The 57,671-nt window shown below is 38.4% G+C and carries 47 protein-coding genes, 1 other RNA gene and 6 pseudogenes; 8 read left to right on the plus strand and 46 right to left on the minus strand.

Annotated features, from left to right (window positions below):
- Nucleotides 1-135: 135 nt before the first annotated feature.
- The 4 genes from FS608_RS30530 to FS608_RS23770 all read right to left on the minus strand — a co-directional run bounded on the left by FS608_RS30530 (nucleotide 136) and on the right by FS608_RS23770 (nucleotide 2,451).
- The gene (locus tag FS608_RS30530) at nucleotides 136-285 is read right to left on the minus strand and encodes a hypothetical protein (protein WP_186328876.1); all 150 of its coding nucleotides are present in this window, start codon (nucleotides 283-285) and stop codon (nucleotides 136-138) included.
- 284 nt (nucleotides 286-569) lie between these two features.
- On the minus strand, nucleotides 570-1,358 hold the full coding sequence (locus FS608_RS23760; protein WP_144555037.1) for an ABC transporter permease: 789 nt from the start codon (nucleotides 1,356-1,358) through the stop codon (nucleotides 570-572).
- Nucleotides 1,355-2,260: an ABC transporter ATP-binding protein gene (locus tag FS608_RS23765; RefSeq protein ID WP_144555038.1), complete on the minus strand. Its 906-nt coding sequence runs from the start codon at nucleotides 2,258-2,260 to the stop codon at nucleotides 1,355-1,357. The genes FS608_RS23760 and FS608_RS23765 overlap by 4 nt, the downstream gene beginning before the upstream one ends.
- A complete protein-coding gene (locus FS608_RS23770; protein WP_395947821.1) occupies nucleotides 2,257-2,451 on the minus strand; it encodes a PLDc N-terminal domain-containing protein in 195 nt (64 codons plus the stop codon). The genes FS608_RS23765 and FS608_RS23770 overlap by 4 nt, the downstream gene beginning before the upstream one ends.
- Nucleotides 2,452-2,622: 171 nt before the next feature.
- Between FS608_RS23770 and FS608_RS23775 the strand changes: the two genes are divergently transcribed.
- A complete protein-coding gene (locus FS608_RS23775) occupies nucleotides 2,623-3,168 on the plus strand; it encodes a helix-turn-helix domain-containing protein (protein WP_144555128.1) in 546 nt (181 codons plus the stop codon).
- A gap of 954 nt (nucleotides 3,169-4,122) precedes the next feature.
- Here FS608_RS23775 and FS608_RS23780 read toward each other — a convergent pair.
- The 10 genes and pseudogenes from FS608_RS23780 to FS608_RS23825 form a co-directional block, all read right to left on the minus strand.
- Nucleotides 4,123-5,043 carry a DNA/RNA non-specific endonuclease gene (locus FS608_RS23780; protein WP_144555040.1) on the minus strand — a complete coding sequence of 307 codons (921 nt, stop codon included), beginning with the start codon at nucleotides 5,041-5,043 and terminating at the stop codon, nucleotides 4,123-4,125.
- A 321-nt stretch (nucleotides 5,044-5,364) separates the two neighbouring features.
- The gene (locus FS608_RS30920) at nucleotides 5,365-5,796 is read right to left on the minus strand and encodes a hypothetical protein (RefSeq protein WP_144555041.1); all 432 of its coding nucleotides are present in this window, start codon (nucleotides 5,794-5,796) and stop codon (nucleotides 5,365-5,367) included.
- Nucleotides 5,797-5,941: 145 nt separating this feature from the next.
- Nucleotides 5,942-6,256, minus strand: a complete 315-nt coding sequence (locus FS608_RS23790; RefSeq protein ID WP_144555042.1) for a hypothetical protein — start codon at nucleotides 6,254-6,256, stop codon at nucleotides 5,942-5,944.
- A 356-nt stretch (nucleotides 6,257-6,612) separates the two neighbouring features.
- On the minus strand, nucleotides 6,613-7,779 hold the full coding sequence (locus FS608_RS23795) for a YsnF/AvaK domain-containing protein (RefSeq protein ID WP_144555043.1): 1,167 nt from the start codon (nucleotides 7,777-7,779) through the stop codon (nucleotides 6,613-6,615).
- Nucleotides 7,780-8,029: 250 nt separating this feature from the next.
- Nucleotides 8,030-8,368, minus strand: a complete 339-nt coding sequence (locus FS608_RS23800; protein ID WP_144555044.1) for a YmaF family protein — start codon at nucleotides 8,366-8,368, stop codon at nucleotides 8,030-8,032.
- 109 nt (nucleotides 8,369-8,477) lie between these two features.
- Nucleotides 8,478-9,185 carry a DUF421 domain-containing protein gene (locus FS608_RS23805; protein ID WP_186328877.1) on the minus strand — a complete coding sequence of 236 codons (708 nt, stop codon included), beginning with the start codon at nucleotides 9,183-9,185 and terminating at the stop codon, nucleotides 8,478-8,480.
- A 216-nt stretch (nucleotides 9,186-9,401) separates the two neighbouring features.
- Nucleotides 9,402-9,485, minus strand: a pseudogene (locus FS608_RS23810) (GNAT family N-acetyltransferase); the annotation flags it as partial.
- A gap of 138 nt (nucleotides 9,486-9,623) precedes the next feature.
- Nucleotides 9,624-10,961: an MFS transporter gene (locus FS608_RS23815; RefSeq protein ID WP_144555046.1), complete on the minus strand. Its 1,338-nt coding sequence runs from the start codon at nucleotides 10,959-10,961 to the stop codon at nucleotides 9,624-9,626.
- 66 nt (nucleotides 10,962-11,027) lie between these two features.
- The gene (locus tag FS608_RS23820; RefSeq protein ID WP_144555047.1) at nucleotides 11,028-11,312 is read right to left on the minus strand and encodes an ArsR/SmtB family transcription factor; all 285 of its coding nucleotides are present in this window, start codon (nucleotides 11,310-11,312) and stop codon (nucleotides 11,028-11,030) included.
- Nucleotides 11,313-11,720: 408 nt separating this feature from the next.
- Entirely contained in the window at nucleotides 11,721-12,023 is a 303-nt protein-coding gene (locus FS608_RS23825; RefSeq protein WP_144555048.1) for an Ada metal-binding domain-containing protein, read from the minus strand.
- Nucleotides 12,024-12,260: 237 nt separating this feature from the next.
- Between FS608_RS23825 and FS608_RS23830 the strand changes: the two genes are divergently transcribed.
- Nucleotides 12,261-12,803 carry a hypothetical protein gene (locus FS608_RS23830; RefSeq protein WP_260871799.1) on the plus strand — a complete coding sequence of 181 codons (543 nt, stop codon included), beginning with the start codon at nucleotides 12,261-12,263 and terminating at the stop codon, nucleotides 12,801-12,803.
- Between the two features lie 49 nt (nucleotides 12,804-12,852).
- On the opposite strand, the gene FS608_RS23835 is transcribed toward FS608_RS23830, so the two are convergent.
- The gene (locus FS608_RS23835) at nucleotides 12,853-13,551 is read right to left on the minus strand and encodes a YjjG family noncanonical pyrimidine nucleotidase (protein WP_144555049.1); all 699 of its coding nucleotides are present in this window, start codon (nucleotides 13,549-13,551) and stop codon (nucleotides 12,853-12,855) included.
- 187 nt (nucleotides 13,552-13,738) lie between these two features.
- On the minus strand, nucleotides 13,739-14,317 hold the full coding sequence (locus FS608_RS23840; RefSeq protein ID WP_144555050.1) for a hypothetical protein: 579 nt from the start codon (nucleotides 14,315-14,317) through the stop codon (nucleotides 13,739-13,741).
- Between the two features lie 195 nt (nucleotides 14,318-14,512).
- Here FS608_RS23840 and FS608_RS23845 point away from each other — a divergent pair, with 195 nt between their 5' ends.
- Complete coding sequence (locus tag FS608_RS23845; RefSeq protein WP_144555051.1) at nucleotides 14,513-15,115, plus strand: hypothetical protein; 603 nt, start codon at nucleotides 14,513-14,515, stop codon at nucleotides 15,113-15,115.
- A gap of 64 nt (nucleotides 15,116-15,179) precedes the next feature.
- On the opposite strand, the gene FS608_RS23850 is transcribed toward FS608_RS23845, so the two are convergent.
- The 5 genes and pseudogenes from FS608_RS23850 to FS608_RS30535 form a co-directional block, all read right to left on the minus strand.
- Nucleotides 15,180-15,530, minus strand: a complete 351-nt coding sequence (locus FS608_RS23850) for a rhodanese-like domain-containing protein (protein ID WP_144555052.1) — start codon at nucleotides 15,528-15,530, stop codon at nucleotides 15,180-15,182.
- Between the two features lie 353 nt (nucleotides 15,531-15,883).
- A complete protein-coding gene (locus tag FS608_RS23855) occupies nucleotides 15,884-16,516 on the minus strand; it encodes a DUF3231 family protein (protein ID WP_395947822.1) in 633 nt (210 codons plus the stop codon).
- Nucleotides 16,490-16,902, minus strand: a pseudogene (locus FS608_RS31840) (DUF3231 family protein); the annotation flags it as partial. The pseudogene FS608_RS31840 and the gene FS608_RS23855, both read right to left, overlap by 27 nt.
- Nucleotides 16,903-17,036: 134 nt before the next feature.
- Nucleotides 17,037-17,630 carry a thermonuclease family protein gene (locus FS608_RS23860; protein ID WP_144555053.1) on the minus strand — a complete coding sequence of 198 codons (594 nt, stop codon included), beginning with the start codon at nucleotides 17,628-17,630 and terminating at the stop codon, nucleotides 17,037-17,039.
- Nucleotides 17,631-17,928: 298 nt separating this feature from the next.
- Nucleotides 17,929-18,072, minus strand: coding sequence for a hypothetical protein (locus tag FS608_RS30535; RefSeq protein ID WP_186328878.1), 144 nt, complete (start codon nucleotides 18,070-18,072; stop codon nucleotides 17,929-17,931).
- A gap of 270 nt (nucleotides 18,073-18,342) precedes the next feature.
- Here FS608_RS30535 and FS608_RS23865 point away from each other — a divergent pair, with 270 nt between their 5' ends.
- The 5 genes and pseudogenes from FS608_RS23865 (at nucleotide 18,343) to FS608_RS23895 (ending at nucleotide 22,921) form a co-directional block, all read left to right on the plus strand.
- Nucleotides 18,343-18,912, plus strand: coding sequence for a dihydrofolate reductase family protein (locus FS608_RS23865; protein WP_144555054.1), 570 nt, complete (start codon nucleotides 18,343-18,345; stop codon nucleotides 18,910-18,912).
- A gap of 162 nt (nucleotides 18,913-19,074) precedes the next feature.
- The gene (locus FS608_RS30540) at nucleotides 19,075-20,751 is read left to right on the plus strand and encodes an Ig-like domain-containing protein (RefSeq protein ID WP_186328879.1); all 1,677 of its coding nucleotides are present in this window, start codon (nucleotides 19,075-19,077) and stop codon (nucleotides 20,749-20,751) included.
- Nucleotides 20,752-21,426: 675 nt separating this feature from the next.
- Nucleotides 21,427-21,642, plus strand: a complete 216-nt coding sequence (locus FS608_RS23875) for a hypothetical protein (RefSeq protein ID WP_144555055.1) — start codon at nucleotides 21,427-21,429, stop codon at nucleotides 21,640-21,642.
- Nucleotides 21,642-22,535, plus strand: a pseudogene (locus FS608_RS31465) (phosphatidylglycerol lysyltransferase domain-containing protein). Before FS608_RS23875 ends, FS608_RS31465 begins: the two are co-directional and overlap by 1 nt.
- A 146-nt stretch (nucleotides 22,536-22,681) precedes the next feature.
- Nucleotides 22,682-22,921: a GtrA family protein gene (locus FS608_RS23895; RefSeq protein ID WP_313958737.1), complete on the plus strand. Its 240-nt coding sequence runs from the start codon at nucleotides 22,682-22,684 to the stop codon at nucleotides 22,919-22,921.
- Nucleotides 22,922-23,217: 296 nt separating this feature from the next.
- On the opposite strand, the gene FS608_RS23900 is transcribed toward FS608_RS23895, so the two are convergent.
- The 25 genes and pseudogenes from FS608_RS23900 to FS608_RS24020 form a co-directional block, all read right to left on the minus strand.
- Nucleotides 23,218-24,531 carry a M20 family metallo-hydrolase gene (locus FS608_RS23900; protein WP_144555059.1) on the minus strand — a complete coding sequence of 438 codons (1,314 nt, stop codon included), beginning with the start codon at nucleotides 24,529-24,531 and terminating at the stop codon, nucleotides 23,218-23,220.
- A 108-nt stretch (nucleotides 24,532-24,639) separates the two neighbouring features.
- Nucleotides 24,640-24,909, minus strand: a pseudogene (locus tag FS608_RS23905) (M20/M25/M40 family metallo-hydrolase); the annotation flags it as partial.
- A gap of 712 nt (nucleotides 24,910-25,621) precedes the next feature.
- Nucleotides 25,622-26,398 (minus strand): fumarylacetoacetate hydrolase family protein, encoded by a 777-nt coding sequence (locus FS608_RS23910; RefSeq protein WP_144555061.1) that lies wholly within the window; start codon nucleotides 26,396-26,398, stop codon nucleotides 25,622-25,624.
- Nucleotides 26,399-26,526: 128 nt separating this feature from the next.
- A pseudogene (locus FS608_RS23915) lies at nucleotides 26,527-28,708 on the minus strand (malate synthase G).
- Between the two features lie 144 nt (nucleotides 28,709-28,852).
- Nucleotides 28,853-29,188: a DUF1904 family protein gene (locus FS608_RS23920; protein ID WP_144555062.1), complete on the minus strand. Its 336-nt coding sequence runs from the start codon at nucleotides 29,186-29,188 to the stop codon at nucleotides 28,853-28,855.
- 59 nt (nucleotides 29,189-29,247) lie between these two features.
- The gene (locus tag FS608_RS23925) at nucleotides 29,248-30,333 is read right to left on the minus strand and encodes an NAD(P)/FAD-dependent oxidoreductase (RefSeq protein ID WP_144555063.1); all 1,086 of its coding nucleotides are present in this window, start codon (nucleotides 30,331-30,333) and stop codon (nucleotides 29,248-29,250) included.
- Nucleotides 30,334-30,672, minus strand: coding sequence for a (2Fe-2S)-binding protein (locus tag FS608_RS23930; protein ID WP_260871800.1), 339 nt, complete (start codon nucleotides 30,670-30,672; stop codon nucleotides 30,334-30,336).
- Between the two features lie 24 nt (nucleotides 30,673-30,696).
- A complete protein-coding gene (locus FS608_RS23935) occupies nucleotides 30,697-31,785 on the minus strand; it encodes an NAD(P)/FAD-dependent oxidoreductase (RefSeq protein WP_144555064.1) in 1,089 nt (362 codons plus the stop codon).
- Nucleotides 31,775-32,074, minus strand: coding sequence for a (2Fe-2S)-binding protein (locus tag FS608_RS23940; RefSeq protein WP_260871801.1), 300 nt, complete (start codon nucleotides 32,072-32,074; stop codon nucleotides 31,775-31,777). Before FS608_RS23940 ends, FS608_RS23935 begins: the two co-directional genes overlap by 11 nt.
- A 37-nt stretch (nucleotides 32,075-32,111) precedes the next feature.
- Nucleotides 32,112-32,915, minus strand: a complete 804-nt coding sequence (locus FS608_RS23945) for an ABC transporter permease (RefSeq protein ID WP_144555065.1) — start codon at nucleotides 32,913-32,915, stop codon at nucleotides 32,112-32,114.
- A complete protein-coding gene (locus FS608_RS23950; protein ID WP_144555066.1) occupies nucleotides 32,912-33,832 on the minus strand; it encodes an ABC transporter permease in 921 nt (306 codons plus the stop codon). Before FS608_RS23950 ends, FS608_RS23945 begins: the two co-directional genes overlap by 4 nt.
- Before the next feature lie 14 nt (nucleotides 33,833-33,846).
- The gene (locus FS608_RS23955) at nucleotides 33,847-34,905 is read right to left on the minus strand and encodes an ABC transporter ATP-binding protein (RefSeq protein ID WP_144555067.1); all 1,059 of its coding nucleotides are present in this window, start codon (nucleotides 34,903-34,905) and stop codon (nucleotides 33,847-33,849) included.
- 15 nt (nucleotides 34,906-34,920) lie between these two features.
- The gene (locus FS608_RS23960) at nucleotides 34,921-36,009 is read right to left on the minus strand and encodes an ABC transporter substrate-binding protein (protein ID WP_144555068.1); all 1,089 of its coding nucleotides are present in this window, start codon (nucleotides 36,007-36,009) and stop codon (nucleotides 34,921-34,923) included.
- A gap of 189 nt (nucleotides 36,010-36,198) precedes the next feature.
- Complete coding sequence (locus FS608_RS23965) at nucleotides 36,199-36,915, minus strand: GntR family transcriptional regulator (RefSeq protein WP_144555069.1); 717 nt, start codon at nucleotides 36,913-36,915, stop codon at nucleotides 36,199-36,201.
- A gap of 342 nt (nucleotides 36,916-37,257) precedes the next feature.
- Nucleotides 37,258-38,877, minus strand: coding sequence for a choice-of-anchor I family protein (locus tag FS608_RS23970; RefSeq protein ID WP_144555070.1), 1,620 nt, complete (start codon nucleotides 38,875-38,877; stop codon nucleotides 37,258-37,260).
- A gap of 259 nt (nucleotides 38,878-39,136) precedes the next feature.
- Nucleotides 39,137-40,240 carry a Ger(x)C family spore germination protein gene (locus tag FS608_RS23975; protein ID WP_144555071.1) on the minus strand — a complete coding sequence of 368 codons (1,104 nt, stop codon included), beginning with the start codon at nucleotides 40,238-40,240 and terminating at the stop codon, nucleotides 39,137-39,139.
- Entirely contained in the window at nucleotides 40,237-41,337 is a 1,101-nt protein-coding gene (locus tag FS608_RS23980) for a GerAB/ArcD/ProY family transporter (protein WP_144555072.1), read from the minus strand. Before FS608_RS23980 ends, FS608_RS23975 begins: the two co-directional genes overlap by 4 nt.
- Nucleotides 41,338-41,341: 4 nt before the next feature.
- Nucleotides 41,342-42,889, minus strand: coding sequence for a spore germination protein (locus FS608_RS23985; protein ID WP_144555073.1), 1,548 nt, complete (start codon nucleotides 42,887-42,889; stop codon nucleotides 41,342-41,344).
- Between the two features lie 431 nt (nucleotides 42,890-43,320).
- A complete protein-coding gene (locus FS608_RS23990; protein ID WP_144555074.1) occupies nucleotides 43,321-51,663 on the minus strand; it encodes a glycoside hydrolase family 94 protein in 8,343 nt (2,780 codons plus the stop codon).
- Between the two features lie 409 nt (nucleotides 51,664-52,072).
- Nucleotides 52,073-52,735, minus strand: coding sequence for a nitroreductase family protein (locus tag FS608_RS23995; RefSeq protein WP_144555075.1), 663 nt, complete (start codon nucleotides 52,733-52,735; stop codon nucleotides 52,073-52,075).
- A 663-nt stretch (nucleotides 52,736-53,398) separates the two neighbouring features.
- Nucleotides 53,399-54,154 carry a protein phosphatase 2C domain-containing protein gene (locus FS608_RS24000; RefSeq protein WP_144555076.1) on the minus strand — a complete coding sequence of 252 codons (756 nt, stop codon included), beginning with the start codon at nucleotides 54,152-54,154 and terminating at the stop codon, nucleotides 53,399-53,401.
- Between the two features lie 163 nt (nucleotides 54,155-54,317).
- Nucleotides 54,318-54,403, minus strand: an RNA gene (ffs, locus tag FS608_RS24005) — signal recognition particle sRNA small type.
- Nucleotides 54,404-55,143: 740 nt separating this feature from the next.
- Entirely contained in the window at nucleotides 55,144-55,293 is a 150-nt protein-coding gene (locus tag FS608_RS30545; RefSeq protein ID WP_186328883.1) for a hypothetical protein, read from the minus strand.
- A 680-nt stretch (nucleotides 55,294-55,973) separates the two neighbouring features.
- A pseudogene (locus FS608_RS24015) lies at nucleotides 55,974-56,183 on the minus strand (carboxymuconolactone decarboxylase family protein); the annotation flags it as partial.
- Between the two features lie 21 nt (nucleotides 56,184-56,204).
- A complete protein-coding gene (locus FS608_RS24020; RefSeq protein WP_144555077.1) occupies nucleotides 56,205-57,401 on the minus strand; it encodes an FAD-dependent monooxygenase in 1,197 nt (398 codons plus the stop codon).
- Nucleotides 57,402-57,671: the final 270 nt, after the last annotated feature.

Below are 57,671 nucleotides of genomic sequence, written 5' to 3' on the forward strand. Positions count from 1 at the left end.
TGGTGTCTATACTCATATCTTACTTAGGAGTCCTATTTTTTTCAAAGTCGAAAAATAACGATCTACAGGAATGCTAAACTGCTTCTTTAGTTGAAGAACAAAAAAAGCCGGCAATAGCTGCCAGCCCTTCAAGTATTACTCTTCCATAAAAATTCGTGCATAGTATTCCGTTTCTTCATCTAATTTGTTATCTTTTCTCAACTCCTCAATAGTTTTTTTTCGGTCGTCTTCAATCACTTGAAAACTTCCTGATACATTTGGTGTTTTCCCTTTGTTCTTATCCATACTTTCACTCCTACATTTCTTCTTATTAGTATTACGGAATTCATTACCCTTTTCATTTTGTGCTTAATTTATCGCTTTATTCGAATGACCCATAATGGTTTCTTCTTAAGCTAACCTGCTACGTAAGTTGAACAAGAAAAAGGGATGCCGCAGCAACCCCTATTCTTCAACATAAGCCCCCGTTACTTTAAATACAATAATTCACAAATAGATCAATAACTCTATTTTCTCTTTAACTTCACTTCATTTTTCTGTTAATATTGTTCATTTCTAATATGCTCTATTTATTCATGTTTCCACCTTTTATGATCAATCCAATATTTTGTTACAAGGAACGTCAGTAAGATACAAAAAAACGATGTGAATAGATTTCCAATAATGGTCGAATTTACGGATCCTGTGATTAAGACCTCCATTGCGAATTTACTCATCACTGCTGGATTGGCAAAATCAATAACTGGATTTAAACCCACGATTACTCTACAAATCAAAAGGAACACGATCGATATCAAGGCAATTAGACCCTGATTGTTAAAAATGGTACTGATCATTGTAGTCAATGAAATCATAAATAAAACCCACACAAGATAAAACAATAAGGCGACCACTATGTCGGAAAAAGTCACACTCGTAAAAAGGTAGTAAACATATAAATAGGAAGTAAAGTATCCCAGCGCTAAACTAAAACAAATCAATAAATAATTTGAAACCAATTTACCACCTATATAAGAAAGAACCCTTACCGGTCTTGTTAAAATAAAACCTAACATCCCATTAACTTTATCTGATTGAATGATCCCCATCATTGAGATAACAATAATTAGGATACCAAGCTGATCAAATTGAGATCCTAATGTGCTGGCTAGAATTTCTCCGCCAGTCTGAGCTGTAAAACTCGAATCAATCGTAATCCCCTGACTACCACCTAAAGTTTTTAGAATGGAAGGCAAATAATAGGTAACAACTGGCTGAGTTATACCTAAAAGTAGAAAGACAATGGGTAACCAAATCACTTTGAATTCACGTACCATTTGAACAAATTCCTTTTTTGTCATTACAATAATACGATTCATTTTTCTATCACCCATTTTATGAAGATTTCTTCTAAAGTATCATGATGGATTTCAAATTTTACTATGTCCACGCTTTTCTCCAATGCATCTTTAAGTAACATATCCTTGTTTTTGTCGATATTTTCGACTTTTACTTTGATTTTATTCCCAATTACCTCAACCCATTTCACATAAGGTAATTTTTTTACATCTTCAATCCAATTTTGATTTACCATCGAGATTTCTAATTTTAATTGGTTGTTACTATTACGGTTTAATAGTTCTGCAATAGTTGTATCTTCTATCTTGCAGCCATTTTTTATCATGACAAATCTTTCGCATATTTCTTCTGCATCGCCTAGTATATGGGTAGATAATAAAATAGTTGTTTCCTTTTTAATTTCTTGAATAAGATTTAATACCTCTCTTCGACCGATTGGATCCAATGCAGATACTGGTTCATCCATCACAATTAGTGAAGGTTTATGCAGAAGTGCTTGTGCAATACCTAGACGTTGTTTCATTCCGCCAGAAAATGTCCCAACTTTTAAGTTTTCTTCCCTTTCAAGTCCTACCTTTGCCAAAATTTTAGGTATCGAGTTTATTAATTCTCCTTTTTTCATTCCAGACAGCTGCCCCATAAACATAAGCATTTCTTTCGTTGTCATCCAGTTAAAAAATTCAGGGTACTGAGGCAAATAACCAATTTCTCTTTTCATTTTTGATATTTTCTTCCCATTCAGCATAACTTCGCCTGCATTTTGATTTATCATATCTACAATTACTTTTATTAATGTGGACTTCCCTGCGCCATTTGGTCCTATTAAACCGACACATTCTCCTGATTGCAACTCCATAGAGAAATTATTTACGGCGATTTTATCTTTGAATTTTTTTGTTACATTCCTAATCTCCAATTTCAAAAACTCTCACGATCCTTTCGTCCCAAAACAAAGTATAGAATTGGACCAATAATATTGATAAAAATAATAATCATCGTCCAAATAGGTAAATTTTTCCTCATTTTTCTATGACGGAATAAATCCAGTAAGGCAATGAAAACCAATAACGAACCTAAAACAATAAATGGCAGGATAAAAGGGATAAAAGCCATAAAATCAATTTGCTTTATGTCTTCCCATTCATAGTGTAGTTGCACTCCATTCACCTCTTCTCATCAATCTCAATCTCATTATTGATAATGATAATGCAAAAGCGAGTGCATTGCAATACTTAATCTCATTATTTATAATGAGATTAATAACTAATGAATAAGGTGATTCCTATGATTAATAAGGTTGAAATATTAATGCATCCAGTAAGAATGAAAATTTTACAAGCACTAATGAGGGATAAAGAAATTGGTCTAACACCCTTAGAAATGGTGGAGATTATTAAAGAAGTACCCAAAGCAACACTCTATCGACATATACAAATTTTGCTGGATGCAGGTATTATCCGAGTTATGAAAGAAAGAAAAGTAAAATCTGTGTCTGAAAAATATTACACATTAAATGAAAATGAGGCTAGAGTTAATGTGCAGGAATGGAAAAAAGCATCTCATCAGGAGAAGCTTGATTATGTCTCATATTACCAATTATCAGTTATGTCTCAATATCAGAGTTACCTTGAAAAATTAGAAAATCAAAACTGTCCAGAGGATGGTGCCACTTTTTCTCTAGTGGAATTAAAGATGAGTGATGAGAGGTTTAAACAATTTGAGAACGAATTAACTGAATTAATGACTAAATATTATCATGCTCCGAGCGAGAACAATGGGAAAGATGCTCCAGTTCGAACAATCGCTTTTACGATCATCCCAGATGCATAAAAAGGACATGACCCTTTTCTTTAGCCAAATATCGTTAAAAGAAAAGTCATTAGTCCTTCTACGAGAAAAAGGTGTTCTGAACAAACTTATATTAACCCTATTTGAGGATCTTTAATATACTTGAAAAATTTATGACCATAAAAAAGAACATTTGGAATGGTCTTTTTTATGGTCCCATCTTCCACTAGTCGAGTAGAAGGGAGCCTTTCTACCTTGCGGTAGATTGTACTCCACCCCCTCACAGAACCGTGCTTGCACTATTAATGCACACGGCTCCTCCTAGTTACCATTTACAAAATGTAGCTAATCTCTTAGATTGAGATTTTGCTACTTCTGCTATCCTTAGTAGTTTTGTTTCCATTTATCCCTACCTCTGAGTGTAGTAAATGTTTCCCTAGTAAGGGCGATAACTGGTAGCTAGCCCTTCCTCCATCGGCATTACCCAACTTCATTGGTACTACGCTGCTATCCGACTCCCTACACAGCATTTGGTCTCCTTGCTTTTTATCGCTTGTACACCATACTCTTCTAACAAGAAAAGACCGGTAGGGTCTCCCGAGTTGCCGTATCATATCGATGTGTAACGTGCCAAGGTCTCTGACTCCAGAGAGGTTTTATCCATCTTGCCCCTAACGAAGGATAAAAATGTAGCTTTCTGCTGCAGGTAAAGCATCAGCCCTCTCGATTTACTAACATTATGGAGCTCAATCCCTTCAACCAATTGGCTTTCGGCCCGCCACCTAACTGTCTACGCTTAAAGACTAAAGTTACCTTTACCCCTCCAAGACTCGCTACGAGCGAATGGCTAGTTCTTACTCGACGGGAATCCCACCCGCTATATGATACGACCTAGGCTCGGCCGCACACCTGCCCCGTTAGTACAAAAAGGAAAAAGCTGCCAAAAATAGCAGCCTTTCTTCATTTTTGTGTTATATGTGTATATAGCCGATTTGTTTACTCACCTACTAGTCCATCACCATCCCGATCGTCCATATATTTATAGAGCCATGAATTACGCGTAATGGGCATTTTAAAGCCAGCAGCTTTGGCTTCAGCGATCGTAACACTTCCATTATGATTGGTATCCACCTTACTAACATCTTCATTACTACTTACCGTTTCGGTTGCTGGTACATTGTCTGTTTTCGGTGGGGTACTGCTCGTACCTTTCGTTTCCCCTAAATTTTTGTTCACTTCATCTGGGTTTACATTGTCAAATTCATCTATAATGGATCTGCCCTGAATTTTGTATGTGAATTTATAATGGTTAGGAATTTGCGTTTGTGTATTTGGATATTGAATCACTGCTACGAAATCTGTACAACCTCCTGCATCTCGAATCACTTTTTCCATATATGCTTGATCGCCGTGCCTATTAAGAATGCTGTCTTGAGGTGTAATGTTATATGCGTTAGATACTCCTCCAAGTGAGTCAGCAATCACATGCCCTTCATCTAATTCTTGACTCTCTGTACCGGGAACCTTTGCTTCATCAGAATAGTATCTCCCAGACGATAAAACATGTTCAGTATTCGGATTTTGGAGTGTTATATTTTTTGCTTCAACACGGATTAGCTGTCCGTATTCATTTGTAAAAGCCCAATATTCCCTGTCGCCATACCCGACATCAACTCTTACATTCGGCTTTCTTGAACCTGACATATCTCCGCCATCTACTACAATTAGTGTATATTTACTGTAGTCAAAGTCGCCATTACCACTTGTTATCGTTGGTGTACTAGTGGCAGGAACGCTTGGACTGACTCCACTTTCTCTATTCGTTTTTTCTACCTCTTTGCCAGTTGTTTCATTTGATGAACAAGCTGCAAGGAACACTAATAAAAACGCCATAAATATGTAAGTTAATTTCTTCATGAATTATCCCCTTATTATAAATATCTGTAAAAAAACCAAGACTATTATACTGCTAAAACACTTCAAAAAACGAATAAAATATAATTTAAAAAGGATTCTAAGCTAAAGCTGAAATCCTTATAATCTTAACTCCAACAAATTTATATTCCCTATATATAATCCATAATGTTATTAACCTAGTTATGGTAAAATTCCTTATTCCATTAAACTGCTTCCGTTAGTGGAACAAGAAAAAGAGCCGCAGCTACGACTCTTTGTTAAACTAAAGCACCCTTTAATTAATAAGCGAGATGAATAAGTTGCAAAAAGTGACCTGCATTATTAATGCTTTATTTCCTCATAATCTGTACTTAGAGGTGAAGCATATATATTAATAAATAATATGTAAACTGGATAAAGAATGACAGACCCATAAATCAGAAGGCTAAATCTCGGAAATAGTGTTACTCCTACATTAATAGGAAAAACAACAGGGAAAAAAGAGAAAAAAAGAATAAAATATGGTACCCACAAAAGGAGTGACAAATAGCTGTATTTTCTACTTATATTCCATTTTTTTGTTAAGTAAATGAATAAAATTGTCGAAAGTAGAAGTCCAATAACATTAATAGCAGCAATTACAATGTAAACATTATCCCATTTCCAGCCAGTTAACATACTAATATGAGATACATTTATTATGAGTTCGATTGCTATAAACAACGCTATACCGTATAAGGCACTAATAATATTTAACTTTATAAAAAACTTCATCATATACCTCCTTAATTAAGAAACAGCAACACCTCTGAAGTTCTTTATTCAATTATAATCATTCTTAAAGTAACCTGCCAGTTACTTCAATAAGAAAAGGCATTACCGTTGTTCCAATAATGCACCCGTTTGCTGAAGAAAAAATTCAATTATTTTTCAAGATGATATACAGTTTTGCTGATTTAGATGGAACAAAAATGATAGGATATTTTTCTCCTAACAGTTTCCTCACCTCTTGAAATAATTCGAACCCTTTTTCATTGTGATTTCCTCTAGTTTTAATCCATTTACCATATACCGATCCCCATTCCAATAGTGCCTCCCTTAAATTTTCTGATAAAGGGAAATCCTCAATATCAAGATTCTCACCACAATCGTTACACCAAATTGGATCCGCCACAAAATCAGCTTCGAATTTAAATGAAGTATGTTTGCAGTTTCTATTTCTTTTCCAAAACATTAGTTATTCTCCATTTCAAATTTATAAGTGGAAAGTGCAAATACACAATATCAAAATTATATCTCAGCACTGGATGTTCCGTCTTCCTTCTTCAACAAGCCTGCCTCGTTAATACAACAAGTAAAAAGACCGCCGCAGCGGTCAGCATTCTCACCAAATTGAAATTATCTTCGTTGTTCCATCATTAAATAGCGTTTAATCTTTAAACTTTTATTTCGAATCATCGATCTATAATCGATGATCGGAAGAAAATTTGCTAATAATTCAAACAATTCCTTTGAAAATCAGCTTTTATTATACAGTTTCTAAGGACTTCCTATTACATTCAAGCTTATTTAGTTTGATGTGTTTTTTCTTTATTTCTGCTTATTTTTAATATTTTTGTTATTTTTATTTTTCTCTTCTTTGATATAATCCTCTTTGTTTTGAGTTGCTTCTAGTTTCAAAGAAGCTGCTGAATTCGCTACTGAACTTTCACCGTCATTTTTATTCATATCAGAAGAATCTGTTAGAGCCCCGCTCGTTTTGTCTTTTTTACTGGCAGATAATTCAGGTTTATTTTTTTCGGCTTGTATAGCGACGGAGCCAGTACGTTTTTCACGGGTTTCATCTGTTTGATCCTCTGACATTACAAATGTAGTGTTATCAGGATTTCCTTCCACACTCAAATTATTTGGGCTTTCATCACTAGCTTCTTCTTGTCCTACATCAGTCAAATGGTTGACCGGCGCCCATGATTCCATTGACGAAGGGACAGAACGCTCAATCCGTGCTTCTTCTTTTTTAATGACATCCTGTACCTGCTTTGTTTCTTGTATTTTTCTTTTGCCTACAATCACTTCTTCAACGACTACCGGTCTTTTTGTTACTTCTATTCGTTCTTCCGTAATTGGGATACGAATGATTTCATCCCCTGAAAACGGGCGCCCGTCATAATTTCCATCGATGACAGGACGTCGCTCTATATATACTTCTTCACGCATGAGTGGAACAAGAACAGTTCGTTCTTCTTCAACTACTTCTTTACGAAGCTGTAATTCTCCGACTTGGACACGTTGTTTTGTAATATCTAGCTGTTCTTCACTGAGCGGAACTGATCTTGTTTTTTCAGTTTCATATTGTGTTTCATATGTTTTATTAATAGGGCTTTCATAAGTTCCATACGTATCGACCAGCAAAGTGATTTTCCCCTTTTTTATTTCCTCCTCACACTGTTTTGCTGTAACTTCTGACACTCCTCTCTCAATAAGTCTGCTGGACAGTGTTCTTGCGGGCCTTCCGCCCATTCCTGCCGTCATCATGGTAACAAAGTTGTCCATCATAACACCTGCTAAGGTACTCATTTGCATGTCCGCTTCTACCATTACTCCCGTATGTGAAGTAATCAATGGAATGTTACTTCTATTTTCTGCCACCACCATCATATCTGTTTCACTATGCCCCTGACGTTTCAATCCCTCAATCGCATACAAGACTTCTGACTCTAAATTAAAGGTTCCAACGATTCTTTTTTCCATTCTCATACTAATACCTCCTCTAATATACTAATGCGGGATATAAATGGCATCCCATCTAACGTATGTCTACCCCGGAAGTCATCAGAAGAAACATGGAAAAGTTACATTTTTAAGTTCAATTTTTTTTGGGTCACATGTTTATTATGTAGGTGTAATTTGGTCGCAGAACAATGAAAAAGGATTTGGAACCCAGTCCAAACCCTTCCCTTCATCCTGCTAATTTTCATTATTGATTATCTAGAAGCCCACTGCCAATCTATTTATTTCCTGGAGCCGGCTGATCAACACCTTTAACATGATGCTTATGTCCATCTTCTTCTGATGTATAAAAATCATAATAGTGGACATGCATTCCATTACCAACAGGTATAGCCGGACCTGAATAAGCTTTATAATGATGGTTATGCCCGTTTTCGAAAACAACAAATCCCTCAGTATAATGAATATGGCTGCCATCCTGAGTTTGTATCGGTGGAGACGTAACATCTAAGCACTGATGAACATGCCCAGCCTCCATCGAGGTGTAATCAACGGAACCATGATTATGATGCGGAACAAACCCATTTACAAAATCATCTTTTCCTATCTTAGCCATACCCCCACCCCTTCACAATTAGTTCGCATATAAATTGTAAGTTATCTGCTTTATTATGATATTTACAAAAAATAAGAATATGTCATGCAAAAGGGTTATTTAAACTTCATTAATTGCCTTTCCCAGGATTATAGTAGCGAGGATCATTTTTATGATTTTTAATTTCCTTATTATCAATAAATAACGTTCCATTTTCTAAAAAAGTTGCTAACATAATATTCTCTACTTTTTCTCCCTTTTTATCTACCTCATTCATGAGCCACCCTTGGTTTAGTTGTAAATATTTTAAATTATGATAAATGATTTGACCGTCCATTATCAGTGGAATTGGAAGGTATTCTTTTTTTACCTTTAAATTTAAATCATCCGGTTGAACTGGTCTGTATTGCGATTTCGGGATCACACTAATATTTCCTGTTTCTTCCATGGCTGCAAAGGCAATGTTTTGCGTATCGGTATAGCCTTTCACTCGTAAATTGGACAATAATTCGTTCAATGGCATCTTCGCCTTTTTCAGTCCTTTTCGATCTATATCCCCGTTACGAATCAGCACAATTGGACGCTCATATAAAAGCCATCTTAATTGATTATGTAAGGATAAACGCAAAATAATTTTATAAAGGATCACAACGATTCCAGCATAGATTAATGACTTCCATACATTACTAGTCTCAACGGGCGTACTGATAATATTTGTAAGGACAAAAATATACAATAAATCAATAGTGTTCATTTGGGATACAGCTTTTTTTCCAGTAATCCTTAAAAACAAATATCCCGCAACAAAAATTATGAACGTACGATATAATGTTTCCAAAACTGCTTCACCCCTCAAGGGTTCTTCCCTTTTTGTTAGTATTCTAAGTTTTATGTAGGAATATAACGATTTCGTTCCATTATCAAAAAACACCAGTAAAAAAGGCATTGTTGCAAGAAAGTAACAATGAATTGTACTTTCATTTTAATTAACAAATTTCTCAGCCAACTCCAATCTGAATTAACGAAGTCAACATTTTCAAAGTGTCTTTATCAGTTAATCTTTAGGATTAATGATGGCCAAAACCTGATGGTCTTCCCACTTTCCGTTTATCTTAGCGTTTTTTTTTGCAATGCCTTCTAGGGCTATCTCAGGTGACAATATGGATGGAATTATTGTGACCGTGTACGAATGAAAGTCGTCCAAGCTAAAAGAACCATTCAAATGGTTTTAAGCACTAAAAAACTGGCTAGAAAATATCTAACCAGTTTTTTAAGATTACAGTTGACGTGACTGCTTTATCTTCCTTGAAGAGACTGGAATGCTGCTCACGCATGATAGTAGCAATGCAACAAGTAATAGACTAACGAAAAATCCAAAGCTCAGGCTGAAACTTGATGTCACGTTTAGGATTCGGCTCGCTATTGAAGGGCCAAATGACATTCCTAAAAAGTTGATTAAGTTATAGATCCCCAGCCCCATTGCACTTTTTTCCTTCTTTATCGTGTGGGGAATATCAATATTGATGACAATGGTAAGGATTGTAAAGCTTATATTAATAAGGGCAACGCCAACACTAGCCACTGCAAATTGGTTTACTCCAAAGATGGCTAATAGCAGAAATCCAATGAATTGAAAGACGACAGCAACGACCAATCGACCATTCCCTTGGATGCGGGTTATAGCTGGTCTTATTACGAAGCTCAACAAAAAGGAAAAGATTGATATCCCCGCCAAAATAAAGCCAGTTTTCAAAGCAGAGACATGAAACTGCTGTCCTGCTAATAACGGAAAAAGAAAAATAATTCCCACCATGGCAGCACTATTAATAAAACTAAGCAAAAGGAACCGATTAAAGGCATAGAATCGAAAAACTGACAGATCCATAAATATCCCGACATCTTGACGTTTTCCATGGATCCCCATAAAAAATACAGATAAAACTGTAATGATTAGCAAATATCCATTTAATTTGACTCCTAAAATAAACGTCACGACAAAAGTCAATAAATAAAGGAAGCCTAAAAAATCAAACGGGTGGGTAAGCTTCTTATGATTGGCATATCCGGAGGGCACAAACAAAATAATTCCTAGCAACGTAAAAATAGCCATACTCATTAATAAAAATAGGGAGTGCCAGCCCCAAAAATGAGTAAAGAAGCCTCCGAGCAAAAATCCTATTCCTGAACCAAGTGATAGACAGGCACCTATTAATGTTAAAGCCAGATTGCGTTTAGGGAAGGTGAGATACTGATTCGTCAGGATCATGGATAATGCAATAAACGAGCTACCACCCGCTGCTTGAATAATACGGGCCAAGACCACAACGATAAAATCATTCGTCGTGTACCCTATAAGGGAACCTGTAACGAATAAACTAATCCCAAAAATCAACAAACTTTTAATTTGAAAATAAGAGGCTAGCTTACTATAAGTAATCGAACCACAGGCAATCACTAAAGTATAGGAAATAACCACCCAGCTAATTTTGGAAGCTGTCACCTCAAGCCCATTCATCATTTCAAATAAGGCAACATTAAACAGAAGTGAATTGGCTACCCCGGATAAAACGATTAAACATAATGTGATAATCAACCTATTCTCTTTTTGATTCATCTATTTCTCCTCCATTGTATCAAAGTCATAAAACTTTAGAACTAATAACCAAAAAAGGAGGCTACATTAAAGTGTAGCCAAAAACCCAGGTAAATAGCGGGTGAATGTCTCCTCATTTAATGAGACATATTTTATGACACCCTCACGGTCAATCTTCACCAGATCTGCTTCGGATAAAATTTTTAAATGATAGGAACCATTGGACTTACTTACGCCTAAACTCCTTCCTATATCCGTACACATCGGGCGATTGTTTCCGTAATACAATAAGCGGATGATTGCGATCCTTTTTTCATCTGCTAAGGCATTAAATATTTTTATTCGTTGCATATCGTTTTGTTCTAAAGTCATATGACTATTATATTATTAGAATTCAAATTGTCAACTTCTTTGCCGAATACTTTCTTGGATTTGGCAGGGATGCACAGATTATCAAACCAGTTGGGGTGCATTTTACTATACAAATATTTGCGTAATTTCCGCACAAATCGTTATACATCAATAAAAAATGAGTGGCAAATTAGCATCCAATTCGGCACTCATTTAAAGTAGCATTTTTAATGTTTGCGATAGATAACGGAACCAGTTAGCGTTCCATATGCCTCCTTTTGTACGACGATTAGGTTGAATTGTAAATAACTCTAATTTCTTGCCAAAACAAATCTAGCAAATACGATTGCTTTCGTTGTTTACTATTCTATGTGAAAAATATTTATTTTCACCTTAATCTAACCTAGATTACAACAAATGATGAATCCATTACTTTTTCATGTTTTGCTGTTTCCAGATGGCGTATTTGTCAGGAAGACAAACCGCGCATGGTCGATATCCTGCTGCAATGGCTGTTTGCTCGTCAGCAAAAAACACTCGATACTTCTCATAGCCTCCTCTTTCAAGCGCACGTAATGCTGTTCTACAGTCCATTCGTCCGTAAATTTTGGTTCCTTTATGGCCACCATAAGTTCCAGGAGAATCACTCACGAAAAGTTTGCGATCCGCACCTAGTAATTTGTATTTTTTTAGTTCTTGTTGTTCGTTGAGACCCACACTAGTTTTTTCCATATCAATTTCCCCACTTCCTCATAGATATCGTTTGAGCATTAAAATGAATGCAAACAACTATATATACTCCTTTAAAATAATTCTACAAAAAATGATATAAGCCCTCTATGAATCGAAAATTTCCAAATTGATATAAACGTCAATGAATGGCCAAGGTACCTTTGTCTTTTAATTTGTCAGCCAGTGACATTTTAAACTGCAACTACATAGGATGGCAACAAGTAGGAGGTGTCACGAATGAAGAGATGGTTAAAAGCAGTTATTTTGACATACCTTTCCCTTCTGTTTTTTGGCAGTTTCCTTGCGGTCGGCATGTTGGGTACCGGTGCACTGGAAAATTTTCTTCCATTCATTTCTGATATCAAAATCTTTTTGTATTATTTTTTCGCTGGTGCCATTGGCGGTTCCCTTAGACATCTATACATGTTCTGTACTCACTATATGGAAGACGAGTTACATGATTATCGAAAATGGATTATGTATATTTTTTATCCTATATTTGCTACCGGTACGGCAGTCGTGGCTGTCACTATTATCCAAAGCGGGATCCTTTTAATTCAATTTACGGACTATCAAGACACTCCTTATGCTCCGATTAGCATTGCTTTCTTTGTAGGTTTTGGGTTTAATCGCTTTGTTAATAAGCTTAACACCGTATCTAAAGATATTTTTCAGACGAAGAACAAAAAAATGGACACAGTCGAAGAAGCAAGTGATGAAATTGGTGAGTCCTCTGGTGAACAAACGGAAAGCCTCAACAGTTCACCCCACAATAAATAAAAAAAGTCCGTCATGTGAAAAGTCACATGACGGCTATTGTTTTAATCAATCATCTTTTTTCTAAATTTAAAATTGTAAACAGCCCATTCAAATCATGGATTTCATAGGTAGGAAAAATACCAGTGTTGTTTGGTTTGGCATTCGGGTTGAACCAACAAGTATCAAGCCCAGCAAGCTGTCCGCCTTTAATATCAGAACTTAGAGAGTCACCGATGATTAAAGTTTGTTCTGGTGAAAAATTAGGAATTCGATCAAACACATAATCAAAAAATTCCTTCATTGGTTTTTGGAAACCTGTATCTTCCGAGACAAAGATTCCTTTGAATAACGGGTGAAGACCGGAATCACGCAATCTCTTATCCTGTGTTTTTGAAACACCATTTGTGACAATGTATAATTCATAGTGGTTTTGTAGTACAGAAACCAATTCAAACGCACCACTGATTAATTGGTGGCCTTCCTCTAAATAGCCCCGATAGTTTTTTTCTAAAAAAACACCGTCTGCCAGTTGACCCATTTCCTTAAATAAAAGGGAAAAACGGGTATTGACCACTTCGTCTCGGGATATTTTTCCTTCTTCAAACAAACTCCACAGTCTTTGATTTATTTTTTTATAATTGTCTTCCATTTCCTTAGTTGGCGGGATATTCTGACTTTCAAACAACAGATTTAAGGCTAGCGCTTCAGCGGCAGTAAAGTCTAATAACGTATCGTCAACATCGAAAAGTAAGGTTTGATATTTTTTCAAGATCATTTCCCCTTTGACCATTCATACGTTTATATTTTAACGTAGAAAAACGCCAGGTGCCATAAGTTTGACCCCATAGAACCTTCCCTGTTGGAGTACCCATGGAGTTCAAAAAAAAGAAAGTGTGCCTAAGCAGCAATCAAAACTGAATGGTTTCAGGCACTATGAACTGTAGATTTTCTCCCCTTCATCCCATCATTTGTTTTACTTTTATTCCAGTCCTAACATCCTCAACCGTTCCTTTATATACATTGTAGGTTTCACCATGCTCTTTTACTTCCCCTGCCTTTTTAAATCCCAAACGTTGACAGATTCGATTTCCAGCTTCTGTAATCGCGATCATACCGAATTCCTTTATCACGACTCCAGTTTCCTGAATATCTTTGATCCAATCCAGCAATTCCAGTATTAATGCCCTGCTATATTTCTTCCTGTCTTCATGAAAGATATCGACAATAATCGAAGAAAAATAAATATACACTTCTTTCCCTTTCTTATAAGCTAACGTATGATGACAAATTCTTGATTCATCTATTTGGCCCAACAATAATTGATCATACGTTCTTTTATCTAAAGGAATTAAACTGCTATAGCCTTTTAACTCTCCATTGTCCTCTACAATTTTATATACTCTTTTGTTTCGTTCAAGTAATCGTTCTACAAATGAATGCTTAACTTGCCAATCTTGAGGATATAGCTTTCGGTCCAATTGAATCAGTCCATTTAAATCCGATAATTGACCATAACGAACATTGAGTTCCGACACCGTAAATCCTCCCTTTTGAAAGACGCTCACACGAAACGGTTGGCATTAAACTTTAGGCTCAACCTCATTTATAAATAATTTTTTAATTCCATTGGTGATTTAAGAATCTTAATATAATTCCTATCCTAGGGATAAGATATTCTGAATATACTAAATATTGTGTTAGCCATTTTATCCAAGTAAGGAGACATTGCCATGAATGGACAGGTAAACAGTGAGGTGGTCAAGAAAACAAGTTCCAATCGATGGGCAAGAACAGCAAGAATGTACGGTATTGGTTATATTGCAGCTCTTTTTACAGGGGTAATTTTTGGGCTCTTGTTAAGATTAGTTATGGGAATGATTGCTTATTTCTTTCCTCACCTAGCGAGTGGATTTCATTTGTCAGGAACACTGTTAATTGTAATACTCGGTGTTGCTGTAACATTAGCAAACAGTATTATTTACACATTTCTTTTTCATCGTTCAAGAAAAAGTTGGGTGGTTAAAGGGTTATTATTTGGTTTGTTCCTATTAATTATCTATGGAACTCCTTTGTTTCTATCCAATCCTGGCAATGAATTATTTGGACCACAAGCACCATTAGGAATAGCCTTATTTTCAGTTTCATTTTTTATCGGATCTATCATTCTTGCATTACTAATTGAGTACCATACAAAATGGTTCGACCAATCAAAGGGCAGACAGAAACTTGCCTACGTAAGCTTTGTGATTCTTTCCATCCCAGCAATAATAATGCTAGTAGCTATGTATGTCGAGATTTTCACTGAAATGCTGCCTAAAATATTAAACAACTGACGGAACGGGGTCAGACCCTCAGTACGCTAAAGCGTTAGCACGTTGAGGGTCTGACCCTATCCTTCTAGTCTTTGTGTTTTGTGTCTATGTATTGTTTCCAAGCGGTAATCCCACCATCAAGTAATGTAACTTGGTAATCTTTTTTAGATAAAATTTCTGCACATTTTCTGGCGGAATTTCCGGTTGTACATGTTATGAGAATATCACTGTTTTTGGGCAAAGATTGCAGCCCTTCTACCCCCTTCTCCTCAAGATCGAAGATTATATTCTTAGGGATATTCTGATTCTTAATATTTGTATCTGTAATATGATAATCATTATATTTTTCTTCAGCACGTACATCGAGGAGGAAGATAGATTCATTATTTTGAAGCTTCTCATAAAGAGCTTTGGGTGAAATTACTTTTAATGTCATGTTGAATACTCCTTTAATTATTGATTTTTGAAAATTGGGGTCAGACCCTCAGTTTAGTAAAGCGTCACAGCACTGGGGGACTGACCCCTCACACCATTACACTCTCCCACTTTACTATAGTGGTTTTATTTTCCAGTATCAACAAAAAAAGCTCTAATTTTAGTTTATTGAGGGTTCCGTTTTGAGGTGCAAACTGTCAATTTGAACTACCGGGCAGGTTTGAGAAATAAAATACATCAAATATTCACATTGTAATAAAGAAAAGGTAAGCATAATTGTGCTTGCCTTTTTTATTGAATAATGAACTATTAATATAAATACAATACATGGTGATGAAATTGACTTTTGTAAGTTTAATTTTGCTTTTTTTGTTGTGCTAATTTTACTTTATCCAAAGTTCCAGGCGGTTGTTCAAGCCATTCATTTTGAATCATCAAATACGCAATATCTTTAGCATATTGTGCAATCTCAAGGGAGAGTCTCTCATAATTTAATATTAAATCACTTCGTTGACTTGCGGCGGCGGCTGTTGCATAGTTGCCCGTTCCTGCAGCCGTTAATAACCCTTGATGGAATATGATTAATTTATCAGAAAATACTTCTGCAGTGGAGTTGGTTATCGAAACATCAGAAGATATAGGTGATTGTGAATTATTATCAAGTAATGTAGTAGAGAAAATTTTAACGTGTTTTTCAGAAATGTCCTTTCCTTGTAGCATAAGTTTAATAACTTCTTTCCTTGGTGAAGCTTGTGCAAAAGCTATGGATAATTTAGATCCGATTAAATTATTTTGTATATTCATACTTAAGTGAGAAAGTTCTACTGCATTTAGTGGTCGTTTGTTAGAAAATGGATTTAAACCACTTAAATATTTTTTGCTGTCCACAAAATCCTTTTGTTGAGGATAATCAATATAAGGTGAACGAATATATAGTCCTTTTTCAAGAAGAACCTCCGAACTTTCATCATATAAATCAGCAGTCATATGTAGTGCGTTCTTAAAGAGTTTTCTAATGTCCTTTCTTGTACACATAGATAAAAAACCACTAAAACCCAACATTCCTGCTTTAGACATATGGTTCACATAAGTAATCATGAATGAATCTGTAAATAACCGAGGGGCATTTAGGTTAACATCACTATCTGAAAAACCATTCGGAATAGGGAAATTTCTTGTTGATAAATTTCAGTTATTTTGGCAAGAATTTCATCTGAAATGCTACGCCCTTTTTCAATAATTGACCTTACTTCTGAATCTTCAACAGTTCTTAGAAAATAGTTTAGAATTTGAATTGACATACTATTATTCATATAAGATGTCCAAAGAGACGCTATTTCTGACGAAGTAAGTTTAATTATTCTTTCATCCATAATTTGAATTCCTTCCAATATATGAGTTGTGTTAGAATTATTATTTGTAAATTAAGAAATACTATTCAAAATAAAATAGTAGAATTGTTATGACCGCTTATGGTTTTCGAAGGTCTATAAAGTAGAGCTATTTTTTATCGCTCACACCCAATAAACCCACTATACGACACATAGTCCTTCGTACCCCAAATCCTTATTTTGCTCTTTTTTGCTAGATTTTCATCAGTTCTAAATAGGTTAAGATATTTATAGGGTGGATTCATGATATACGCTACCCGTGCATATCCTTCCTTAATCAGTGTTTCTTGAACGGACTGTCCGTCTACATAAACATATGCAAGTAATCTGCCGTAGGAATCTCTTGACGGTCCTTCCTCCAGCTCCAATGATAGACTTCCGTCTCTTACTAACTCGTTATTTCTTTGGAAAGCTTCCTCTGCAAATGGCTGGACACACATTCCTGGCTTTTTCGATTCAGGGGTATCGACTAATATATAACGAATGGTTTCAACCTCCCCCTTTACTCTTGCTTTAATTGTATCCCCATCGATGGTTTCCACTATTGTAATAGGGATTTGCTCAAGTGCCTGGTCCACCTCTCCTCCAATAAACACGTCCTTGGCAGTATGGTTGACTGGACGATTTTCAACTGTGATTGTTTCTGAAGGATGAGCAGCAATAAGTGATGCAGCTACGGTGAAGGCCGCTCCCGCTAATTTCTTCCTCATGTTCTACTCCTCCTCAGTTTCATCCTTCCATCCTCTGGTTTTGCTGGTTTAAACTAGTCTGTTCAATACATTCAACTGAATGATTACCGACTCCTTTTGAATCAAGTTATCATTTTGACCCAATTGGGGTTCACTCTGTGATTCTTCCCGTATACCACTTCGTATGGTCGAAGATCACTTTATTCCAAGTCCCAGAGATTAAATAGCCCTGACGTTCAAGATTATGTACAGTCCGCTTGATGGTACTCACCGACCAAAGGGGCAGCTGCTTCTGCTAATCCAAATAGGTTTAATACACCTACCGTTTCCCTATAATCACATCCTTACTAATCTTTAGCGAAGAATGTGTTTGTTGGGAAACTACCGCCTCATTTAGGCCAATCCTTACAGCCAATGACGGAATAATCGTGACAGGATCTTCTTTCATTAACAAATTGTTCATTCCTACTTCTCCTTTTTATTCTCTAGTTTGGATGCGTGATTCCATCGATTTGGTCATCCGTTCTCTTCTATATAGAAATAAAAAGTGAAAAAGGACAGGGTAGGTTAAAGCGTAAATGTTGATATTTGATACCTGACCTGAATATTGATAAAATCAGGGTAAGAACAAACATTCGGCATTGGTATACCTGCCATTATTTATATTCGTTGTATAATCCTTATTCAACAGGGCAGAAGAATCAAAAACTGAATGATAAAAGGATGAAGAGCTATGACAAATAACATTCAACAGAGAAGAATAATTTTAGATTTAGCAGTTACTTTAGACGGTTTTATAGAAGGGAAAAATGGAGAGGTTGATTGGTGCATAATGGACCCTGATATGGGGTTCACTGATTTTTTGAATCAAATTGATACTATTCTATATGGTAGAAAAAGCTACGATTTATGGGGACAATATTTTCCAAAAAGTGAAAACTCTGATATCGAAAAGGATATTTGGAAATTAGTTCATAGTAAAAAGAAATATGTGTTTTCCAAAACACAAAAAGAGCCTGATAATCAAGCAATATTTATAAATGATAATATTCTTGAAGAAGTAAATAAATTAAAGAAAGAGTCTGGTAAAGACATCTGGCTATATGGTGGAGCAAATCTCATTACAACTTTTATAAATTTAGGGCTTATTGATGAAATTAGATTATCTATTCACCCTGTTGTTTTGGGAGAAGGAAAACCGATGTTTATTGATATAAAGCAGAGAATAAATTTAAAAATGGTTAATACAAGAACATTCTCGTCTGGCGTTGTGCAAATAATCTATCATTGGAATGGTGACTAATAATATTCCTCACCTCAAAGATATATTATTTTGTGTGTGACTCAATTTTCCGAGTCACTTTTTTTTACAATTTTAATTGCTTAAGAATATAAAAAGATCTCAAACTATTTATGATACAATAGAGAGATAGACAAATATTTACATAGATTAGGGAGTGGAGTATTGAAATCGATCTTATTAAAATTTGGTTTATTAACAACTCTTTCTGTTGGTTTAGTTGCTGGAAAAGCATCAGCAGAAGAAATGGATTGGGCTACAAAATGTTTGTCAATGGGTGATATTCAGACAGGTAAAAATCCATCTTATCAACAAATTAATTGTTTATTAACGAACGCTGCATTAAGTAAGAATATACCACCTGAAGTTGTAAAAGCGGTCGCTGAGCAAGAATCTGCTTGGAGGCAGTATGATGCAAACGGTGAAGTTGTTTCTGACATTAAAAAAGGAATCGGTATTATGCAAGTTACATTTAAAGAACCAACTATAGACACCGTTAAAAGACTCAAGGACGATATCATTTATAATATTGAGACAGGGGTGAATATTTTAAATGAAAAGTATGAATTACAAAATCCTTCTAGTGATCCTAGAATACCTAGAATAGCGGGTGCTGGAAGAGAAATCATTGAAAACTGGTATTTTCCTGTCATGGCATACAATGGCTTAGTGCCACCGAACAGCCCAATTTTCCGTAGCGATGGATCTAGAAATTGGAATACGTATCAAGATCAAGTATTTAGAAAAATTAAAAATGGAAGCTTTTACGATGATACCGACTTAGCTCAGTATCCATTTGAGTATAATGATTTCGATTACAAAACAGATAACAGTACAGTTTTTAAGTTTAATAAATTTGACTATGTTTTAACTGATGTGCTCCATGAGTCAGGTTATTTGCTAAAAAAAGGTGACGTTGTATTAGTTACCGAAAATAAGACGAAATTAAGAGAGCAGCCTACCCAAGATTCTAAATATAGTGAACATCCTTTAAATAAGACGTTTATTATCAATGGAGCTTTTGAATACACTAAGCTAGGTAGCAAAGATTATAATGAAAAGCACTATGTTTGGTTCCCAGTTAAATCTACTGATGGAGCATTATCAGGTTATATCTCATCTGCTTATCTAGCTAAAAAGAAAGATTTCGTTGCTCCAATTGTAACTGGGGTTAAAAATAATTCGAATTATAATAAAGATGTAAAGATTACTTTTGATGAAGGTACCGCCTTATTAAATGGAGCTATTTTCAAAAATGGTGCTACAGTTACAAAAGACGGCAAATACACGTTAGTTGTAAAAGATGAAGAGAGTAACACAACAACAATTAAATTTACAATTGATAAAACTAGACCCGTTACACCATCGATGAATAGTGTTTCAGATCTTTCGACTACTGTAACAGGGAAAGCTGAAGCTGGAACCACTGTGAAATTATCAATCAACGGTAAGTACCAAAAAAGCACAACAGCGGCATCAAGCGGCAACTACAAATTTACGATTTCGAAGCAAAAAGCCGGAACAACAATTAGTGTAACTGCCACAGATAAAGTAGGAAATGTAAGTGCATCGAAGAGTTTAAAAGTCGTTGATAAGACTCCACCAGCTATTCAAAGTGTTAATAAGGTCACTTCTAAATCTAAAACTGTAACTGGAAGCGCCGAAAAATACGCTTCAGTGAAAATCTATAGAGGAAGTACACTTATTGGCAAAGGGTCGGTTTATTCAAATGGCAAATTTTCAGTAACTATAAAAACTCAGAAAGCTAATACTTATTTAAAAGTTTACGTGATTGATAAGGCTGGTAATAAAAAATACCGGACGATTAAAGTCGTAAAATAATCCATACGATGCGATAAGAAGTGAATCTCTTATTGCATCGTATTTTTTTAGGCAATCTGGATATAAAAGTGGAGAAGTGCAAAGCTTGTTGGAGCTCAGTTTGACGGTTCCGGTCGGACCATCCTAGATGTGGGTTTGTTCCCTTCTCTCTCACTTTCATATCTCCCTCTTAAAATATCCCGCTATTGCTGGAACACTCCCGAATACCTTCTTCATGTCACGAAACGAAATCACATCATTTCCTCTATCTTCACTTCAGTATTAATTTAAAAGAGTATCAAATTTTCCTTCCCCTGCATCATAGTAATTGCCTTACTTTTATTCCATTCCTAACGTCCTCAACCGTTCCTTTATATACACTGTACGTTTCACCCTGTTCGATTACTTCCCACACTCTAGTAAATCCCCCACTCTGTCAGATTCGGTTCCCTTCATCTTTAATCGCAATTCATTCCGATCTCCTCTATTACAACTCCTGTTTCCTCAATCTCTTCAATCTCTTCAATCCAATCTAGAATGACCATGGGGAAGGTTCTTCTGGTCTACTTTATTCAATTTGAACCATGAGAACCGTCCCTGCGGTATTCTATTAAATTCACAATAATCCTACACTAACAATTAACCATTCCTAAGTTATTATTTAATTGTTGATTTTTTTCAGGAGGAAAAACTTTCATGCTTGATGTGAATACATCCTTAAATAAACAAGAGGAGAAAATGAAGTCTCTCACAGGTCCCATCGATCTACAATATGATGAATTGTCTTCTTTTTTACAAGAAAATGGAGGAAATCATGTCTCTCATTTGATTTTCTTAAAAGATAAAGAAATTTTTAGGACGAAAAAGCGAGATGTATTAATCGTATATAAACGCATAGCTAATAAATTATAGTGTTAGGTGATCCAATTGGAGCTGAAGTAAAAATTAAGGATGCCATAAAAGAATTCTGTGAATATAGCAAAAGCAGAGGCTTTAAACCTGTTTTCTATCAAATAAGCCCACAGTTTATGCACTATTACCATGATTCGGGTTTTCGATTTCTCAAGGTGGCGAAGAGGGGTTAGTGAATCTCCAACAATTTTCTTTACAAGGAAAACAAGGAGCAAAATTACGAACCAAATGGAATAAATTTACGCGTAATTCTAATACTTTCCGCGTAGTCCAACCCCCTTATTCTAATCACCTGCTTTCCGAAATAAAAGATATTTCAGATTCATGGTTAGGAAGTCAGAAGGAAAAAGGGTTTTCGGTCGTCTCTTTTAGCAAAGCATATGTTTCACGTTTCCCTATCGCCCTATTACACAACCCTGAAGGGAAAGCCATTGCTTTTGCAACTCTAGCATCTGATTATAAAAATAAGGTTACCATTGATGAGAAAGTATTCAAATAGTCCTTATGGAACCATGGATGTTTTATTTATTCATATCTTTCAATGGGCAAAAAACAACGGCTACCAAACCTGTGGTTTAGGCATGACACCATTATCAAATGTAGGCAGCTGCCAACATTCAAATACAAGTGAAAAAATTATTCGTTTAGCCTATCTTTACGGAAATTCCATGTACAATTTTAAAGGTTTAAAAGAATTTAAAAGTAAATTTACTTCTAATTGGGAACCCAAATATTTAGCTTACAAAAAATCCTTACTGCCTTTAACCCTTTTACACTTGCTTTTTCTTATCAACTATAAACGAAGAACCATAAATAAGATGGTAACAAAAGATATTCCTTTTAAGAATGCTATCACAAAATGGCGTTTAAAAGACTATAATGAGAGTCTGTAATGATGCTGGTGAGTAAAGAACTATTTCTTAAATTTATTAAGTACAGTGTTGTGGGCTGCATAAGCGTGCTCATTTATTTTCATTCTGTTTTCATTTTGGTTGAACTTTTTGATAAAGATTCGATTTTTTGATCAACAATTTCCTTTATCATCATGAGTTTTATTTCATTTCTATTAAACAAAAAATATACCTTTGGCAGCGACTTCTCCTACAATCAATTGTTGCGTTTTCTCGTTGTTTCTGTCATTGGTTTCACCTTGAATTTCGTTATTATGTATTTAGTTGTAAATGTACTTTCACTTCATTATTCAATCGGTGAGCTAATAACAACATTATTAATCCCCATCATCAATTTTATTTTAAATAACTATTGGACATTTAAATAAGACTGTTTGACGGCCGGAGGAACGGTTCTGATGGATTTTTAATAGTAATCGTCCCACGTTCCATTAATGCAGTGATTCGCATGGGACTGACCCTATTTAAGTTTGAGGGCGTTTATCTTTCTTAGGTTCACAATTAGTTAGAAGGAAACTCATTGGAATATACGGATGTTTTTTAAGTCGGTTTATCGATTAATTTTCTAGGTCCCCAGTTAGTGTTAGGCTGTTTTAATAGGAAAAAAGCCAGATCCAATATTGGACCTGGCTCCGCAGTTTATGAAAATTTAGTGATTCATTATTTATAGTAGTTTTAACGTTGTCCTGTATAGTACCTCGCACCCAAGAACCACATCTTCAAAAGAACTCCACTCATCTGGATGATGACTTATGCCATTCTTGCTCCTTACAAAAATCATTCCAATGTCTGTAAGTTCTCCCAACACCATCGCATCATGAGCAGCCCCGCTTGGTAATTCATAAACAGGATGCTGTAATTCTTGCAGAGAATCTTTTACTGCTTTCATCACTATTGGTGAACTCATCACAGAAGATAGGGATTGAACCTGCCTGATTTTACACCCTAAACCACGGTTTGCAGCAATTGTCCGAATGGAATTATAGATTTTAGTAACCGTATTTTCTCGCCGTTCATTCGATATATCCCGAACATCAAGTGTAAAATCCACTCTCCCAGGAATGACATTACTACTTCCAGGTTTTACTTCCAATTTTCCTACTGTCGCAACACTTCCGCTACTGTCCTCCGCTATGTCCTCAATCGCTAATATACATTCTGCTACAGCTGTTAAAGCATCTTTTCTCTCTTTCATCCAGGTCGTTCCTGCATGCCCCGCTTCTCCCATGATGGTTACTTCCGCCCATTCTCCACCAGAGATTCCCGTAACTACTCCAACAGCTAAATCTTTATTTTCTAACACTTTGCCCTGCTCAATATGTACTTCAAGATAAGCTTTTACGTCATTTTTACCTAACTGAGCTTGTTCTAAAAGGTCTGGATTAATGTGATTAAAATATTCCCCTTCTAAACTGGCTTGCTTCATTGCCTCTAGATAGGAGATTCCATCTTTATCTGTTGCTAAAGCTAAATTTTTCTTTAATTTTTCCGACCCTTCTGTCCCAACCAAAGCGGTACTGCCGACAAAAGCATAATTAAAACGAGCCCCTTCCTCATCTGTTAAGGATACAACCTTTATCGTTCTCTCAGGTTCAATTCCCTTTTCTTTCAGAGTACAAAGGACCTCAACACCCATTAGAACACCCATGGCCCCATCGAAACGCCCGCCTGAATTAACGGTATCCAGGTGAGACCCAATAAGAATAGCAGGTAGTTCTGGATTTTTACCGATTATTTGCCCAAAGATATTCCCAGCTGTGTCCATATAAGGGGATAAATCCGCTTGTTCTAAAAGTTTCAGAAACCATTTTCGTGCTTCGATATCCTTTTGATCAAATGATGTTCGAGTGACCCCGCCATTGTCTTCTTCCCCTTTTTTTCCTAGGTCCATTATTCGGTCCCAAAGACGGTTTCTATCAATCGTAAAATTTAAACTCTCCATGAAATTTGCTTCCATAGGATTAAATTCTCCCTTCATTTGAATGTCGATTAGAAAGGAAATCCTGCTGTTTCCTTCTGGAAAAAGCAGGATTCCTAATTATTTCTTATTGGCGGTGAAAATGAGACCTGTGCCAAAGTTAAAGTTTTATCTCTTCAATAAATTAAGAACGGATTGTACCATTAATTTAACTCCAATTTTAATGGCATCTTCGTCAATCATAAATTTCGGGTGATGCCACCCATATTTAATCCCTTTTTCTTGATTCCCAGAACCAAGCCAAACATAGCAGCCAGGTACTTCTTTCTGGTAAAAAGAAAAGTCCTCACCACCCACGGTTGGTTCTGCCAGTATCGTATTTTCTTTCCCAACGATTGTCTCAGCTGCTGACTGAACAATTTCTGCCACCTGGGCATCATTATAACAGCAGGCTGCAGAAACTCATACTGTATCTCTACTTCCCCACCATGTGTTGCCACGATAGTTGTAACATTTTATATCATTTTCTAAAGGAATATTCAGTACACGTTGAGTTGGACAATGAATTTCTATATCTGATAATAAATTGTTTTTTTGAATCAGTCGTAATTATTGCTTCAAGAGTTGATTGTTCTTTGCTACAGTCTGAAAATAAAAAAACTTATCGAAGATACTTTTAAGAGCCTGCAGTTTTTTTGGAAGAGGGCATTGATCCTCAACAAACTAATTTTGAATTACCTCAGCAAAATATAATACGCCCGGAGAATCTTATCGTACTAAGTGTAGAAAAATACAACAACATTAAAGGAAAAACATAAGTTCCTTTTTGGGTAAGATTTGTTTCATAACAGTATTCCGACTGTTTCTTTCTCTCTAGCCTTGTTGTGGTATGTTTTTCCTTATAAATAATAAAAAATCCCCGGTAAATCTTCCAAAAAGGTTGGATCATACCGTGTCGTCCTCTTTTTTTCTTCCATTTATCAGTACTACTTAATTTTTTAATAAAATTAAATTACGAACGAATAGAAAGTTAACATAATATATTTATTGTTAATATTTTAAAACTTGATTATTCCCATTTCAGTCAAATTCCATTCCTAATAATAGGATAATAGGTTTACGTTAATTCATATTCACTTATTTAGTATGATTAAGATTTAACTTGCTCTTGTGCCAAAACAAATGAATTACTAAATGTCCCAATCTCTTTAATTATACATTCAATGGTATCTCCGGCACCGACAAACTCTGCTCCAAGCGGACTGCCAGTCAAAATGATATCCCCTGGCTTAAGGGTCATCACTTTTGTCAGATAGTTTACCATTCTTCGGATTGGAATAATCATTAGCTCCGTTGGACTATTTTGCTTCTCCACTCCATTCAGTCTTGCTTCCACCTTCACAGTAAATGGATCTAATTCTGTCTCAATAACTGGCCCTAGTGGTGTAAAGGTATCAAAGGACTTTCCAATGGTCCAATGCCCGTCCTGATGAAAAAATTGAGGAGCTGTTACATCGTTTCCAACCGTGTATCCGAACACGTATTCCAACACTTCTGATTCAGGAACATTTTTAGCTTCCTTACCAATGACAATGGCTAACTCTGATTCGAATTTCACCTTTTCGATCCCTTCTGGAATGATGATATCTTCCTCAGGCCCAATAACGGAGGATGTTGGTTTAAAAAAGAATACCGGAATTTCTGGAAGCTCTGAAGGTCGGTCTTCCAGTTTAGAAACATAGTTTGCTCCAATTCCAATAATTTGATTAGGCTTTATAGGTGCCAGCAGTGTTACGTCGGTCATAGAAAATATTTGTCCTGTATACTCCCAATCGCCAAAAATATCTCCATTAATTTCTTGTATTGTGTTTTCGGAAATCACACCTGAGTAAACGGTCGAACCTTGAGTAAATCTAGTAAATTTCATTGCGATACTCCCTTTCAAACAGTGTATTTTATTTCAAATTTTTTTCGAGCCTTTCCCGTTTTGACAACAGCCTCGGCAACTCCTAATGTGACTGCGTTCCCTACTCTTTTATCAAAAGGATGAGGAAATTATTGTTTTACGGCAAATTTAGCCTTTGCTTCTGCACGTCTTCGGTGAAGAATCGGCTCCGTGTAGCCATTTGGCTGATCATAGCCTTCAAAAATCAAGTCACAGGCGGCCTGGAAGGCAACGGATTCTTCATAGTTCAGAGCCATGTTCCGATACAAAGGGTCTCCTGCATTTTGTTTATCTACTACTTGGGCCATGCGATGCAATGTTTCAAGGATTTGCTCTTTTGTACAAATTCCATGGTGGAGCCAGTTTGCCAAGTGCTGGCTGGAAATTCGTAATGTAGCACGGTCTTCCATTAATCCCACATTATTGATATCTAACACTTTTGAGCAGCCAACACCCTGGTCAACCCAGCGGACAACATAGCCTAAAAGAGTTTGACAGTTGTTGTTAAGTTCTTCCTGAATCTCCTCAGGAGTCCAGGAAGGTTTTTTAACTACTGGGAATTGTAGGATATCCTCTCGAAAGTCTGCAGTCAGATGGAGCATTTGGTTCTGCACCTCTCTGACATCTACTTCATGGTAATGCAATGCGTGCAATGTCGCAGCAGTTGGAGATGGCACCCAAGCTGTATTTGCTCCGGTTTTTACATGACCGATTTTTTGCTTCAGCATTTCCGCCATTAAATCAGGCATGGCCCACATGCCTTTGCCAATCTGTGCACGGCCTTTTAAACCACTTGAAAGTCCAGCAATCACGTTTGATTGTTCATAGCCCTGCAGCCATTTAGATGATTTCATATCATTTTTGCGAATCATCGGACCCGCTTCCATGGAAGAGTGAATTTCATCACCGGTTCTGTCAAGGAACCCGGTGTTAATAAAAACAATCCGATCTTTCACCTGCTTAATGCATGCCTTTAAGTTCAAACTGGTTCTGCGTTCTTCATCCATCACACCGATTTTTAACGTATTGCTCCCGAGTCCAAGCAGTTTTTCCACGCGGTCAAAAAGCTGATTGGCAAAAGCAACCTCTTCTGAACCATGCATTTTAGGTTTAACGATATAGACAGAGCCCTTTTCAGAGTTTTGGTATGGCCCATTTCCTAAAAGCGGATGTTTGGCAATAAGACTTGTAATCACCGCATCCAAAATTCCTTCATAAACTTCCTTACCGTTTTGATCTAAAATGGCACTATTGGTCATCAAATGTCCAACATTGCGGACAAATAGCAAGGAACGGCCTTTCAACGTAATTTTCTCTCCAGCAGCAGATAAGTAATGGCGGTCCGGATTAAGCGTCCTTGTTATCGTCTTATGGCCCTTTTTAAAAATGGCGGAAAGATTTCCTTTCATAAGTCCCAACCAATTTCGATAGACCAGCACTTTATCTTCAGCATCTACCGCAGCTACGGAATCTTCGCAGTCCATAATGGTAGTAATTGCGGATTCAAGGACAATATCCTTCACACCAGCCTCATCCGTTCTCCCAATCGAATGATTCTGATCGATTTGTATGTCAAAATGAAGTCCATTATTTTTCAACAAAATGGCAGATGGGGCTTCCTTAGATCCCTGGTAGCCGACAAACTTTGCCTCATCTATTAACCTTGTCGTCGAACCATTCCTTAATGTCACCTTTAGTGTCCCATCTGCTACTGTGTAGGAAACGGCGTCCTTATGAGTGGCATCCTTCAATGGAGCGGACTTGTCAAGAAAATTCCTGGCAAAATCTATCACCTTTGTACCTCGGACAGGATTGTAACTGCCCTCACGACTCGCACCCTCTTCTTCACTGATGGCATCTGTTCCGTATAGGGCATCATACAGGCTTCCCCATCGAGCATTAGCTGCATTAATGGCGTAGCGGGCATTATTGACTGGGACAACTAACTGCGGGCCGGCTTGGGCGGTGATTTCGCTATCAACATTTTCAGTTGTAATCTCAAAATCTTCTACTTCCGGTTCAAGATAACCAATTTTGGTTAAAAAAGGAATGATAGGATTGGAAGTCAAAGTCATTACTGTTTTCGCGATACCATGTATTAAGTTTGTTTTGAATATTATCACGAACCGCCAGCAATTCCTTGTTTTTAGGGGATAAATCGCCGATTAACTTTTCAAAACCGAACCAAAATTGATTCTCATCCACCCCACTTCCTGGAAGGGCTTCTGAATTAATAAATTCATAGAGTTCCTGAGCCACTTGAATTTTTCCTTTTTGTACATATTGTGTCATCGTACATACCTCCTTTGGTTACTTAAAAATTTATGTAGAACCTAGAGTATCAATTGATTTTATAAAAATGGCGTGCCCAAACTGAAATTCGTTTAGGAACGCCATTTTTTTAAAAGTTATTTTAATAAATAACAATCTTTTATGTCACGATGAGGCAAAACTCTTACCGTTCAGATAATAAGCGGACTCCTGAAATGTGCTGAATGCGACTTCTACCTCTGGAATTTCGAGTGCTTGAATACCTTTGGTTATAATTTTGGCAAATTGGTCTTGAATTTCCTGTCCGCGATCAAACCATTTTACTTCAATTAATGGATGGCAAGGAACTTCATGGCCATTAAATATATAGGTTGAATTGACAATTTCTAAGGTGAAATTGTCGGTCCCACATGCACATAAATCTGCCAAATCCTGTACTAAAGAGGTACTAATCGTTTTAACCTGATCAATCGAAACTCCTCTAATGAATAAATGTGGCATACAAATCCCTCCTTTAACCAGATGATAAATTTTTAAAAAAATGTCAAATTGACACGAATTTATCTAATGGCCATATCAAATCTACTAATGGAATAGCGATCAATTGGTATCGATGTTTCCCCATCGAGAATTAATTCAGTCATAAGCGTTCCTATTAGCGGCGATAGAGTTACACCGCTATGGGTAGCGGCCACATAAAGGTTTTCAATACCCGGGATATTCCCCAGAATAGGAAAACCATCTTCCGGCATGGCTCGAATTCCTGAAAAAGCGCGAACAACCTTGGCTTTTCTCAATTGCGGAACATAATGGACAGCCATATTCGCCGTTTCTTGAATGACATCCAATGTAGTTGCTCTATTAAAGCCTTCTTCTTCCATGGAATATCCGATTAATACCTCCCCATTATAGGCCTGTCTTAACCCGCTGATCGTATAATTTAAAAACGGTTTTAGGGGTTCGGTAACAAGAATTTGACCTCTTAACTGGTTGACCGGAACGCTGATGTCAATTAATTTTCCTAATTCTCTTGACCAGGTGCCGCCAGCAAGAACAAGATTCTTACAAGCATACGTGCCCTTTTGCGAGACAACAATGAATTTTCCAGGAAGCTTTTGAATCTCCGTTACTTTATTATAAGTAGAGTATTGAACCCCATTTTTCTTGGCCGCCCTCATATACATATCCACTAACCGAAAAGGATTGACATTTCCATCAATGGAGCTATACGTTGCGCCGACAACCTCCGGATTGAGCGATGGTTCTTTTTCTAAGGCCTCCTCACGGGATAAAACCTTAATTTTGATGCCAATTTTTTTGTAGGACTCCGCAAGCCGTAACGCCTTTTCACGATCCGCTTCATTAAAAAATGGAGAAAGCCCGCCAGTCCGTTTATATTCCACATCCCCTATTTTTTTTGATAAATAAGGATAAAGTTCGGCACTGTACATATTAAATTCCGCATACCATGATGGTGTTTTATTATGAACCCATACCCACGCTTGTGTGGATCCTGAAGTTCCCGACAGTGGGAATTTTTGATCCAGCACCAGAATTCCATCTCTATTTCGTTCCGAAAGGTGATAAGCGATACTGCTGCCGACGACCCCTCCCCCGATAATGATTGTTTCATAACTTGTTTCCATTTATCTCACCTTCCCATCCTCTAGCTCCACCTCATCTAAAACAGATTTCACTGAGGAAAATGAGGTACTATTGGTTGCAAGTGTTTCAAGCTTAATTGGACTGATCGGCATCCTCATACGTGGTAAAGGAATCTCATGAAAAGGTATTCCTGTTTTCTCATGAATAATAACTGACACCAAGCTAGTGCATATTTTTGACTGGCATGGTCCCATTCCGCAGCGTGTCATTCTTTTAATATCATCAAATCTTTTGGCGCCATTCGAAATAACCGCCTCGATTTCTTCGTAACTAATTTCTTCACATCGACAAATAATCGTGGTTTTATCCAATTGATTCACCTTCTTGTCTCTTAATTTTTTAAACTAAGAGATAAATTGGTCCTTAAGGACTGGATGTTCAAAGTTTTCAACATGCTGATTTCTTGCTTTCCATATCTCCTGATAAAGCTTCGTCTCCAGAATCTCGAGTTCTCTCCATAGGGCCAGGGTCTCGCTATCGGCCTCGTGCTTACTGATGGCACCCAAAGATGCACAAATACTAACCCCTGCGATCATACCAGTTACTAGTAAAGCACCCTGAGAACTGATTCCGGCAGCGTTCCCTGCTAAAAAAACATCTTCCCGGTCAGTTTGTAAATATTTGTTGTATTGTGGGACCCAGCCTCCTAGTTCTTTTTGATAACCGAAGGAACAGCCAAGCTGGTAAAATACATCTAGAATTGGCGACCGGCCGCCATCAATACAGACGACATCAACACTTAGGGTTAGAATCTGTTCTCTCTGATCGATATCAATTTCTTCGACTTTTCCAACTCCCCTAGCTTCTTTGATGGATGAATTCACAAAAATCGGAATACCCTTTTTCTCAACCTTTTCCACCTTTTCTGCATCCTGTGCCGTTACGGTGGGATTATTTTCAACAATCCCCTTTATCTGTACACCGATCTCAGAAAGCTGGAGGGCCACTTCCATCGCAAAATCACTGGATCCAACGATAATCGCCTGTTTACCAGGCAGGACAAAATCTCGATTTATTAATGTTTGGGCTGCACCTATGGTCATGATTCCCGGGAGCGTCCATTTCGGAAAAGCGATCGCATTTTCAGCGGCACCGGTAGCCACGATAATTTTTTTCGCTTTAAGTGGAAATACATTGACTTCATCTGTTAGACCAACACTACCATCCTTGTAAAAACCAATTACGCGATGACCTAGCAAACAACGAATGTGGGAATCTTCTACATATCTCGTTAAAAGTCCAGCCAGCTCAAACCCCCGCATAGGCTGATAGGAAGAAGGCAGCGAATGAAGGACCTGGGTCTGTTGAATCAATTGTCCGCCTATAGACAAAGACTCATCTACAATGGTTACATCTAAACCTCTTGAGGCTGTTTCCAAAGCGGCAGTAAGGCCTGCGGGACCAGCACCAATAATAAGAACATCAGTCTCCACGTACTTCACTCCTTACATCTGGATCTCCATCATTCGGATAAATCTTCATGCCTTCTTCGACCTTAACCATGCACGTTCGTACATGATCCTCCCCGTTAACTGTCATATAACAGCTGCAGCATCTGCCTCGTGAGCAGAACAAACCCCTTGGCTGAATTAAATTCCTGCTCTGGCCCAATTTTTTTATATCATTCGCCAACAAGGCTGCTGCCACGGATTGGTGTTCATAGGCAGTTAGCGGTTCATCATTAACAAAGATTGTTACTTGTTTTTGAAGCTGATTCCCCAAAAGGGGATGATGTTTGATGTGCAATAAAAACACCTTCTTATGAATTTTTCGACTCAAATACTTTTCCTACGCCTAATACTCTTTCGATGACGATCATTAATACCACGGTTAGAAGAATCATGATACTAGAAACAGAAGTGATGATAGGATCATACTGATATTGCATATAGGTATAAATCCGCACAGGCAGTGTCACCACATCCGTACTAACAATAAATAATGCAACTGTTAAATCGTCGAAAGAGGTAATGAAGGCAAAAATTGCTCCTGCAATGACCCCAGATTTAATGATTGGAAGTGTAATTTGAAAGAATACTTTGAGGCTTCCCGCCCCTAGATTCATTGCAGCTTGCTCAATCGTACGATCAAACCCTACTAAACTAGCTACAACCAGACGCATAACAAAAGGAATGGTTAAGATAATATGACCAATAATTAAAGCTGCCGGACTCGCCGCCAAACCAATCCAAGAAAAAAACTGCAAAAGCGCTACCCCGAATACAACGGAAGGGATCAACAGAGGTGAACCAACTAATTGCATGATGGCTGTTTTCCCTTTAAATTGATATCTGACAACCGCTATAGAAGCCATCGTTCCGATAATCGTTGAAAGGATTGCGGTACCAAAAGCAACAGTGATACTTAGCATGAAGGACTGCATAAATTCAGGATGATTAATTAATTCGACATACCACCTTAAGGTGATCCCTTTGGGTGGAAACACAATAAACTCAGTGGTTGTCAGGGAAGACAATAAAATAACAACAATCGGGGCAGCCAAAAAGATGTAGACCAGCAGACAGAAGAGATTTAAACCGAATTTTGGTAATGCCTTTCTCATTGAATGGCCACCCCTTTTTTGGAACTGGTAAGCAATTTGCTATAAATAATGATGGTAATAGTGGCTATAAAGATTAATAGGAACCCAATGGCCGAACCATAAGGCCAATTCAGCATCACTGCAACCTGTTCATATGTAAGGAATGACATCACTTTTACCTGCGGACCACCTAAAATCGCAGGCGTTACAAAGGAACTCACTCCTAAACTGAACACCATAACGGAACCTGCAAATATACCGGGCAGCGTTAATGGCAAAGTGATGGAGAAGAAGGTTCGAATGGAGCTGGCACCAAGATTTTGTGAAGCACGGATCACAGAAGGATCAATTCGTTCCAGCGAACCCATAATACTTAAAACCATATAAGGAAACAGAACGTGCACCATTCCTATGACCACGCTAAACTCCGTATAAAGCAGGGTTAACGGTTTATCAATCAACCCAAGATTCATTAACGTATTATTAACCACCCCATTATTCGATAACAAAATGACCCAGCCATAACAACGGATCACCATGCTGATTAACAGTGGGGACAGAACTAAAAGGGTTAAATAATTCTTGATCTTACCCTTTGCTTTTGAAATTTGAAAGGCTACTGGAAACGAAATAACAATCGCAGCCAGAGTAGTAATCAACGCTATTTTTACCGTACGCCATACCACCCCAAGATAAAATTTATCTGAAATAAATTTAAGATAATTCTGGAGCGTCCAGTCATGGCCAATTCCGCTTGCTGCGTCAAAAGTCTTAAAGCTTGTGATAAAAAGGAAGAACAAAGGAAGCAAAAAGAAGAAAATAAAGATACCAAGGGTCGGAAGTAATAAAAGCAAATAATCAAGCTTTTTTTTCGTTAAATTCTTTTTTTTCTCCTTGATTAGCAGTTCCTTTTCCTGATACGCTGTTTCAGCCTGCATTAGATCAAGTCACCTCACTTTTTGAGCGCTAATAAATCTTCTGAATTCCATTTAATACTTACATGCTGCCCTTCTTTAATATCATCAGGATTTAACATCGTATTGGGAATATCGGCAATTACATGTTTCTCCTTGTTTAATAAAATGTACCGGGTTTTCGCACCCAAGAACATTTTCCTTTCAACCTTAACCTTAAGACCTTCAAAATCATCCAGCAAAATTTGGATTTTTTCTGGCCTGATATAAAAGTCAATCACATAATCCTTGGCACTAAAATCCCTTATAACCTGTTCATAGCCATCAAAAGACACTACGCATTGATTATCACCTAATGTTTCTAGCACCTGTCCTTGAATCTGGTTGACTTCGCCAATAAACCTAGAAACGAAATCAGTCTGTGGGTGGTTGTAAATAGCCACAGGAGTATCGAGCTGTTCAATTCTGCCTTCATACATAACCGCGATTCTGTCTGAAATGGCAAGTGCCTCTTCCTGATCATGAGTGACAAAAATGGTCGTAATCCCAACCCTTTTTTGAATTTCCACGATTTCTTCACGCATTTCTTGACGAAGTTTGGCATCCAGATTGCTTAGTGGTTCATCTAAAAGCAAAACTTTCGGCTTGATCACGAGTGCTCTTGCTAGTGAAACACGCTGCTGCTGACCGCCAGATAGTTCTTTTGGAAAGCGTTTTTCATAGCCTTCCAGCCGGACCATCTCTAGCGCTTCAGTCACACGACTTTTAATCTCACTTTTACTGACCTTGCGAAGCTTTAAACCATAGGCAACATTATCAAATACAGTCATGTGGGGAAAGAGAGCATAGTTTTGAAAAACCATGCCCATATCTCTTTTATTAGGGGGAAGCAGGTGAACGGGCTTCCCATCCACCACGATTTTCCCTCCGTCTACATCTAGAAACCCAGCAATCATATTTAAGGTTGTTGTTTTTCCGCAGCCGGATGGTCCAAGGAAAGAAACAAGCTCCCCCTGCTTGATTTCAAGGTTCATCTTTTTCACAACCTCTGTTTTATCAAAGGTTTTGACAACGTTTTCAAGGCATAAATAGCTCATCTTATCACCTCTTTTTTAGTGGGCTACTTCAATTTCCTTATTGGCTCTCTCTGTCCATTCCGCTCTCTTTGTATTGATATACTCCCAATCCACTTTCACAAGCTTTGCAATTTCATCTTCACCGTAAACAATCTTCTTGGTAATATCCCCATCAAGTTTTACATTTTTATTTACAGGTCCGTCAAATAAGGCATTTGCAAATTCCACTTGGGTATTTTCACTTAAAATAAAATTCACAAACTTTTGTGCCAGTTCTTCATTTGGGGCGCCTTTTACCACACTAACGGTTGCCAAAAGTGCAGGTGCACCTTCCTCTGGAATCACATATTCAATTGGGAATCCTGTATCCTGTAACGTGTACACGCGGCTGCTTCCCCATGCACTTGCGACTGTTTGGCCCTGTAAGAAGTAGTTAGAAACGTCAGCTGTTTTATCAAATGTCACGGCATTTTTAGCAATTTCCTTCATTTTTTCAAATCCAGGCTCGATATCCTGTGCACTTCCGCCATTTGCCATTGCAGACATGAGAAGCATATGCACACCATACGTATTGGCAATGGATGGCAAAACTAATTTATTCTTAAACTTAGGATCTGCTAAGTCATTCCAGGATTTAATTGGTTCCCAGCCATTTTGCTTAAAGGTATCTTTGTTATAAGCTAATCCAGTAGTAATGATTCCAAAACCAACTCCGATATTGTCCTTATCTTTGGCAATATCGTAAACATCTTTCAAGTTTGTAACAATGCTCTCATTCAATGGCGCTAGTAAACCAAAAGCTTTTGCCTGAGCCTGCGGTCCATCATCCATGAAAGCAGTATCGATTTGCGGCTTATCCTTTTGTGCCTGAAGTTTTGACAGAGTATCAACAGAACTGCCAGTAATATACTTTACTTTCACACCGTATTCCTTTTCAAACTTTGGAATAAGTGTCTCTTTCATCTTCTTTTCATAGCTCCCACCGTAGGCAGCCAATACTAATGTTTTACTGCCTTCGCCCGCTGATTTTTCCGTCGACGAACTGCCTGTCTGGCTGCCGCACCCTGAAATAATACCCAGTACAAGAATAATTAATAGAACTACCGACAATTTTCTTTTTTTCATTATTTTTACTCCTCCTCAAATATAGTTCTCTTATATGTGGAAAAAGCTTTAGCTACTCTACTTTCCTCCCTTTCTTTTTATATTATTATAGTAAACATTGATGTACTTTTTAGAATTTTCAGATAAGCGCTTACAAAAAAATATAATATTATAATTTATTAAGTTATAATATTATACTTTTATACTTATCTAAAAATGAATCTCTGTGTAATAGGTAACTTGATCATGGCGTACATAAAATTTCGAGTATTCAATTACCTTTCCTTGCTTGGTATACGTAAATCTCTCCCATTCGAACACTGGCGTACCTGGTTCAACCTTAAGCCATTCGGCCATTTCTCCTAAAGCTATATACGGCTTTATTAATAACCTAGCCCTGCCTAACAAAATATGAAACTTATCTCTCAGAATATTGTAGATAAGCTCGTTATTTATTTCATTTGGCAAGAGGCCAGGACATTGATCATAGGGCAGATACGTATACTCAAGTGCTACTGGTACTTCATTCTCAATTTTTAACCGCTTGATCTTAATGATTTTTGCTTCAGGTTGCAAATCTAGTTTTTCTGCCACGACGTTTTCCGCATTTTCAATCGAAAAACCGATTAATTCATGAGGATGTTCCTCTTCTTCAGTTGTTTTGGAGAAGAACACATTAATATCTTGTTCATTCGTGGAACCCGCTACAAAAGTACCTTTCCCTCTTTGCCGGTAAAGATACCCTTTGTTTACCAATTCAATGACAGCCCGTTTGACCGTTATGGTACTCACATCAAACAGATCAGCTAATTCCTGTTCTGTTGGCAGCTGATAGCCTATATCCCACTGCTTGGATTTAATTTTTTCCTCTAATACAAGTTCCACTTGACGGTAAAGAGGAACATGATTATTTTTATCTATTTTCATAAAATCACACCTAATTTATAATATTATAACTTTATAACCTATCATCATTATATTTCCTACTAATACATAATTTACTTTGATTTCCACCCGTTGTCAATATATTTTGAATTTTTTAAAAATTATTTATTCTAACAACCATAATTATAAACAAAGGACAGAAACATAATGTCCTTCCCTTCCATTGTCTATCCTGCTACTGATGCTACCACTGTTTTTTCTGTAATTTATTCTGACATTTTCCTTTCAAGCCTCACTGAACTATGATTAAAAAATAGTCGGATAAAAATGTAATTCCCTTCCATAAGAAGGACAGAAGGGAATCTTATATATAATCAATACCACTTATTTTCCACTAATTTCGATAACTCTCACATTACCGGACACTTCATTTGCTACCAGTAGCAATGGATTTCCAGTTGGACTATCCTTTGCTTCGACTAAGGAAAGTCCTTCCGGGGCTAGGTCTCCGCTTGTTGCAATGTCGGTTCCTGTAAAGTTTCTTAGGTTTATATAATCATAGAACTTTACATTTTTGATATCCGTTACATCATACATCATAATGCCGCTTATTCTTTCTAAACCGATAAAGGCGAATGTTTTACCATTTACTTTCATAACCTTAATATCTTCAGGCTCAGGTCCTTTTTTCCCGCTTCGGGAATCTAGTTCCGTTTTGTTGTTTGATGAATTAAACGCATCAGGGTAAAGTTTACCTGTTATCTTTTCAAAATCATTTCCGCTATCATATACTTGTTCCATTGTATCCGCGTCCCAAATGGAGAAGGAGCGACCGCCATATATATAGTTCTTACCTGCTTCTAGCCCGTCTCTCTCTGAATTTAAGATACTATCAATTTTGTATTTTGTGCCTGGGAAGGTATAAGAGCCTGTGTCTACATAATCTCCCCATTCTTTTGCATCTCCTTCATTCGCTGTAAAGATGTAATTCTTGCCGCCAATTTTTTGTGCAGCAACCCCATCAGGCATGTATATACCATACAGGTTCTGTGTGGCAAGATGCACTTGGCCATCCTTTAAAGCATCCAGCGCATTCTTTTCAAGACTAAAATCTTTAAAACCAAGTCCTTTCACGTTAATGATTTCCTGGGTTTTGAGGTCAATGGTGGCTAAAGCATTGGCCTCCTGAAGACTTACATACGCATAGTGATTGTTATCCGACACCGTGATATACTCCGGTTCTAAATCGACAGACGGTGATGTATTTGGCTTAAGAAGAACGTTGTTTCTAACAAGTTCTGATCTTGCCTCCTCTGTATCAAACTTTTTGAAGCCAATTGTTTGAACAGTAGCCCTATTTACTCCTTTGTTAATGTCGATAATGGTTACAGAACCTTTTGGATCGATTGCTCCAGCAGTAGAATATCCTTCCCTTGGCTCTCCTTCGTTTGCAGAAAGAATATACTTATAATCAGGACTGAAAGTCACCATATCAGGCTGCACGCCTGCCTCAAAATGCTTGATATAGTCCCCATCATAATTAAGAATGACAATACTGCCTTGATCCTTATATGTAGCGCCTTGGACAGCAATCGCAATAATCTTCTCTTTCGTATTGACATCAATGCTGGTGATATCTCCAACTGAAAATCCGTGTGCTTGCCCCATCGCAGTTATATTAAGTCGAGTATCGATTTTAAACTCTGTTTTTTGATTGGATTTGACATTTGCTACACTAACGATATCAACAGATTGTGCTGCCCCATTAACAAGATACATTTTTTGATTGTCTTTATTGAATTTTACGATTTCTGCCATACCACCGTCTTTATTACTCATTCCTGTCTGATAGTTACCGATTTCTTTAAGTTTGCCATTTACACTGCCAGTATTCAATTGGCTTGCCTCAGTTTTTGCCAATACTGGAGACCCGCTTAACTGTAGTGGACCCGTTAACATTGTCCCTGCAATTGCTAATCCAAGAATTGCTTTTGACTTTAACATTTCCTTACCTCCCAATATTTGATTTATTCTAGAGTATTGTAGAAAAAAACTCCCATTCACAATTATCACAAATACCTACGTAATCAAATACAGGGAAGAGGTTAATATTTTGTTAATCTTTCGTAAATTCTAATAGATCACGACAATGTAATCAGAATTTTCATCAGGTCACCTCTCCCATATAAAATAGCTCGCTATAGCTGGAAAACTCATAAATTTCTTCCTCATTCTCGAAATGAAATAACATCATTGAACCGTGTTACTTAATCGTTCCCATCCCACCAATGGTTACACTTACCTTGACGTTTACATCAGCCTTCGAAAAGGCTTTTCCCCATTGATTTTGGACTTTTTTCCACTCTGGATATGTATAGGCTCTAGCATATATCCCAAATCCAAAAGGGTCAATGCTCGCGGTTTGCGTTTTCTTTATTAAGCGCTCAAAATCTTTTTGTAGTTTCGTTTCAATACTCTTTTGCAGTTTCGCAGTGTCTTTCCTTACATTGAATGGAAAAAGCCGTTCTGTAATGGCAATTCTCATTTTTACGTTTGTGTCAAATATAAAATGATTGTCATACTTTACTTTTGTTTTTACCTCGATGCTTGGGGTACTAAAGCTTAACCAATGTTTATCCCGTCCATTCGATTTCAAAGGGACTGAAATGGTAAATGGGAAATCACCTTTTGTTTTATTCTGCAGGATGCGTAATAATTTGTTTTCACGCGGTGTTATACTTAACTTATATCTGCTTTGATTATCCAGCAGAGCGGTGCCTGTCAACATGATTTTGTCCGTTTTTTTCATCTCGGTAATACTTGCTGTCATCCCTTTTTCCGTCGTTTCCTCATGAAATTCCTGAAGGGACGTTTTTACAGTGACATTTCTTCTAGAGGCTGTATCCACTAAATTTGCCAAATACAAAGGAAGACGCGGCTTATCTTGTGGTCTATAAAAAATGACGTCCGAAACAGGACCATCTACTGCGACAACTCTTGTGGTTACCGTATTTTTGGGGTCCCGGTAGTAAGCATCGATATAATCAATCCAATTCTTTCGTTTGAGCAGCTTTTTCCCGATTAAGATTAATTGCGTTTTGCTTCCCGATGTCAAAGCCATTACCGTCGTATCAAACAGTTCCCTGGAATCTCGAACCGTAACAGCTTTCACCTCGACCTTCTCCTCTTTTACCTTTGCTTCTTTATTAAACACCGGACTTGACATGTACACCACTAAATGATCCTCCTCATCCAAATCTAAACCTAGAATAAGTGTCAGAGTGACATCTTCAACATTCATTTGGTCCACGCATCCGGTCATCATCAAAGCCACAAGTGATAGGCAAAGTAGTATCTTCCTTTTCATTGGCTTACCCTCCGACGAAACTTTTCATATATCCAGCTATAGATCCATAAAAAGGGAGGAGCTACGAATGCCAATTGCAGCCCTCCATTGACAACCCATTGCTGCCACTTTTCCGATTCCATCCAAGTAGGATCACGCCAAAAGATCAATCCAATAATGATTAATAATAAAATAATGACGTGCTGGCTATGATCCTGTTTTCCAAGCAATTGACTAGAACAAAAGGCCGCAAGGAATATGCAAGGCATCCAGGCCGTGGAAACAACTATCAGATATACAGCCAATAAAACCATGTCAAAACGCTCCAAAAAACGAAACTCAATTAGTTTAAGTAAATTCAATACGGGCTGATTAAATTCGGTAATCCCATCGGGGCTAAAGTAGACAAAGCAGACAATTGTTACAAATACATAAAACAACATCGTTAAGGTGTTCGCAATCGTGATTCCGAGAACCGCATGCTGCTTTTTTTGTAAAAAGGGGTACAAGAAGAAAGCGACTTCAAATCCCAAAAAGGAAAAAATAGTGGTCGGCACAGCGGATAATACTGGTCCCCACCCTTCTTTAAGCACCGGAAGAAGGTGCAGCCAATTTCCATCCCCTAGCGGGACCAAGAAAAACAATGGAATCCACATTACCATGTAAAAAGACAATTCGGAGTATCTGCCTAAAACGCGAACCCCGTTACGGGCTACAATTATAGTAGGTATCGAGAATAACAATAAAATAATATAATTAGGGGTTTTAGGCAGGAACCATGCCTTAATATATAAACTGCCGTTCACAAAAATGGCCCATGCGTAAAAAGCAAAGTACACCATGTAAACAATGACGGCTGCTTTTCCCACAATTTTTCCGAATAATCGGATAAGAATTTCGATAAGGGTTTCATCAGGATATTTTTCGCACGTTTTAACCAAAAAAATGCTGGCAGCGGCAGAGAAAAACCAGCCAATCAGGATCGCGATCCAGCCGTCGGTTCCAGCTTTTTCCGCAAGTATGCGCGGGAGAGATAGGACGCCTGTCCCGACCTGTGTTCCATTTATCAAAAAAATATACTGCATGAGAGTGATTTCATTATAGGCATATTTCTTCATCGTTTCACCTTTTCGTGCGATTTCGCCCTTGTCGAATAGTTGGAATAGCTCCTGTGCCTTTAGGGCGGCTTTTCATTGCCCATAAAGGAAAGCGCAGAAACGCATCCTTCATATCGGCAAATCGGAAAGGAGCCAAAGGAGTTCCATAAGGTGTCCCTAATGATTCAAGACTCGTCAGGTGGCCGACAATAGTCATCCATCCGATCACAATCCCGACAATTCCAAACATGGCAGCGGATAACATCAGCGGAAATCTTAATAGTCTGATGGAAGAACTCATATCATAATTAGGGATATTATAAGAAGCGATGGCTGTAACAGCCACGATGATAATCATAATGTTGCTGACAATTCCTACCTGAACAGCCGCCTGACCAATGATAATTCCGCCTACAATGCCAATGGTCTGACCGATTGGAGTCGGCAGCCTTAATGCCGCTTCCCTCATCAATTCAAGGATCATTTCCATAATCACAGCCTCCATCACAGGTTGGAAAGGAACTTGTATCCTTGATTCAGCAATCGTAAGCAAAAGCTCCATCGGGATGACCTCAAAATTATAAGAAATAAAGGCAACGTAGATGGCAGGCAAAAATAAGGCAATCATAAAGGCTATAAAACGCATGACTCGGATAAAGGAAGAAATAAACCAACGGGTTCCGTAATCATCCACATTCTGAAAAAAGGACATAAAGTTTGCCGGAGCAATCAATGCGTTTGGAGAATGATCCATAATTATCACAAATCTTCCCTGAAGAATATGGGATACAGCTGTATCAGGTCTTTCCGTCAACATCATTTGCGGAAACGGTGAATAGGGATTATCTTCAATGAACTCGATAAGTTCGCCGGTATTAATGACCGCGTCTACTGTAATATTTTGAATCCGCGTTTCCAGTTCTCTTAGTACGTCTTTAGAAGCCACATCTCCCAAATATAAGAGGGAAAGCTTAGTTTTCCCTCGAATACCGACTGTCATCTCTTTTAAGATTAATTCCTGATGGGGAATATACCTGCGGATTAGGGCAATATTTTGACTCCCTGTTTCCACAAATCCTTGATTAGCACCTTTTAGAGAAATTTCATTTTGAGGAATAGTAAGCTGTCTTTGCGGCCCCCCTTTTGTATCCAATTGATACCCAGTGATTTGCCCATTTAACAATAAAACGCTATCTCCTTCTAAAATCGCCTTTTCGATCTGCCCCCACGTATAGACCATTTCGATCTTTCCTATTGTGACTGGCAGTTCCTTATTAGGATCGAAGGAGCTATGCATCAATGGCTTTAGAACATAATTATGGATTGCATCTTTATCCGTCAAACCGGACAAGTACACCAAAGCGGCCTCCATTTTACTCGGACCGATGGGAAAGCGACGAATCACTAAATCCGGTGCTTGAGAAAAAAGCAGTTGGAGATTCTCTGTACTTTGGGATAAATCAGAGTCCAGGACATCATCTTCCATATTTTTTTTCTGAAGCTTAGAATTATTGCTTGTTTGATGGAACCGAGAAGAGCGCTTTCCTCTTAAAAACTTCAGAAAATAAATCATCAACTCCGTCCCTTTCTGCAATTGTTTTAAATTATGTTTTTAGTATGTATTGTCCAAGGAAAAATATTCTAATTCTTCATCATTTAAGAACAACAGGTAGCAGTTAACAAGTATATTATTTAGCTTTAATTTGTTCCTTTTCAAATTCTGTTAGCTCCACAACAACATCGTAAAAAATGGTCAACGTATACCTTTCCGTTTGCATCATGAAGGGTTGAAAGCACCTGTATCAATAAATGGTTGACGTTCTGGACTCCACCGCCGAACATGCACGAGTGCAAATGAAAAAAGCATTATCACAAGCATGGCCCAAAAAGGCAACTGCTTGGATAATGCCGTCATTGAATCCTTCCACTCCACTATTAGATCCGTTCAATTAATCCCGAGCATTTTTATTGAATAAAGGGAGGTTACCAATGTTTTTATTTTTCCTAAATTATCAATTCCACATGATGGTCGAGTCCGTCATCTCGTAATTCCACAAATGGTCCTGCAGCTTTTTCCTTTTCAAGAATCGGAATTTGCACACCGTCGACGGTCAACTCGCTTCCACTGCCACCAGCCCTATTCTTAACGTTAATGTGGTAAGGAGTCTTCCCAAATCGGTACGTAGCAGAGAATCCCGGCCACTCACCTGGAATACGCGGGTCAATATAAAGACGAGTTTCTCGTCGCCGAATCCCTAGGATCCACTCGATACCGGCCTGATAAAACCACCCTGATGCACCCGTATACCATGTCCATCCTGAATGTCCCTGATTCGGTTCTGCCGTATACACATCAGCGGCAATTGCGTAGGGCTCACCTGTATATCTTCTTACTTCTTGGTCGGTACGAGTATGCGTCATCGGATTAAGCATTGTAAACATCTCCATTGCCTTATCGCCGTTACCAAGCTGACACCAAGCGATGATGCCCCAAATAACTCCATGTGTATATTGGGCACCATTCTCCCTGATTCCTGGTGGATAACCTTGTATATATCCAGGGCTTGGTTCAGTCTGATCGAAAGCTGGAGTCAATAGCCGAACAATAGCAAGGTCCTGCTCGACGAGTTCCCTGTCGAACGAGTTCATTGCCTGAACAGCACGATCCATTGGTGCCGCGCCTGAGATTACGGACCATGATTGAGCAATGGCGTCGATCCGGCACTCCTCATTTTGAATGGAGCCGAGCCATTGTCCTGCATCGGTAAAAGCACGTCTGTACCACTGACCATCCCAGCCCTCATTGTTGAGAGAGTCTGTTAACTGTTTCCGCATTGTCTGGTATGACTCCACCCGTTCAGAATCCCCACGTAATCCGCAAACCTCGGCAAATCGGTTCAGCACGTCACAAATAAACCAACCGAGCCACACGCTTTCGCCTCGTCCCTTCACACCAACCTGATTCATGCCATCATTCCAATCACCTACTCCGATTAATGGCAAACCATGCTCGCCAATCCGGCTCAATGCCCGATCGATCGCTCGCAGGCAATGCTCATATACAGTTCCCGTTTCAGAAGAACGTACGGTCGGTTCATAGCGTTCGTGTTCACCCTCAGCAAGCTGTTCACTCATTAGGAACGGTGCGACTTCGTCCAAAACCGTTCGATCACCAGTATGCTCGATGTAACGTGAAACCACATACGGCATCCATAATAAATCATCAGAAAACGTCGTCCGGATTCCACGTTCAGTTTCTTCATGCCACCAGTGCTGCACATCTCCCTCTAAATATTGGTGGGAGGCGTGGAGCACTATTTGTGCTCTTGTTTTTTCTGGCATCGTATGAAGGAGTGCTAGCGAATCCTGCAATTGATCGCGAAAGCCAAATGCTCCTCCTGCTTGATAAAAGGCCGTTCTGGCCCATATTCGACAGGCAAGGGACTGATATAATAACCACCCGTTCAACATAAAATCGGTTTCCTTTGACGGGGTTGACACTTGAATTTGGCCTAAATGGTGGTCCCAAAAAGCAGTAATCTCCTCCATCGCTTGATCACAAGCAGTAGGTTGGCTGTATTTCTTAGTTAGCTGTAAGACGCTCTCTTTAGAATCGTCGCATCCTAATAAAATATAGACAACCTGTTCGTCCTCGGAGTTTAACGTGAGCTTAGTCTGAATCGCACCACAAGATTCGTAATGCGTGCCTGTCCGACATGACAAACCAACACGATCCATTCCCGCTGGATGTTCCATACTTCCATTTCGTCCAATAAATTCGTTGCGGTCCGCGGTCCACGTAAGATCGTTTGAATGGTCAGGGCCCGTATCAGCACCCCGCTGCGGATACATCCCCAAAAATGCGGTGGCATCACGGAAGGTTTCTTGATATGTGTTTTTGGCGATCATGACCCGCTCAGACTCATCCCATTCCGTCACAATAAATGGTGCATTCGTCTGTCGCTGAACCCCTAAAACCCATTCGGCATAATAGGTAATAGAAATCTGCCTTTGCTCCGTAGTCTTGTTTTGCAGCTTCAACTTGATGATTTTCACCGGATCCTCTAATGGTACATATACCATCATTTCGTGTTTAATGCCGTTTCTTTCGTGATCAAACTTTGTAAATCCTTTGCCATGCGTTATTTTATATGGTTCGTTTGAATGGTCTGCGGATGGTGCAACTGACCAGACCTGACCACTTTCCTCATCCCTTAAATAGGCTGTTTCCGTGGGGGGATCAAGGACGGGATCATTGGACCATGGCGTTAGCTTGCATTCACGGCTGTTCTGCCACCAGGTATAACCCGTTCCCATCTCGGAAATGAGACAGCCAAAACGAGGATTGGACAGTACATTAATCCACGGCGCCGGTAAGTGGTTTCCATTTTTAATCATGAGCCGGTACTCTTTTCCATCGGGGGAAAACCCGCCCCACCCGTTGAAAAATAACCAATCTTTCGTTTCCACTTGGATGTTTTGACCAGAAAAAACGTACTTATTTCTTGCAGAAGACACCGGATTAAGTTGGTCCGGCAACCCATTCTTCGTTTCAGACCTAAGCGGTTCATTTTCTGTTTCAACCTTAGGCAATCGCATTTGAGTTTCTATACTAGCACCGCCTGCGCGGAACTCGACACGAGCTACGGCCATTAACAATGCTTTGTCCTCCGCAGCCAATTGATTAGAGGCAATCACATATACTCCAGATAAACCTGCACCAAAACGGTCCACTCCATGTTCTGCCGCCTGCTGAAGTGCTTCTTGCAAGAATTGTTGATAGCCTTCCTCCGATTCGTTAAGGAGAACAAGGTCGAATAAAAGACCAAGTCTCCTTATGTATTCATGACCTGTTAACATTTTTACAACGAACGGCATTTGGCTTCGGTCTTCAATTCTGACGAGGACGATCGGTCGATCACCAGATACACCAAAACTCCATAGTCCAGACTGACCTTTTGTATTGATTGAAATATTTTCTCCACGGCCCTCTTTGAGCGGAGGAGTATATAAAATATGACCTGCCAGCCTTTGAAAATCAGTTGCCTCTCGATTCGTTAAATGCAGATTACGAATTTCAATCTGTCCTCGGTTCCATGATAATTGAAACGCACGTTCCACAGCTTGACTAGGAGCAAACTTACGGACAATTTCGATTGCATCTTCCTTTGTCTCACTAACCGAAGTGACGGCCACTAATCGAATTTCCTTGCCAGGTTCAATACAGATCCGCCGTCTCATCACAAAGGCTGGATCGGCCACTGAACCAACCTTACCACGAAGGCGAGACCGGATTCCTTGGGGATTGGATAGCCGATAGCCCCGGCCAATAAAGCTAGCGCGGTCGGTTTCAAATTCTACCGATCCAAGGGTATCACCCTCCACCATGAGTGAATGTGCCGACCAGAGTGTCTGGTCCTTTGCTTCACGAGGTCTTCGGCCAGCGATAAGGCAGCCTGATCCAGCATCGAAAGCCGTCCGAATAAAAAGCTTGCTAAAGGCAGTATGGGCAACATCTGCGATAGGATTGGACAAAGCAAGCTCAACAAAAGTAGTAACCTCCAAAACTTTTGCTTCCTCACCGCTATTGGTTAATGTTATTCTACGCAGCTCCGCATTCCATTCCGATGAAACGCAAATCTCCATACTTGTCTTAACATCTCCATCCTCCCGCATATACGTGGCACGATCTAATTCAAATTTTACGTGTTGTTCCTGAGAATCCACTCGGCATGGTTGGTACGACGGCGACCATAATTTATCTTGGGAGATATCCCTTATATAAACATAGCTCCCCCATGGATCCATTACCGGGTCCTCGCGCCATCTGGAGAGCAATAAGCCTTTGTACTGGCTAAAACCACTGCCGGTATTCGTTACCACTGTTGTGAACGAACCATTTGAGAGAACGTTGACCTCAGGAACCTTTGTGTCAGGTGAAATATATTCTCTTACAGTTGGAACATCCTGAGCTTTTTTGGAATACGGCTTGTGCACACGTCCCAAGGCTGGATGCTTAATATACTTCGGCGTTTTAGGAATCCGCTCTTGTAAAAGTAATTCTGCTGAACGGATTTGTTTATTCCGATGGAATCTCTCTACCATTGTTTTTGGCAGCAATAGGTTCGCCAGGGTTAGGAAACTCATCCCTTGATGATGGGCCATAAAACTTTGAATCACCTGATGTTGCTTACCATTAGGGAGCCGTTCTTGCGTAAAATCCATTGCTTCATAAAAGCCATATTTACCTCGACCATTTAACTGCTCTATTTTTTTCAAAGCATCCAAAGCCTGATCCTTTGCAAATGGCAGAGCCATGATCGTTGCGTACGGTGCAGTAACTAAATCTTGTTCAAGTCCCCGTTTAAATCCGAGACCCGGAACACCGAAGGCCCGATACTGGTAATTCATTTGATAATCAAACGCATAATAGCCTGACTCAGAGATCCCGAATGGCACGCCTCGCTGTTGTGCATATTGAATTTGGCGATCCACAACCGCAGCATACGTCTTTTCCCACAAGGTATTTCGATAGGTCCTCATTAACAGCCATGGCATTAAAAATTCAAACATGGTTCCAGACCAGGACAAGAGGACGGGCCGTTTTCCTACTCTTGTCATCGTTCTTCCAAGTACATGCCAATGGGACACAGACACTTGACCAAGCGCAATTGCGACAAAGCTAGCAATTCTTGCCTCAGACGCCATTAAATCATATAGCACCTCATCCTGTGTATTTCGATCAGCATGGTATCCTAAGGAAAAAAGATTAGCTCTATGATCAAATAATGGCTGGAAATTGGTTTCCTCTATCAATTTTCCAATCCGTTTAAGCAACATTTGACCCCTATCGCGCCAAATAATATTTGCCTTCTTACCACTACGTTGTCTCGAAACATCCGGTGCGATTTCTTCGGAAAAAGCAGTTTTCAGCTTTTCATCGTTGTGAAAGTGGTAAATCGGAGTTTCCTTTTTATCAAAGGATTCTAGCCACTCGGCTAAACCTTCTTTTACCGTAATCAGACAGCCGACTAAATTTCCTGAATCAACGGTTGATATATACCTTGGCGATAATGGGTTCAGTGTCTCCGTGTCATACCAATTGTATAAATGCCCTTCCCACTTTTCCATCCGCTCAAGTGTCTCCAATGTCCGCTCCAACCGCAAAATTAATCCAGGGGTATCAATAAACGCAAAATCCCTCGCCGCTAAAGCGCAGGTAAGATACATCCCGATATTGGTAGGAGAAGTTCGATGCGCTACCCCGTTCGGCGGTTCCATTTGCACATTGTCAGGCGGCAGCCAGTTCTCTTTTTCGGTAACAAAATCTTCATAAAAAGACCATATTTGCTGAGCCAGGTTCGTTAATTCTTCGAGCTCCTCTTCCGAAAATGCCAAACGTTCCTGTGGAGACGGTTGATCAAGCCACCTTATGACAAGTGGAGCACATATCCACATCACAGTTAATGTAAGTCCAATGATCTGCACCACTGTATTTTCATTAAATAAGGTTGCCGCCAAGAACAAAAGACAAAGAACATAACCTCCTAACATGGATTGGAGCAAAGGAGTTTCCTTCCGTTCGCTATTACGATTCACTTCATCTGTTGAGACCCATTCGAGCATCCGTTTTTTTGAAAACAATAAACGATACAACGATCTCACAATAGCATCGAGCAAAAGGACTATTTGAAACGGCATGGTGACAATCCCTAACAAGACTTGAGCCGCCGTGTTTAAAATACTACGCAGATTCATTAAACTTGACTGAAAGGTAACAAGCTGGCGAAGAACCGGCAAGAACCATGTCGCAGTCACCAATGCGATCCAGCGTAAAGGAGATCCCGGAAGGATCGTGACTGCTAATAGAAGGGTAACAAATAGTGACGTAGACATTAGACTCCGCCGCATATTATCAATGATCTGCCACTTAGTCAGTACAGACATATCGACTGGCAGCAGTTCACCTCTTCGGTTCTTCACTCTTGGCAGCAACCATAGTAATAGCTGCCAATCTCCTCTTACCCAGCGATGCAGCCGCTTTTGAAAGACGATAAACTTCGCTGGATAATGATCAATTAATTCAATATCGGAAAGTAGCCCTGCACGCAGGAAACTTCCTTCAAGTAAATCATGACTCAACACCCGGTTATCCGGAATCCGTTCACATAGCACTTGATAAAATGCATCCACATTAAATATTCCTTTTCCGGTGAAAATCCCCTGACCCAGTACATCTTGATACGGATCAGAAACGGCAAACGCATATGGATCAAACCCTGGATCTGCTGAAAATAGACTGGCAAAACGGGATTTCATTGAGGCCTCATGACTCATACTGAGTCTTGGTTGAAGCACCCCGTAGCCCTCGATTACTCTTGTCTTGGTATCATTTAGAATCGGTTGATTATAGGGTAGATGCAGCGTCCCAATCATTCGCTGGGCGCTTTCCAGTGGAAGCTGCGTATCTGAATCGAGAGTAATGATATAACGCACATCCTGAAGGATAGTCAAATCGGCTTTTATTAAAGCAAAGCTGGTATCCTTTCTCCCTTTTAGAAGCTCTACAAATTCGACTAGCTTTCCACGCTTTCTCTCCCATCCCATCCAAACACCCTCTGACGGGTTCCATTGCCGCTTTCGCTGAAAGAGATGAAAGTTTGTGTTGGAATAGGTAGTTCGCAGTCGTTCAATTTCTTTTTTAGCCGCTGTTAAAATGACTTCATCCTGTTCGAGAGACTCTGTCTCCGCATCCTTGAAGTCGCCAAGTAACGCAAAGTGGAGATTGGAATCCCGATTCGCCAAATAATGCAATTCAAGCCGGTCCGTCAACTCCTTTACTTCTGTTATCGATGACCAGATGACTGGAATCACGACAATCGTTTTCGCATCAGCGGAAATTCCTTTTGAAAAATCAAATCTCAATAATGGGACTGGACCTTTGACTCGTTCAATGAACCAATGAGCTGAAGTAACCGCCCATTCTGTCACTGGGAACAAAAGAGTTCCTAGAATAGCAAGCCATTGAAGGGGTGTAAAAAATTCATCCCAACCTATCCAGATTGAAAAGCCAATCAAAAACACAACGAAGTATACGGCTAACATATTAAAATACGTCCCTGTGGCTCGGCGCATTAACCCTGTTTCTGGGATAGCTCGTGGCTTACCACACATCTTTAACGCTTGTCTCAATTGCATTATGCCATTAGGATCTAATAAGTAATAGGCAACAAATAATTGACGATTTTTATCCTTGCTATATTTTTCGTTAAGTTCCTTTCCATATGTATCTGCTCGTTCCTCGCTATTTTCCTGTTCTTGCGTTGCCTTACTTGATAGTTTCTCTCCATATTTATCAGCGAGCTCCACTGCCTGTGCTGCCACAAGATTTTCCGGCAGATTTAAACGTCTCGAAAGCCTCTCGACCCTCTTTCGGAGAGTATCACGACTAGAGAAATCAAGTTGCGCATAAAGGCCGGTCCTCTCTTTCCTTAGTGATTGCTCAACCATGCTAATTTGCTCAAAGGTTTCCTTCCAGTCCCATCGAGAAAGCTTACGCAAGCTAGTGATCAGGTTACCTGTCGTTACTTGAAAGGCTGCTTGGAGCTGATATTCATATGACAATATGTGATCAAGGCTCTCTGGTCCATTCTCCAATTTGCAAATGAGCCATTCACCGACTGTTGCTGTATAATCAGCTCGTTCGCGCAGATGTTTTACCAAATGGACAATCATCGGTCCAGAAAGAGGCATTTCTTGTCCAGCGTCCTCTAATACTTGCTTCAGTTTTTCTGGAGTGATCTCCGTGGTCTCGATATCGGAAAGTAACTTTTCAACCAACACACAAACATCGCGTCTTTCCTTAACTGTATCCATGATTTCGGCCAACCGACGAATCAAAGCCACCCTCATAATAAGCGGCACAGCCCAAACTTCACCCATTGTCAGTACGGAAACTTCCTGATAAGACTGGAGATAGGAAATATACGAATCCATATCTAAATGCCCGTCGTTAAATTGAAGATAATCTGTACAAATAGAATAAACTCTAGAATCCCCCGTTTTTTTTAGGTGGGGTAAAGAGTTAACAAACTTTTTCGTTAACTCTTGGTTTACTACAAGCACCTGCTCTTCCAAAAATTCCGCGTTATCTAATAACCAATCTTCGGCTGGCTGTGAACAGGATGAACGATTATCTCTTAAGTCGTTAACAAAGTTGCGCAATTTCTCAAAGTCCGACTCATTTGACCGAATAAAGCGTGTTGATTTCTTTCGACTTATGTAAGGATCGTGGGTTAATGCTGTTTTATGCGCTTCTTCTCTTAGTTGCTCTTTATTAAAAATCAAATTATTCCCCCCAAAAAAGCATTTTTCACCAAGGTATTATACTGATAAAAATTGCCCATTCTGGCTGGAAAATATGCAAAATAGTTCCATGGGGAATGTCAAGACAAGGGATTTGAACTGTGCAACATGATCAATAAAGGCTTTTACCAAGCCGATTATCCCATGAACACGATTTTTCAAATGGTTTCTGATTGAAGGATAGAACCAAAATAGATTCTATAATTAAATTTTGCCTTTTTTGGTGAAGGCGTTTATCTTTATTAGTAAAATATGTACAGATTCTTAAAACACGGAAGTCCGAAAACAAAAGAACTTTGATATTATAACCTCATCACATAATAACCCCGTTCTATGAAAGAACGGGGTTGAAATAAACTTTTTTGATTTTAAATCCTTCGTTTCTTTTGTATTATTCCACTGGCAATTCGTTAAAGAACACTACATCCTCAATAGGAAGACGTGTCGTAGGATGTCCTGGTTTTGTTGCTTTCCCAATAGCAATGAGCATAACCGGCACAAACTGTTCGGAAATTCCGAAAGCTTCTACGAACTTCGCTTTATCGTACCCTCCCATCGGAACAGTGTCGTAACCTTTGGATCGGGCGACAAGCATGAGCTGCATCGAGATTAGGCCTCCATCCGTATATACGATTTGGCGAGCCACTTCAGGCGGCAAGTTTGAGTACATGCCAACTGTTCGTTCGATGAATGATTTAGCCGTATCATCCGGCATAAAGCCTGCTTCCACTGCCTGCCCATAAATTTTTTCGGCTTTCTTGTAGCTTTCTACATCGCCAAGCACAGCAATAACAGCAGAAGCCTCGACTACTTGTTGTTGGTTAAACGCGATTGGCAAAAGCTTTTCCTTCAACTCCGGTTTATCGATGACTAGAAACCGCCATGGTTGCAGGTTCGAAGACGAAGGAGCCAACGTTGCGAGCTCCAGCATTTCGGTCATTTCTTCGCGTGAGATCTGCACTGTTGGATCATATGAACGAACAGATCGACGTTCACGGATAACATCTACGAACATTTGCTGTCCGACCCTATCTATAGTTTGAGAGTTTGACATAATAATTCCTCCTGATAATGATAGATTACTTCATCTCTACTACGACAATTTTAAGGAAAATTCATATATCGTAAGAGTTTTAACCCTATCATGAAAAATGTGATAAAAGATACTTCATCCACTATTGTTTGCATCTTACTCAGTTACCTTACTCACCTTGAACCGATTTGTCAAAAATAATGCAATAGTACTTTAACCATTTACCCTGCTTATACCCTTTCATTTGGAAGTCAAAATCCTCTTTTAAGGGGGGAGCGTCAGGAAAATGCAGATTACAACGTTTAGGAAATTCTAAAATAAAAAGCCCAATTTTCTCAGCATAAAAATGGAGAAATTAGGCTTTTTCGTAACTCGATAAACCCGCTCGATTGCAAAAAAATTAGTATCTATCGCACTATCGAAAAATTAAAGCATTTAAGCAATTTATTTACCAATTAAGAAAAGCGAAAGTTACTTCCCAAATAAATGGGGACTAACCTTCGCTGATATTTTTTAAACTCTTGTAGTACAGGAGTTGTAGCAAATTTTTGCAATAAGCGGTTCGTTAAACGATAAATTCATATCTTTAATTAATCCCGGTTCTGCTTTCATGTAGACTTCTCCTCATCATATAAGCTTTATCATGATCCCCATCTTATCATCTGAGCGAAGATTATTTCTTATCTAATATTGTTCTAATTCCATAGAATATACTTGTAAACCGAATGTATGTATCTTTCTAAATGTTTCTTCAATTGAATAGTTTGGATGAAAAAAGCCATCTGTTATCATTAATAATGTTTTGATTTCACTGCTATTCACTTGACCATGCTGAATAAAATGTAAAACTTCTTTTTTTCCATTAGCTACAGTATAACCATATTCCTTATTAGCTAATGAACGATTAAAGATAAGCTGTTGAGTACGATCATTATAATACTCCTCATCTTGAATTTTAACTCCTTGGTTTCTTTGTTCCTCACGCAATAATTTTGCTCTATAATTTATATCTTTTACCGTATCTCTTGTTAAGGCTTTGATGGTTCCGTTTTGGTACTCAGCCATGATCATACAATCACCAAGCTGAGCATAAGAAATCTTTCCATCATTTTCAATCTTTATTATTGCAGCGCATGTTGACCAAAGATTTTCATATTTTTCCTGATTCACCTTGTATTTTTCCATGTGTTCTCTCAACATTCTATTAGCAGCCATCATTCCTTCAACTAATGAAAGGTTACTTTGGTAGAGTCTAAAGAAATAATCTTTAAATATATTAGATGCTAAATATGCACCGTTCATTCCGTTTTCATCTTTGAATGGCATTAAGGGAGTTGCCCCATCAAATACCCCATAAACATTTACCTTTTCATTTAACACGATAGAATCTTCACTTACACTTTTATGAGGTGCAGCACTTAAAAAAGACTCAACTTTCATTGGTTGTCCACCTTTCTGTTATAAAATCAACAGAAAAACGATTAAATATATTAAGAAATTATATGATTTAATAAGAAATTTTATTGTTACTAATTTTCTGTTTCTTTAGATAAGGTGCTGCGCCTTTCACTAACACAGTGTTTAGCGTATTTTTATTTCGTCCTATGTAATAGCCCACACCATTTCACTAGTTATGGCTGCTGCCTTCCCGCCCTGACCAGTTTCCTAGTGTCTTTGTTGTACTATGACTAAATTAATATTGTATATATTTTCTACAAGGTTTGTATAACCGCCCAGTTAGTTCAACAACCAAAAGCTGCCTTAATGACAGCTCTGATCTTAAACTCAAGACCCGTTAGTGAACATGTAACTTCTTTTCTATTGCATATAATGTTAGAAATATAATACCTAATCCTCCTCGAATCCCATTATTCAGAATCATTAATAGGAGTAAACTCTCTTTTACAATCTGGACATTTTCCTAAGTATCTCTTTTGGTCAGCATTAACATAAAATCTAAATTGATTCCCCTTTTCACAATGTGTACATTTCCAGTACCCTTGTATATATCCACTTGCTTTGTCGGGGATGTCACAATCGACAGAATACACAAGATAAGGTTTATCTGGTGCATAATGAGGTTTGTACATAAATGGTTTTAATAGGACTATTATTTTTTCCTCCTTTTATTAAATAGTTTGGGTCAATACTTAATTTTATTTATATTATATTTTCTACATTTTTAATACCCATTTTTTTACAGATAAACTCATAATTAAAACAATTGTTTATCACTTTTGCATTAGGGGTTATTGGATAAATAATTGAAATAATTCACACTTTCATAAAATGGGTCAAATACGACATAAAATGATTATAATTTCCTCCCTGTTCTTCAACGAGGTCTCTAAAGGTACCATAATGTTCAATTGAAAAAAGGATATCTCAATTCGAGGTATCCCTTCTTAATTTATTGAAGTAAACTTTCCTTATGAGTTATGTTTACGGTTAGTTTGTTCCTTAAATCCCTTTTCAGGGAAATCTCCTTCATCCACACGGTCATTTTCCAAATTTTTTCTAACACTTATCTTGTACTTTCCTTCTTGGTATGTATCAACTCTCCATGATTTATCACTCATTCAAATTTTCCTTTCATAATGGATTATTTAAACTTAATTGACTAAACAATTTCCTGATTTCACCTTAACAACATCTGTCTTCATGGCTTTAATTTGTCTGCAAATCATGATGGCTTTTCTTAGCCCACTTTCAAATTATTCGTATTTGTTTTTCTTCAAAAAATATCTCTCGAACCCAAAAGTTAAATGGATTAGGGTGATTTTGTTTTCCCTTGTATTTAATTACGTTTTTTCTTTTTTACAATCGTAATAAAATTACTTCCTCCCTAGCAATTATCATTCCCTCACTTTTACTTTTTACCTAAAAATGTAAACAACAAACAAATCTTTCTAGACCATAAAACTAATATTAAAGAATTCTTAAACGATTTTATAAAAAATACCAATTTCATCATAAAAGTGCTGTTTTCTCAGTTTGTTAAATTGTATTCTCTGGTTCGCTGTATCTTCAAGTACGGAATCGGTTGTGTAATACCACCGTTATTTTTTTTGCAATACATCTTCATCGTGAAAATTGAAAACTATATTCCTAACGCAAGCATCAGACCGAAATACATAGCAAAAATAAAACTAAATCCCCCAAAAACTACGATTATAAGCTAAACTTTTAAATAGTTACATTAAAAAGCAACGCTAAGAACGAAAAAGCATCCAAACTGTTTCATTTGGATGCCTTTATTCTACAATCTGAGACGAACACTATTAGAAGTTCGCTGAGAGTACTTATTTTTCAGTGCTGTATTCCCCATTGAAATAGAAATTCTATTCCAACTGTTGATTTGATTAATTATCAGTACAAGGTCAACAGATTGTCTCTCGTCATAATGTTCACGTACTCGTTGATAAAGCTCATCTGGCACGCGTTTTGTCGGGATTAAATGTTGGGCTAAAACTCTCTATAACTATCCATATCAATAATCTTTCAGCTCTATCCCGTTAGCAGCTTTTGCTATCATTTTCGAAATCATCTTAAATTGTACGACCATAATGGCGGGAATGCGCAACATTAAATTGCGTAGAAAGATTTTAAAGTTTGATTTTTCAATCATACTACCTGCAGCTATTCGTCCTATTTTTTGATTTTTCTCAACAAACTTTCTCATTTTTTGTTCATAGGCAACAAATGCACGGGCGAAATCGCCATCTGCAGCTTTAAGTTCACCAGCTAATACAAAAGCCCCGACAATCGCCAGGCTAGAGCCTTGACCCGATAAAGGTGATGGGCCATACGCCGCATCGCCTACCAATGTAATCCGCCCCTTTGACCATGTCGGCATGTGAATTTGACAGATCTCGTCAAAATAAAAGTCTGTTGCATCTTTCATGGTTTTGAGTAAATGCGAGGTTTCCCACCCTGTATTGCCTAAGAAGGCATTTTCTACAAGTTTTTTTTGAGATTCTGTATCATCGCGGTCGTACTTCAATGCCGCTGATTGGAACAAGAACATACCCCTTGCTTCGGTATTGTCACGAGCGCTATACATACCTACGGTTTTGCCTGGTATCGTATAAAACAATTGGCGGTGGTCGAGGTTGTGGTAATTTTCGAGAGTGAAAATCGAGATATAACAGCCAAGCGTTCGTTTAAACTGTGCTTCATCGCCAAAAGTTAAGGTGCGCACATTTGAATGGAGCCCGTCCGCACCGATGACCAGGTCAAATGTCTGTGGCTTGCCGTGTAAAAATTGAACTTCAGCACCAGCTTCAGTCTCATGTATGGCGGTAATCGAATCACCCCAAATGTATTCAACAGTGTCCTTGGTTAAATCGTACAAAATGTTACTAAGATCGTCACGCAAGATTTCGATGTCCACACCCTGCTGGTTCCCCATACTTGCTTCGCTTATTTGACCTTCGATCTTGCCTTTGCTGTTCACGAAGTAAACTCCAGTCATGTTCGTGTCAGCTGCACGAACTTGACCGAGTATCCCCATCCCCTTAAGCACCGTAATGGCTGCACCACGGATATCAACCCCGTAACCACCCGTGCGCAATGCTGGTCCACGTTCTATTACAGTCACGTAGAATCCGTGCCGGTGAAGCCAGTAAGCGAGTGCCGGACCGGCAATGCTCGCACCTGAAATAAGGACGCGCATCCTTAGTTTCATATTTGCTTATTCACTCCTATCCTAATAAAAGTCTTCATTCCTCAAATAGAATTAACTTTCCTTCTTGATACTTAATGGTCCTAAACAAAAATATACGAATCCTTTGTTAAAGAATTGCACCCTTATTGAAGCAATGTACTCCCTAGTTCAAGTGCAACAGTTCACAAGCCTTTTTATTTTGAGAAAACTGTGGAAAAGGTCCATAATTGACTAGATTAAAAAAATATCAGACACTTTTTTTAGCGTTTGATATTCGGGGCGCAGTCCACT

It is taken from the genome of Bacillus sp. X1(2014), from assembly GCF_007678255.1.

What these genes read in the sequence shown, in the direction of transcription:
- FS608_RS30530 (WP_186328876.1), bottom strand. Translation starts at nt 285, where the DNA reads ATGGATAAGAACAAAGGGAAAACACCAAATGTATCAGGAAGTTTTCAA.
- FS608_RS23760 (WP_144555037.1), bottom strand. Translation starts at nt 1,358, where the DNA reads ATGAATCGTATTATTGTAATGACAAAAAAGGAATTTGTTCAAATGGTA.
- FS608_RS23770 (WP_395947821.1), bottom strand. Translation starts at nt 2,451, where the DNA reads ATGGCTTTTATCCCTTTTATCCTGCCATTTATTGTTTTAGGTTCGTTA.
- FS608_RS23775 (WP_144555128.1), top strand. Translation starts at nt 2,623, where the DNA reads ATGATTAATAAGGTTGAAATATTAATGCATCCAGTAAGAATGAAAATT.
- FS608_RS23780 (WP_144555040.1), bottom strand. Translation starts at nt 5,043, where the DNA reads ATGAAGAAATTAACTTACATATTTATGGCGTTTTTATTAGTGTTCCTT.
- FS608_RS30920 (WP_144555041.1), bottom strand. Translation starts at nt 5,796, where the DNA reads ATGAAGTTTTTTATAAAGTTAAATATTATTAGTGCCTTATACGGTATA.
- FS608_RS23790 (WP_144555042.1), bottom strand. Translation starts at nt 6,256, where the DNA reads ATGTTTTGGAAAAGAAATAGAAACTGCAAACATACTTCATTTAAATTC.
- FS608_RS23795 (WP_144555043.1), bottom strand. Translation starts at nt 7,779, where the DNA reads ATGAGAATGGAAAAAAGAATCGTTGGAACCTTTAATTTAGAGTCAGAA.
- FS608_RS23800 (WP_144555044.1), bottom strand. Translation starts at nt 8,368, where the DNA reads ATGGCTAAGATAGGAAAAGATGATTTTGTAAATGGGTTTGTTCCGCAT.
- FS608_RS23815 (WP_144555046.1), bottom strand. Translation starts at nt 10,961, where the DNA reads ATGAATCAAAAAGAGAATAGGTTGATTATCACATTATGTTTAATCGTT.
- FS608_RS23820 (WP_144555047.1), bottom strand. Translation starts at nt 11,312, where the DNA reads ATGACTTTAGAACAAAACGATATGCAACGAATAAAAATATTTAATGCC.
- FS608_RS23825 (WP_144555048.1), bottom strand. Translation starts at nt 12,023, where the DNA reads ATGGAAAAAACTAGTGTGGGTCTCAACGAACAACAAGAACTAAAAAAA.
- FS608_RS23830 (WP_260871799.1), top strand. Translation starts at nt 12,261, where the DNA reads ATGAAGAGATGGTTAAAAGCAGTTATTTTGACATACCTTTCCCTTCTG.
- FS608_RS23845 (WP_144555051.1), top strand. Translation starts at nt 14,513, where the DNA reads ATGAATGGACAGGTAAACAGTGAGGTGGTCAAGAAAACAAGTTCCAAT.
- FS608_RS23850 (WP_144555052.1), bottom strand. Translation starts at nt 15,530, where the DNA reads ATGACATTAAAAGTAATTTCACCCAAAGCTCTTTATGAGAAGCTTCAA.
- FS608_RS23855 (WP_395947822.1), bottom strand. Translation starts at nt 16,516, where the DNA reads ATGACTGCTGATTTATATGATGAAAGTTCGGAGGTTCTTCTTGAAAAA.
- FS608_RS23860 (WP_144555053.1), bottom strand. Translation starts at nt 17,630, where the DNA reads ATGAGGAAGAAATTAGCGGGAGCGGCCTTCACCGTAGCTGCATCACTT.
- FS608_RS30535 (WP_186328878.1), bottom strand. Translation starts at nt 18,072, where the DNA reads ATGAACAATTTGTTAATGAAAGAAGATCCTGTCACGATTATTCCGTCA.
- FS608_RS23865 (WP_144555054.1), top strand. Translation starts at nt 18,343, where the DNA reads ATGACAAATAACATTCAACAGAGAAGAATAATTTTAGATTTAGCAGTT.
- FS608_RS23875 (WP_144555055.1), top strand. Translation starts at nt 21,427, where the DNA reads ATGCTTGATGTGAATACATCCTTAAATAAACAAGAGGAGAAAATGAAG.
- FS608_RS23900 (WP_144555059.1), bottom strand. Translation starts at nt 24,531, where the DNA reads ATGAAGGGAGAATTTAATCCTATGGAAGCAAATTTCATGGAGAGTTTA.
- FS608_RS23910 (WP_144555061.1), bottom strand. Translation starts at nt 26,398, where the DNA reads ATGAAATTTACTAGATTTACTCAAGGTTCGACCGTTTACTCAGGTGTG.
- FS608_RS23920 (WP_144555062.1), bottom strand. Translation starts at nt 29,188, where the DNA reads ATGCCACATTTATTCATTAGAGGAGTTTCGATTGATCAGGTTAAAACG.
- FS608_RS23925 (WP_144555063.1), bottom strand. Translation starts at nt 30,333, where the DNA reads ATGGAAACAAGTTATGAAACAATCATTATCGGGGGAGGGGTCGTCGGC.
- FS608_RS23945 (WP_144555065.1), bottom strand. Translation starts at nt 32,915, where the DNA reads ATGAGAAAGGCATTACCAAAATTCGGTTTAAATCTCTTCTGTCTGCTG.
- FS608_RS23950 (WP_144555066.1), bottom strand. Translation starts at nt 33,832, where the DNA reads ATGCAGGCTGAAACAGCGTATCAGGAAAAGGAACTGCTAATCAAGGAG.
- FS608_RS23955 (WP_144555067.1), bottom strand. Translation starts at nt 34,905, where the DNA reads ATGAGCTATTTATGCCTTGAAAACGTTGTCAAAACCTTTGATAAAACA.
- FS608_RS23960 (WP_144555068.1), bottom strand. Translation starts at nt 36,009, where the DNA reads ATGAAAAAAAGAAAATTGTCGGTAGTTCTATTAATTATTCTTGTACTG.
- FS608_RS23965 (WP_144555069.1), bottom strand. Translation starts at nt 36,915, where the DNA reads ATGAAAATAGATAAAAATAATCATGTTCCTCTTTACCGTCAAGTGGAA.
- FS608_RS23970 (WP_144555070.1), bottom strand. Translation starts at nt 38,877, where the DNA reads ATGTTAAAGTCAAAAGCAATTCTTGGATTAGCAATTGCAGGGACAATG.
- FS608_RS23975 (WP_144555071.1), bottom strand. Translation starts at nt 40,240, where the DNA reads ATGAAAAGGAAGATACTACTTTGCCTATCACTTGTGGCTTTGATGATG.
- FS608_RS23980 (WP_144555072.1), bottom strand. Translation starts at nt 41,337, where the DNA reads ATGAAGAAATATGCCTATAATGAAATCACTCTCATGCAGTATATTTTT.
- FS608_RS23985 (WP_144555073.1), bottom strand. Translation starts at nt 42,889, where the DNA reads ATGATTTATTTTCTGAAGTTTTTAAGAGGAAAGCGCTCTTCTCGGTTC.
- FS608_RS23995 (WP_144555075.1), bottom strand. Translation starts at nt 52,735, where the DNA reads ATGTCAAACTCTCAAACTATAGATAGGGTCGGACAGCAAATGTTCGTA.
- FS608_RS24000 (WP_144555076.1), bottom strand. Translation starts at nt 54,154, where the DNA reads ATGAAAGTTGAGTCTTTTTTAAGTGCTGCACCTCATAAAAGTGTAAGT.
- FS608_RS30545 (WP_186328883.1), bottom strand. Translation starts at nt 55,293, where the DNA reads ATGAGTGATAAATCATGGAGAGTTGATACATACCAAGAAGGAAAGTAC.
- FS608_RS24020 (WP_144555077.1), bottom strand. Translation starts at nt 57,401, where the DNA reads ATGAAACTAAGGATGCGCGTCCTTATTTCAGGTGCGAGCATTGCCGGT.